This is a genomic window from Novosphingobium sp. TCA1, assembly GCF_009811895.1.
Classification (GTDB): domain Bacteria; phylum Pseudomonadota; class Alphaproteobacteria; order Sphingomonadales; family Sphingomonadaceae; genus Novosphingobium; species Novosphingobium panipatense_A.
The window spans coordinates 105,771-163,441 of sequence record NZ_BLJH01000003.1 but is presented as its reverse complement, the minus strand read 5'-3'; the positions used below and the strand labels follow the sequence as shown (position 1 = coordinate 163,441).

Annotated in this window: 46 protein-coding genes and 1 pseudogene (2 of these 47 cut by a window edge); 16 read left to right on the top strand and 31 right to left on the bottom strand. The window is 65.0% G+C overall.

The features are described 5' to 3' along the window. The 4 genes in view from NTCA1_RS06000 to NTCA1_RS05985 are tightly spaced (at most 2 nt apart) and all read left to right on the top strand, a layout consistent with a single transcriptional unit that may run on beyond the window. Nucleotides 1-1,044, top strand: the 3' portion of a protein-coding gene (locus NTCA1_RS06000) for an FGGY-family carbohydrate kinase (RefSeq protein WP_159829257.1). It extends 384 nt beyond the left edge of the window; 1,044 of the gene's 1,428 nt are visible here — the last part of the coding sequence; its start codon lies off the left edge, out of view; the stop codon is at nt 1,042-1,044. Continuing rightward, nucleotides 1,044-2,192 carry an FMN-dependent L-lactate dehydrogenase LldD gene (lldD, locus tag NTCA1_RS05995; protein WP_159829255.1) on the top strand — a complete coding sequence of 383 codons (1,149 nt, stop codon included), beginning with the start codon at nt 1,044-1,046 and terminating at the stop codon, nt 2,190-2,192. The genes NTCA1_RS06000 and lldD overlap by 1 nt, the downstream gene beginning before the upstream one ends. A gap of 2 nt (nt 2,193-2,194) precedes the next feature. Then, nucleotides 2,195-3,499 (top strand): MFS transporter, encoded by a 1,305-nt coding sequence (locus NTCA1_RS05990; RefSeq protein WP_159829253.1) that lies wholly within the window; start codon nt 2,195-2,197, stop codon nt 3,497-3,499. Next, nucleotides 3,472-4,248: a DeoR/GlpR family DNA-binding transcription regulator gene (locus NTCA1_RS05985; protein ID WP_159829251.1), complete on the top strand. Its 777-nt coding sequence runs from the start codon at nt 3,472-3,474 to the stop codon at nt 4,246-4,248. Before NTCA1_RS05990 ends, NTCA1_RS05985 begins: the two co-directional genes overlap by 28 nt. 139 nt (nt 4,249-4,387) lie before the next feature. Here the strand turns inward: NTCA1_RS05985 and NTCA1_RS05980 are convergent, their stop codons facing one another. The 18 genes from NTCA1_RS05980 to cyoA all read right to left on the bottom strand — a co-directional run bounded on the left by NTCA1_RS05980 (nt 4,388) and on the right by cyoA (nt 23,688). Then, the gene (locus NTCA1_RS05980) at nt 4,388-5,713 is read right to left on the bottom strand and encodes a family 1 glycosylhydrolase (protein ID WP_133083598.1); all 1,326 of its coding nucleotides are present in this window, start codon (nt 5,711-5,713) and stop codon (nt 4,388-4,390) included. 12 nt (nt 5,714-5,725) lie between these two features. Then, nucleotides 5,726-6,592: an alpha/beta hydrolase gene (locus tag NTCA1_RS05975; protein ID WP_159829249.1), complete on the bottom strand. Its 867-nt coding sequence runs from the start codon at nt 6,590-6,592 to the stop codon at nt 5,726-5,728. Beyond that, nucleotides 6,589-7,047: a hypothetical protein gene (locus NTCA1_RS05970; RefSeq protein ID WP_159829247.1), complete on the bottom strand. Its 459-nt coding sequence runs from the start codon at nt 7,045-7,047 to the stop codon at nt 6,589-6,591. The genes NTCA1_RS05975 and NTCA1_RS05970 overlap by 4 nt, the downstream gene beginning before the upstream one ends. Continuing rightward, complete coding sequence (locus NTCA1_RS05965; RefSeq protein WP_236549119.1) at nt 7,044-8,072, bottom strand: MBL fold metallo-hydrolase; 1,029 nt, start codon at nt 8,070-8,072, stop codon at nt 7,044-7,046. The genes NTCA1_RS05970 and NTCA1_RS05965 overlap by 4 nt, the downstream gene beginning before the upstream one ends. Before the next feature lie 69 nt (nt 8,073-8,141). Then, complete coding sequence (locus NTCA1_RS05960; protein ID WP_159829245.1) at nt 8,142-10,457, bottom strand: TonB-dependent receptor; 2,316 nt, start codon at nt 10,455-10,457, stop codon at nt 8,142-8,144. Nucleotides 10,458-10,517: 60 nt separating this feature from the next. Continuing rightward, the gene (locus tag NTCA1_RS05955; protein ID WP_159829243.1) at nt 10,518-11,351 is read right to left on the bottom strand and encodes a fumarylacetoacetate hydrolase family protein; all 834 of its coding nucleotides are present in this window, start codon (nt 11,349-11,351) and stop codon (nt 10,518-10,520) included. 46 nt (nt 11,352-11,397) lie between these two features. Further along, nucleotides 11,398-12,282: a VOC family protein gene (locus NTCA1_RS05950; RefSeq protein WP_159829241.1), complete on the bottom strand. Its 885-nt coding sequence runs from the start codon at nt 12,280-12,282 to the stop codon at nt 11,398-11,400. Then, nucleotides 12,279-12,710, bottom strand: coding sequence for a heme-binding protein (locus NTCA1_RS05945; RefSeq protein WP_159829239.1), 432 nt, complete (start codon nt 12,708-12,710; stop codon nt 12,279-12,281). The genes NTCA1_RS05950 and NTCA1_RS05945 overlap by 4 nt, the downstream gene beginning before the upstream one ends. Next, entirely contained in the window at nt 12,707-14,230 is a 1,524-nt protein-coding gene (locus NTCA1_RS05940) for a bifunctional 3-(3-hydroxy-phenyl)propionate/3-hydroxycinnamic acid hydroxylase (protein ID WP_159829237.1), read from the bottom strand. The genes NTCA1_RS05945 and NTCA1_RS05940 overlap by 4 nt, the downstream gene beginning before the upstream one ends. A 16-nt stretch (nt 14,231-14,246) precedes the next feature. After that, complete coding sequence (locus NTCA1_RS05935; RefSeq protein ID WP_159829235.1) at nt 14,247-15,482, bottom strand: amidohydrolase family protein; 1,236 nt, start codon at nt 15,480-15,482, stop codon at nt 14,247-14,249. A gap of 97 nt (nt 15,483-15,579) precedes the next feature. After that, on the bottom strand, nt 15,580-16,509 hold the full coding sequence (locus NTCA1_RS05930) for a LysR family transcriptional regulator (protein ID WP_236549118.1): 930 nt from the start codon (nt 16,507-16,509) through the stop codon (nt 15,580-15,582). A 193-nt stretch (nt 16,510-16,702) separates the two neighbouring features. Next, nucleotides 16,703-17,254 (bottom strand): response regulator transcription factor, encoded by a 552-nt coding sequence (locus tag NTCA1_RS05925; RefSeq protein ID WP_086494080.1) that lies wholly within the window; start codon nt 17,252-17,254, stop codon nt 16,703-16,705. After that, complete coding sequence (locus NTCA1_RS05920) at nt 17,251-18,615, bottom strand: ATP-binding protein (RefSeq protein WP_159829233.1); 1,365 nt, start codon at nt 18,613-18,615, stop codon at nt 17,251-17,253. Before NTCA1_RS05920 ends, NTCA1_RS05925 begins: the two co-directional genes overlap by 4 nt. Next, nucleotides 18,603-19,343 carry an SURF1 family protein gene (locus tag NTCA1_RS05915; protein WP_159829231.1) on the bottom strand — a complete coding sequence of 247 codons (741 nt, stop codon included), beginning with the start codon at nt 19,341-19,343 and terminating at the stop codon, nt 18,603-18,605. The genes NTCA1_RS05920 and NTCA1_RS05915 overlap by 13 nt, the downstream gene beginning before the upstream one ends. 37 nt (nt 19,344-19,380) lie before the next feature. Then, nucleotides 19,381-19,755, bottom strand: coding sequence for a cytochrome o ubiquinol oxidase subunit IV (gene cyoD, locus NTCA1_RS05910; protein ID WP_086494077.1), 375 nt, complete (start codon nt 19,753-19,755; stop codon nt 19,381-19,383). Further along, nucleotides 19,755-20,393, bottom strand: coding sequence for a cytochrome o ubiquinol oxidase subunit III (cyoC, locus tag NTCA1_RS05905; RefSeq protein WP_133083588.1), 639 nt, complete (start codon nt 20,391-20,393; stop codon nt 19,755-19,757). The genes cyoD and cyoC overlap by 1 nt, the downstream gene beginning before the upstream one ends. A 3-nt stretch (nt 20,394-20,396) precedes the next feature. After that, nucleotides 20,397-22,403 (bottom strand): cytochrome o ubiquinol oxidase subunit I, encoded by a 2,007-nt coding sequence (gene cyoB / locus NTCA1_RS05900; protein WP_133083587.1) that lies wholly within the window; start codon nt 22,401-22,403, stop codon nt 20,397-20,399. Between the two features lie 7 nt (nt 22,404-22,410). After that, nucleotides 22,411-23,688, bottom strand: a complete 1,278-nt coding sequence (gene cyoA / locus NTCA1_RS05895) for a ubiquinol oxidase subunit II (protein WP_159829229.1) — start codon at nt 23,686-23,688, stop codon at nt 22,411-22,413. Between the two features lie 194 nt (nt 23,689-23,882). Here cyoA and NTCA1_RS05890 point away from each other — a divergent pair, with 194 nt between their 5' ends. Further along, nucleotides 23,883-25,217: an MFS transporter gene (locus tag NTCA1_RS05890; protein WP_086494074.1), complete on the top strand. Its 1,335-nt coding sequence runs from the start codon at nt 23,883-23,885 to the stop codon at nt 25,215-25,217. 272 nt (nt 25,218-25,489) lie between these two features. Then, nucleotides 25,490-27,904, top strand: a complete 2,415-nt coding sequence (locus NTCA1_RS05885; RefSeq protein WP_159829227.1) for a TonB-dependent receptor — start codon at nt 25,490-25,492, stop codon at nt 27,902-27,904. A 72-nt stretch (nt 27,905-27,976) separates the two neighbouring features. Here the strand turns inward: NTCA1_RS05885 and NTCA1_RS05880 are convergent, their stop codons facing one another. From NTCA1_RS05880 to NTCA1_RS05850, 7 genes are all read right to left on the bottom strand, one after another. Further along, entirely contained in the window at nt 27,977-29,386 is a 1,410-nt protein-coding gene (locus NTCA1_RS05880) for an efflux transporter outer membrane subunit (protein ID WP_159829225.1), read from the bottom strand. 17 nt (nt 29,387-29,403) lie between these two features. Beyond that, nucleotides 29,404-32,589: an efflux RND transporter permease subunit gene (locus NTCA1_RS05875; RefSeq protein ID WP_159829223.1), complete on the bottom strand. Its 3,186-nt coding sequence runs from the start codon at nt 32,587-32,589 to the stop codon at nt 29,404-29,406. A 65-nt stretch (nt 32,590-32,654) separates the two neighbouring features. Further along, nucleotides 32,655-33,944: an efflux RND transporter periplasmic adaptor subunit gene (locus NTCA1_RS05870; RefSeq protein WP_236549117.1), complete on the bottom strand. Its 1,290-nt coding sequence runs from the start codon at nt 33,942-33,944 to the stop codon at nt 32,655-32,657. Further along, a complete protein-coding gene (locus NTCA1_RS05865; RefSeq protein ID WP_086494071.1) occupies nt 33,941-34,339 on the bottom strand; it encodes a hypothetical protein in 399 nt (132 codons plus the stop codon). The genes NTCA1_RS05870 and NTCA1_RS05865 overlap by 4 nt, the downstream gene beginning before the upstream one ends. Before the next feature lie 601 nt (nt 34,340-34,940). Then, entirely contained in the window at nt 34,941-35,552 is a 612-nt protein-coding gene (locus tag NTCA1_RS05860; RefSeq protein ID WP_133083580.1) for a TetR/AcrR family transcriptional regulator, read from the bottom strand. 94 nt (nt 35,553-35,646) lie between these two features. Next, the gene (locus NTCA1_RS05855; RefSeq protein ID WP_159829221.1) at nt 35,647-36,459 is read right to left on the bottom strand and encodes a ferredoxin--NADP reductase; all 813 of its coding nucleotides are present in this window, start codon (nt 36,457-36,459) and stop codon (nt 35,647-35,649) included. 427 nt (nt 36,460-36,886) lie between these two features. Then, nucleotides 36,887-37,345, bottom strand: a complete 459-nt coding sequence (locus NTCA1_RS05850) for a MarR family winged helix-turn-helix transcriptional regulator (RefSeq protein WP_159829219.1) — start codon at nt 37,343-37,345, stop codon at nt 36,887-36,889. 111 nt (nt 37,346-37,456) lie between these two features. On the opposite strand from NTCA1_RS05850, the gene NTCA1_RS05845 reads away from it, so the two are divergent. From NTCA1_RS05845 to NTCA1_RS05815, 7 genes are all read left to right on the top strand, one after another. Next, complete coding sequence (locus NTCA1_RS05845; RefSeq protein WP_133083577.1) at nt 37,457-37,885, top strand: organic hydroperoxide resistance protein; 429 nt, start codon at nt 37,457-37,459, stop codon at nt 37,883-37,885. A gap of 171 nt (nt 37,886-38,056) precedes the next feature. Then, nucleotides 38,057-38,230 carry a hypothetical protein gene (locus tag NTCA1_RS05840; RefSeq protein ID WP_159829217.1) on the top strand — a complete coding sequence of 58 codons (174 nt, stop codon included), beginning with the start codon at nt 38,057-38,059 and terminating at the stop codon, nt 38,228-38,230. Nucleotides 38,231-38,321: 91 nt separating this feature from the next. After that, nucleotides 38,322-38,864 carry an RNA polymerase sigma factor gene (locus NTCA1_RS05835; RefSeq protein WP_086494066.1) on the top strand — a complete coding sequence of 181 codons (543 nt, stop codon included), beginning with the start codon at nt 38,322-38,324 and terminating at the stop codon, nt 38,862-38,864. A gap of 45 nt (nt 38,865-38,909) precedes the next feature. Continuing rightward, nucleotides 38,910-39,854 carry a FecR family protein gene (locus tag NTCA1_RS05830; RefSeq protein ID WP_133083576.1) on the top strand — a complete coding sequence of 315 codons (945 nt, stop codon included), beginning with the start codon at nt 38,910-38,912 and terminating at the stop codon, nt 39,852-39,854. A gap of 35 nt (nt 39,855-39,889) precedes the next feature. Next, nucleotides 39,890-42,304: a TonB-dependent receptor gene (locus NTCA1_RS05825; RefSeq protein ID WP_159829215.1), complete on the top strand. Its 2,415-nt coding sequence runs from the start codon at nt 39,890-39,892 to the stop codon at nt 42,302-42,304. A 195-nt stretch (nt 42,305-42,499) separates the two neighbouring features. Further along, nucleotides 42,500-45,685 carry an autotransporter domain-containing protein gene (locus NTCA1_RS05820; RefSeq protein WP_159829213.1) on the top strand — a complete coding sequence of 1,062 codons (3,186 nt, stop codon included), beginning with the start codon at nt 42,500-42,502 and terminating at the stop codon, nt 45,683-45,685. Nucleotides 45,686-45,980: 295 nt separating this feature from the next. Next, nucleotides 45,981-47,045 (top strand): AI-2E family transporter, encoded by a 1,065-nt coding sequence (locus tag NTCA1_RS05815; protein ID WP_159829211.1) that lies wholly within the window; start codon nt 45,981-45,983, stop codon nt 47,043-47,045. Nucleotides 47,046-47,104: 59 nt separating this feature from the next. Here NTCA1_RS05815 and NTCA1_RS05810 read toward each other — a convergent pair whose 3' ends face one another. Both NTCA1_RS05810 and NTCA1_RS05805 read right to left on the bottom strand, forming a co-directional pair. Then, a complete protein-coding gene (locus NTCA1_RS05810) occupies nt 47,105-47,737 on the bottom strand; it encodes a DUF4198 domain-containing protein (protein ID WP_086494061.1) in 633 nt (210 codons plus the stop codon). 25 nt (nt 47,738-47,762) lie between these two features. Continuing rightward, a complete protein-coding gene (locus tag NTCA1_RS05805) occupies nt 47,763-49,472 on the bottom strand; it encodes a TonB-dependent siderophore receptor (protein ID WP_236549116.1) in 1,710 nt (569 codons plus the stop codon). 46 nt (nt 49,473-49,518) lie between these two features. Here NTCA1_RS05805 and NTCA1_RS05800 point away from each other — a divergent pair, with 46 nt between their 5' ends. Then, the gene (locus NTCA1_RS05800; protein ID WP_159829209.1) at nt 49,519-49,695 is read left to right on the top strand and encodes a hypothetical protein; all 177 of its coding nucleotides are present in this window, start codon (nt 49,519-49,521) and stop codon (nt 49,693-49,695) included. A 320-nt stretch (nt 49,696-50,015) separates the two neighbouring features. Further along, nucleotides 50,016-50,234 carry an AlpA family transcriptional regulator gene (locus NTCA1_RS05795; RefSeq protein WP_159829207.1) on the top strand — a complete coding sequence of 73 codons (219 nt, stop codon included), beginning with the start codon at nt 50,016-50,018 and terminating at the stop codon, nt 50,232-50,234. A 173-nt stretch (nt 50,235-50,407) separates the two neighbouring features. Here NTCA1_RS05795 and NTCA1_RS05790 read toward each other — a convergent pair whose 3' ends face one another. From NTCA1_RS05790 to NTCA1_RS05775, 4 genes and pseudogenes are all read right to left on the bottom strand, one after another. Further along, a complete protein-coding gene (locus NTCA1_RS05790; RefSeq protein WP_159829205.1) occupies nt 50,408-50,578 on the bottom strand; it encodes a hypothetical protein in 171 nt (56 codons plus the stop codon). Beyond that, nucleotides 50,575-51,462: pseudogene (locus tag NTCA1_RS05785) on the bottom strand (ArdC family protein). The gene NTCA1_RS05790 and the pseudogene NTCA1_RS05785 overlap by 4 nt, the downstream one beginning before the upstream one ends. A 736-nt stretch (nt 51,463-52,198) precedes the next feature. Continuing rightward, complete coding sequence (locus NTCA1_RS05780; RefSeq protein ID WP_159829203.1) at nt 52,199-54,262, bottom strand: AAA family ATPase; 2,064 nt, start codon at nt 54,260-54,262, stop codon at nt 52,199-52,201. A gap of 444 nt (nt 54,263-54,706) precedes the next feature. Continuing rightward, nucleotides 54,707-56,671, bottom strand: coding sequence for a hypothetical protein (locus tag NTCA1_RS05775; RefSeq protein ID WP_236549115.1), 1,965 nt, complete (start codon nt 56,669-56,671; stop codon nt 54,707-54,709). A 273-nt stretch (nt 56,672-56,944) separates the two neighbouring features. On the opposite strand from NTCA1_RS05775, the gene NTCA1_RS05770 reads away from it, so the two are divergent. Continuing rightward, a protein-coding gene (locus NTCA1_RS05770) for a hypothetical protein (RefSeq protein WP_159829201.1) crosses the window boundary here: on the top strand, nt 56,945-57,671 show its 5' portion. 35 nt of this gene lie beyond the right edge of the window; 727 of the gene's 762 nt are visible here — the first part of the coding sequence; it begins with the start codon at nt 56,945-56,947; its stop codon lies off the right edge, out of view.

Sequence of the window (57,671 nt, the reverse complement as noted above, 5' to 3'; positions counted from 1 at the left end):
GGCCTGAACCTGGGCACCCAGGTCTACTGGATGAACCGCCTTCACCCTGCCGAGATGGCCCGCGCCACGCTGGTGCCCTGGGCCCAGTACTGGGCCTGGTTCCTTTCCGGGCATGTCGCCAGCGAAGTGACCAGCCTCGGCTGCCATACCGATCTCTGGTGCCCCGCCGACGCGCGCTTTTCGCCGATGGCCGAACGTTTCGGCTGGGCAGAGCGTTTCGCGCCCGTCGTCAAGGCAAGCGACGCCGTGGGCACGCTGCGTGCCGAGATCGCCGCCGAGACCGGCCTGCCTGCCACGGCGCAAGTGCTGGCAGGCCTTCACGATTCCAACGCCGCGCTGCTCGCCGCGCGGGGCTTCGCGGAGATCGCGCGCAAGGAAGCGACGATCCTGTCCACCGGCACCTGGTTCATCGCCATGCGCCTTGCCGCCGAGACCTTCTCGATCGGCTCGCTGCCGGAAGCGCGCGACACGCTGGTCAATGTCGATGCCTACGGCTGGCCGGTGCCCTCGGCCCGCTTCATGGGCGGTCGCGAGATCGAATCGGTGATCCAGATCGACACCCGCCGCGTCGATATCCGCCCCGACCAGCCGAAACTGATGGAGGCCGTCCCCGGCCTGCTCGCGCGCGGCACGATGATGATGCCCACGCTCGCGCCCGGCTTCGGTCCTTTCCCCGAGGGCAAGGCCGACTGGATCGACAAGCCCGAGGAATGGGCCGGAACCTGGTATGCCCGCCGCGCGGCGATCTGCCTCTATGCGGCAATGGTGGCCGACACCTCGCTCGACCTGATCGGATCGAAGGCGCGCCTGCTGATCGAGGGGCGCTTTGCCGACGCCGAAGTCTTCGTGCGCGCCCTCGCTGCGCTGCGCCCCGAAACCGAAGTCTACGTGGCCAACGCCCATAACGACGTTTCGTTCGGCGCGCTGCGGCTGATCAATCCGCTGCTGCAAGCGCAAGGTGGCCTCCGCCGGGTCGAGCCACTCGAAGGCGACCTCATGGCCTACCGCGAGAAATGGCGCGCACACATGCGGGAGCTTGCCTGATGATCACCGCCTCGATCCCCGACTTCCGGGAAGCCGCCCGCCGCCGCCTGCCGCGCTTCCTATTCGAATATATCGACGGCGGCTCCTATGCCGAGGCGACGCTACGGCGCAATGTCTCCGACCTCGCCGAACTGGCGCTTCGCCAGCGGGTGCTGCGCGACGTATCGCAGCTGGACCTCTCGACCGAGTTGTTCGGCCAGAAGCTGGCCCTACCCGTCGCCCTCGCGCCGATCGGCCTGGCCGGGCTCAATGCCCGGCGCGGCGAGTGCCAGGCGGTGCGCGCGGCGGAACAGGCGGGGATTCCCTTCACGCTCTCCACCGTCGGCGCCTGCACCATCGGCGAAGTGGCCAAGGCGGCGAGCAGGCCCTTCTGGTTCCAGCTCTACATGATCCGCGACCGCGCCTTCATGAAGGACCTGCTGGCGAAAGCGGTCGAGGCGGGCTGCTCCACGCTGGTCTTCACCGTGGACATGCCCGTGCCCGGCAGCCGCTATCGCGACTATCACACCGGCCTTGCCGGAACCGGCGGGTTCAAGGGCGCGGCCTGGCGCTTCGCCCAGGCCGCCGCGCGACCGGCATGGGCCTGGGACGTGGGCATCCACGGCCGCCCGCATACACTGGGGAACGTCGCCCCAGTGCTGCAAGGCCGGACCGGCATCGAGGACTTCTTCGCCTGGATGCGGGGCAACTTCGACCCCTCGATCAACTGGCGCGACCTCGATTTCATCCGTTCGGAATGGAAGGGGCCGCTGGTCATCAAGGGCATTCTCGACCCTGAGGACGCCAAGGAAGCCGCCGCGCTCGGTGCCGATGGACTGGTCGTCTCCAACCACGGCGGTCGACAGCTTGACGGCGTGCTTTCCAGCGCCCGCGCCCTGCCGCCCATCGCCGATGCGGTGGGAGACCGCATGACCGTGCTGGCCGATGGCGGCATCCGCTCCGGTCTTGACGTGGTGCGCATGCTGGCGCTCGGCGCCAAGGGCGTGCTGCTCGGCCGCGCCTGGGCCTGGGCGCTCGGCGCCGGGGGTGAGGCGGGCGTGACGAAAATGCTGAAACTGATCGAGGCCGAGATGCGCGTCGCCATGGCGCTCACCGGCACGACGAAAATCGCAGAGATCGACAGAACGATCCTGGCGGGAGGGACCTGAAAATGACGCAAGTTCAAGGAGGGGAGGACAACTGGCGGAACACGATTCTGGCCGGCCTCGCCAACTATATCGATGCCGGCTCGATCGTCGCCGGTTCCGCCGCGCTCGCGCTGTGGCAGGAGAGCTATCACCTCTCCAACGACTTCGTCGGCCTGATCGCCGCCTTCGGCCCCAACGCCATAGGCGCGGGCGTGGGCGCGCTGATCGGCGGCTGGCTCTGCGACAAACTGGGCCGCAAGAAGATCTACCAGTGGGACATGCTGATCTACGCGGCGGGCATGGCGATGCTGGTCTTCGCGGTAGCGCCCTGGATGATCGTCACCGGCTTCCTGATCGTCGGTCTCGCCGTAGGCGCGGACATTCCCGCAAGCTGGTCACTGATCGCCGAGCAGGCGCCTGACGATCGTCGCGGCAAGCATTCCGGCGTGGCGCAGGCGCTGTGGTATCTTGGTCCCGTGGTCGTGCTGCTGATGAGCCTTGCGCTCACCTCGCTCGGCGTGCTCGGCGCGCGGATCGTCTTCGCGCACCTCGTGGTAATCGCCCTCGGCCTTACCCTGCTGCGCTCCAGGATGAAGGAATCGGAGCGCTGGGTGGAGGCCCAGAAATCGGAGGTGAAGCGCCCGCCGGTTTCCAGCCTGTTCAAGGGCAAGTACCTGGCCTCGATCCTCGGGCTGGTCGGCATGTACGGGTTCTGGAACCTCTGGGCAGGCACCAACGGATTCTTCTTCCCCTACATCCTGCGCACCATGGGCGCCGCCACGCAGGCGCAGAGCGTCGCCATCCAGGCGGTCTCTTTCTTCGTCGCCATGATCTCGGTGACCTTCGTGTTCATGCGCCTGTCCGACAAGGTGAACCAGCGCACGCTGTTTATCGTCTCGGCGGTTATCCAGGTTCTGGGCATGATGCTGCTGGCAGTGTTCCCGCTGACGATCCCGGTCGCCCTGCTCTACGTCTTCCTGCTCCAGTTCGGCGGCGGTTTCGGTGCGCAGAGCTTCTTCCAGCTCTGGAGTTCGGAGATGTTCCCGACGATGCTGCGCTCCACCGCGCAGGGCGTCTGCTTCGCCATCGTGCGCATCTCTCTCGGCGTGTTCAGCTTCTTCGTGCCGATGCTCAATGCCACGGGCTTTACGAACCTTGCCTGGATTCTTACCGGGTTCCTTGTCATCAGCGGAATCATCGGCGCCCTCTGGGCACCGCGCAACGAGGGCAAGTCGCTCGAACAGCTCGAAGCGGAACAGGCCGATCCGGGTCATCGCTCTCAGAAGGAAGCACAAGTCGCATGCACGCCGAGGAACGCGAACGCCTGATACTGGAGGCCGTCGCCGACACGGGCTTCGTGAGCTACCGCGCTCTCGAGGCCCGGCTCGACGCCTCCCCCGCCACGATCCGGCGCGACCTGACGCGGCTGGAGGAATCCGGCCGCATCCAGCGTGTCCATGGCGGGGCGAAGCTGCCGGAGGACGATAAGCCTGACCGGCTTCAGGGCCTGGCGGGCACGCCCTTCGAACAGTCGATCACCCAGAACCTTCCCGCCAAGCAGGCCATCGGACGCGCCGCCGCCAGGCTCTGCGGCCCCAGCGAAGGGATCATGATCGACGGCGGCACGACCACGCTCCAGATGTGCCCCTATCTCGACGGGCTGGACATGCAGGTGCTGACCAATTCGCTGCATATCGTCCATGCCCTGCTGCCGCAGACGGGCACGCGCGTATTGCTGCCCTCGGGCACGGTGTTCCGCGAACAGAATATCGTGCTTGCCCCGGCCGGCGAGGATTCGATGCCGCGCTTCCACGCGCCCAAGCTGTTCATGGGCGCGGCGGCGGTCGGTCCCCAGGGGGTGATGCAACAGGACGTAATCCTCGTCGCCGCCGAGCGCCGGTTCATGGACCGGGCCGAGGAAGTCGTGCTGCTCGTCGACAGCTCGAAGTTCCACTCCTCCTCGGGCGCGATCGTCTGCGGGCTGGACGAGGTGGACATCATCGTCACAGACGCCGGGATTCCGCAGGACATGGCGGATCGGTTGCGGGACCTCGGGGTGAAGGTGGTAATCGCCTGAAGATAGCGTAGTGCGTCCTTGCGGCGCAGTCACCAAGTCTCCCGACGCCGCCATGCGCGCAAAACGGGTTTGGTCCGCGTGACCTAGACGGTCATGGGGGTGCAGGGGGTGTTGACCCCCTGCTTTTCCTCTTCCCCCCTTAAAGCGAATTCCGCCTCGCAATCCCCCCCAGCACCGAAGCACTCGGCTTGGGCATTCTCGCAAAGGTCTTCCGGTCCACGCTGCACAGGCCGAAACGCGGTTTGTAGCCGAAGATCCACTCGAAATTGTCCAGCAGCGACCAGTGCATGTAGCCGAGAACGGGCACCCCGTCGTCCATCGCCTGCTTCAGCCCTTCCAGCGCCGCCGGAATGAACCGTGCGCGCAAAGTGTCGTCCTCGGTGCCGACGCCGTGTTCGGAGACGAGGATCGGCACTTTCGTCACCTCGTGGGCATAGCGCACCGCGCCTGCCAGTGAAGGCGCCCAGACTTCGGTGCCCGACCAGTTGCGGTCGGCCCCCTCGGGCGCGGGCAAGCGCGCCTTGTCGTTCCAGACCGCGCGTTCGTAGTTCTGGACGCCCATGAAATCGTCCGCCTTGGCGATCTCCAGCCAGTCGCCGTAGAGTTCGGCGCGGACCTTGTCCCGCAGCGAGTTCCTGCCCGAGGCCTGCTCGTCGATGATCGAGAGCGTGAAGCCTACCGGAAGATCGCCGCGCACGGCCTTGATCGCTGCGCGGGCGGCCTTGTGCCCGGCCATGAGGCCCGCGTGGATCGCATCGATATCCTCGCGGCCCGCCACGTTGGCGCAGATGAATTTCTCGACGCCGAGGCGTTTGGCCGCCGTTTCCTGGGTCTGGCGCTGGATGTCCCAGACTTGTGGCGGCAGGATGTTCTTGAGGATGAGCAGGATGTTCGGCTCGTTGAGGGTCATGGCCATGGCGATATCGGCGCCGATGGCGCGGGCCACCTTGTCGCAGTAGCGCGCGAAGAGCTGCGGCGCCTCGGCATTCGTCCAGCCGCCCTGCGCGCTGAACCAGCGCGGCGCGGTGAAGTGGCTGAAGGTCACCAGCGGCGTCAACCCGCGCGCGTGGCAGCCCTCGACGATCCGCTTGTAGTGATCGAGCATGGCCTGCGAGAACAGGCCCTTCTCCGGCTCGATCCGCGCCCACTCCACGCCGAAGCGATAGGAGGTAAGGCCCAGCGCCTTCACGATATCCAGATCGGTGGCCCAGAGTTCCAGGCTGTTGCAGGCGTCGCCCGAAGGCTCGGCGAAGATCGTCGGCTTCTGGTTTTCGACGAACCAGAGGTCGGAAGCCGTGTTGTTACCCTCGATCTGGTGCGGTGCGGTGGCGGCGCCCCAGAGAAAGCCCTTGGGGAAAGCCGGGTTCGGGCGTTTCGCCGCAGCGCGTGCCGCAAGGGGTGCGGCGGCTGCAAGCGCTCCTGCGGCAAGCAGGCTTCGGCGGTCGAGATTCGCGATCTTGGTCATCGGACGTGCCCCTCAGGAATGGTCAGCGAAGAAGGAAAGCAGCTCATGCGACAGGCGGTGGTCCGCCGTGCCGAGATGCATGGCCATGGAGTAATGGTTGTGCCCGGAGGCATAGTGCGCGCGCGGCAGGTGGCCATGGCGGCCGAGGCGGGCCTGGAGGAGACTGGCCCATTCCGCCTGGAAGCGCGGCGGATCGAACGCAGCGCAGGCGATCAGGAGCGGCAGGCCCGTCGCCATCACCGCGCCCATCGGCATGCGCAGGTCGTAGCAGTCCTGCGGGCCGTAATAGAGCATGTCGCGCTCATCCAGCGGCGTGAAACCGTAGAGCCCCGATAACAGCGCGGCCCCGCGCACGAGCCTGGCATGATCCTCCCGCGCTTTCAGAAAGGCCGAGACGTGGACCGCGCCTGCCGAGGTGCCGAGCAGGAAGATCCGCTCCGGGTCGCCGCCATGCGCCGCCACGTTCGCCCGCAGCCAGTCGACGGCAAGGCCCACATCCTCCGCGCCCGAGGGCCACATGTGCGCGGGCGCGAGCCGGTAGTTCATCACCGCGCCGATCAGCCCGTTCGCCGCCGCCCAGCGCCCGACATGGGCATTGGCCCAACTATTCTCGCCGCCGCTTTCGCCGCCCTTATCGCCGACGAGGAACCCGCCCCCATGGATAAAAAGCACGACCGGCCGGGATCCCGCGCCCTCGCCATAGAGATCGAGGCGGTTGCGGGGATCGGGTCCGTAAGCGCAGTCGGTCGCGACCGGCGCGATGTTCTCGGCAAGCGCATGCTGCTCGGCATCGAACAGGCTGCGACAGGCCGCCACCACATCGGGGCCGAGCCTGGTTCCCATCGCCGCGATGGCGCGTGCGGTTTCACCAGCGGTCATGCCTTCTCACTCCCTCGGTGGGCGAACAGGCGGGTGAGCGCGAACGTCGTTCCCGCCACGCCCAGCCCGCTGCCATAAATCAGCTTCACGGCCAGCGCCAAGGACCAGCCGATCTCGCGCCAAGGCCCGAACAGGCAGAATGCGGCCAGCGCCGCCGCGCTTGCCAGTCCGGCCGAAACGACAACAAGAACGGTGCGCGCGATGAAGAGGCCGCCGCCGCTTCGCCTGACTGCCTTGCGCAGGCTCGCGGAGACCACCAGCAGCGGTACCAGCGACGACATCAGTGCCATCGCGGCGGCCTGCGGCAGGAAATCCAGCGCGAAGTTGTCGGGCGCGGCGAAGCGCAGCGGGCGATCGCTGACCCCGAAGACGCCGAAGAAAAAGGCCGCGCTCAGGACCAGGTTGATCGCACCGCTGGTGATCTGCTCGCGCCGCAGCCGGGCAGCGATGTTCATGGCCGACATCCCACATCGAAGCTCTGGAGATCGCGCGCGAGATCGACCGGCCCGGCATAGCGCGCGGCGATCCCCGCCCGAATGGCGGGTTCATATTGCGGCAAAGGCCCCGGCGGCACAGCGAAATGCGTAAGCACCACGCGCCCCACTCCAGCCTGCGCCGCGATCTCTCCGATCGCTTCGGGCCTCAGATGATGGGTGGAAAGATGGCGCTCCATGCCCGACAGCATCTCGGGCGAGGCGTCCTTGCGGCGCATGCGGATTTCGCCCAGCAAGGCATCGAGCGCGATGATCTCGGTCACGAACATGTCGCTGCCCCTGGCCAGCGCGGTAACCGCAGCGCTTGGCCCGGTGTCGCCGGTATAGGTCAGGCTGCGGCTGCCGAGCGCGAAACGATAGCTCAGCGAGACATTGCTGGCGTCGGGCCGTGAGTGGGACTTGCCGTCATGGTCGAAATGACTGTTGGCGACGGCCTTCACGCTTGCCCCTTGCCCGAGATCGAGCGACTGCCCATCCGCAAGTTCGACCGCCCGCACCGAATCCGCCGGACGCGGCGGCGGCGTGCCGAGACCGAAGCCGATGCTGCCCGGCGTCGCCAGCGAGGCAACGATGCCGTCCACCACCGCACGCGTGCCAACCGGGCCGTAGACGGTGAGGACCCCCGGAAACTGGTTCATCCAGCGCAGCCCGATCACCGCGGCCAGCCCGCCCGTATGATCGAGATGGTTGTGGCTGATGAACACCGTATCGATCCCGCCGAGATCGAGACCGATCCGGGCAAGCTGGTCCACGGTGCCGTCGCCGGTATCGACGAGTATCCGGCGCTCTCCGATGGTGAGCAGGTTCGCCGGTTCGGAGCGCTCCGCCGTCGGAACGGGGCCGCCCGCCGTGCCCAGCGTCGTCCAGCGCAGCGCCGGGCAGCTTGCGGCCGCGCGCGCGGAACCGGAGGAAATCGCCAGGGCCGAAAGGGCCAGCGCGGCTATTGCGCGTTTCACCTGCGCCTGCATGTTCGTCGTCATCCTCATGCCAGCGGCCTCTTGCGGGCCGTTCGGAAATGGGGCCGGGACCTCGCTCAAGGTCCCGGCCGGTGCTGATCAGAACTTCGTTTCGGCCTGGATGCCGATGGTGCGACGGCCTTCGCGGGTCAGCCAGTTCACATAGGCGCCGGAGTCCGCGAAAGGCAGGTGGATGACCGAGGCATGGAAGCGCTGGTCAAGCAGGTTGCGCACGAAGGCGCCGATGCGCCAGTTGCCGTCCGGGTGGCCGATCCCTGCGGAAAGACCGATCGTGCCGTAACCGTCCTGATAGGCATAGGCATTGGCCACCGCGTACTGCACCCGGCTGCGGTAGTAGATATTGGCCGACGTATCGAACTGGAGGCTGTCGTTGATCGGCAGCTTCACGTCGGCGCCCAGCGTGGCACTGTACTTGGGCGCCCCCGAGAGCGGCTCGCCCTTGGCCTGGACCAGGCTGGTGACGCCGTCCGCCGCGAAATAGCAGGTGTAACCGGCCTTCACGTCCTCGGGGCAGGCGGTGACGTAGTCGGTGAACTTGGTGTCCGAATACGTGAACCCGCCGTTGAACGAGAGTGCGGGGCTGACCCGCCAGGACGCGTCGATCTCGAAGCCCTTGGCAGTGAAGCCACCCGCGTTCTCGGTGACGAACTCGACGCCGTTGAACACCGAGGTCTGGAGGTTCTTGTACTTGTCGTAGAACAGGTTGGCGTTGAAGGTCACGGCCTTGTCGAACAGCTGAGACTTGATGCCCACGGTGATGTCGCGGACGGTCTGGGGCTTGACGTTGGTGCGCGTGCCGGTGAGGCCGGTGAAAGTCACCGTCGGGCCGAGGTAGCCGCGCGCGATGGTGCCGAACAGCATGACGTCGGGCGTGATCTTGAATTCGGCGCCGCCGCGGCCTGACCACGAGCCCTTCTTCGTGTTGCCGGTCTGGAGCGGAGTCGGCGTATAGGGCGTGACGAAGCCCGAACCGTCAGCTGCCGGGCTTGCAGGCGCGAAGTTGGGATCCACGACCGAGAAGTACGAGGCCTTCACCCAGTCATACTGATAGCGCAGGCCGCCGATCAGGCTGAACTGTTCGGTGACATGGAACTTGCCGTCGAAGAAGGCCGCCAGCGAGTCCGAACGCGTCTGGGTATTGCCCTGCCCGCCGGAGATATTGACGATGAAGCTCTGGAACGGATTGGCGGGGCGAAGCTGCGCGCGGTTGAAGTCGTTGTCGTCACCCACCTTGCGCCGCGATGCGTAGACGCCCGAGGTGAATTCCAGCTGGCTGCCACTGGGCGAACTGATGCGCAGCTCCTGCGAAAGGAACGACTGGTCGGTGCCGGTCTGCTGCGCGGTGAAGACCGGGACGCTCGAACCGTCGATGGCAAAGACCTGCGGGCCTTCGTCGAGGCGGCGGTAGGCCGTGATCGAGGTCAGGTTGTAGTCGCCCAGCGCGTAGTTGATCTCCAGCGAGGCGCCGTAGTTCTGCTCGGACGAGTATCCTCCGTAGTCCTCGACCGACTTGGTATTGTCGAAGCCTGCCGTCACGCCCAGCGATGCAAGGTTGCCGAAGCGCGCGGCCATCAGCGGATTGGCGAAGCTGGGCAGACGGTTGAGCGTCCAGAGCTGGCCGGGGCCTTTGCGGCTGATCTTCGAATAGTCGCCGATCAGGTAGATCGAAAGATCGTCGCTGGGCTCGAAGAAGAACTTGGCGCGGCCGCCGTAGCTTTCCTCGCCGCCCCAGGTCTCGTCACGATAGACGTTCTTGAGGAAACCGTCGTTGCGGCGATAGAACCCGAACACCGCGAGCGCCGAGTTCTGCGATACCGGCACGTTGACGCTGGCATTGGCATTCACTTCGTTCAGCTCGGCATAGCTCACGAAGGCCTTGCCGAAGAAGCGCGAGGGATCGGGCTTTTTCGTGGTGATATTGATGACGCCGGACGAGGCGTTCTTGCCGAACTGGGTGCCCTGCGGCCCCTTCAGCACTTCCACGCGCTCCAGGTCGCCAAGGCTGTTGATCGGGTTGCCGAAGGGAATGACCACATTGTCGACCACGGTGCCGACGTTCTGTTCCGAAGAGCTGGAGAAGCCGCCTGCCGAACCCACGCCGCGCAGGCGGAAGCCGGAATCGTTCGGCGAGGAACCGAACTGCACGCCGGAGAACTGGTACTGGATATCGGTCAGCTTCTGGAAGCCGCTCTCGGTAAGCTGGTCGCCAGTGATGGCCGAGACGGCGATCGGCACGTCCTGGAGGCGCTCGGCCCGGCGCGAGGCGGTGACGATGATATCGGTGCCCGAAACCGACTGCGTTTCAGGTGTCGCCACCTCCTGCGCCATTGCGGGCATGCTGAAGGCGCCGAGGGCTATGCCGGAAAGCAGGCTGAACTTGCTGATGGTGTTCATGTTGGTCTCTCCCCAAACGTATTGTTATTGCCGATTTTTATGGCTGGCTATTGCGACCCGTCAGGTCTCGTCGATGACGGGGTTGGAAAGGGTGCCGATCACGCCCACGGAGACTTCCACGGTGTCTCCGGCCTTGAGGTAGAGCGGGGGCTTGCGCTTGTCGCCGACGCCACCGGGCGTGCCGCTGGCGATCACGTCGCCGGGCTTCAGATCGGTGAAAGTGGAGCAGTAGGCGATGACCGTGGGAATATCCCAGATCATGTCCGACACCGGCTGATCCTGCACCAGTTCGCCGTTCACGCGGGTCTGCACGCGCTGCGAGGACAGGTCTTCCACATCGGCCGCGACGACCATCGAAGGGCCGAAGCCGCCGGTGCCGGGCCAGGTCTTGCCGGGGGTGAACTGGATGTTGTGGCGCTGCCAGTCGCGGATCGATCCGTCGTTGAAAGGCGCGAAACCGGCGACGTGGCCCCAGGCGTTCTCGGGTGCGATGCGGCGGCCGCCCTTGCCGATGATGACGGCCAGTTCGCCCTCATAGTCGAAGCGCTCGCTTTCGGGCGGGCGGACCATGGCCTCGCCATCGGCGATCAGGCTGTCGGCCCAGCGGGTGAAGATCGCCGGGTGTTCCTTCTGCTCGCGCCCGGTCTCGGCAACGTGGGTGGCGTAGTTGAGGCCGACGCAGAGGATCTTTTCCGGGTTCGGAACCACAGGCAACAGCGTGACGGCGGCGAAAGCGAACTCGCCTGTGGCGGGCAGCGCGGCAAGGTCACCGGCCAGCACGTCCTTCAGCCAGGTGTCGCTGCCGGGTGCGCCCAGATCGATCACCTTCTCGCCTTCGAGGCGGCCGAAGCTTTTGGTGCCATCGGGACGTTCGAAGCTGATGTAACGGTTCATGCGTAGTCTCCCCTGCCCCGCGTTGGCTGCGGCGGCGGTCAAATGGTCAGAGCGGCGCGGCTTCCCAGTCGCGGCGGAAGCGGAAGCGTTCCTCGGCGCGGCGAAGGCCTTCGAAATCCTTGTCGGACATGCCCCACTGGTCGATGCGGCCCGCGGGCCAGGTCCAATCGTCCGGCGCGCCGACCCTGTAGTCCTCCGGCACCTTCTCCACGGCGGTCGAGAACTCGATCACCGGGCCGAACGGAGCGATGAAATAGGCATAGACATTGGCGCCGGGGCCATGGCGGCCGGGACCCCATGCGGGAACCATTGCGTGATCGCGCAGGCGACCGATCCCCCGCATCACCGCATCGATGTCCTCCATCTCGAAAGCGACATGGTTGAGCGAGGCGAAACCGGCGCGGGCGAAGGCAGTGGAGTGGTGGCTGTCGTTGCAGCGCACGAAGACCATGCCCTTGGTGCGGTCGGACACGAGGAAGCCGAGAATGTCCTCCACCGCATAGCCGCAGGCTTCGGCATCGGCGGCGTTGAACACCACATGGGTCAGCTTCACCGGCAGGTCCCGCCCGATGATCGGCTCGACTTCAGCGGCGTCCACCAGAAAGCGCAGGATCGTGCCTTCGGGCAGTTCGACCAGCACGCCGTGCCCGCCGCCAAGGTCGTGGCTCTGGGTCGGGCTTGCTGTCCAGCCCGAGGCGGCCAAGCGCGCCTTCAGCGCTTCCAGTTCACCGGCCGTGCAGACGAAGGTGGTCGAGCGGACGAATTCGTCTTCCGACTTCTCGAAGGCGACGAGGTAAGGGAACGGGCCGGAGCCGCGCAGGTAATGCGTGTCGCCCTGAACCTCGGCAGCTGCCATGCCCCAGATTTCGATCATGAACCTGGCGGCGGCGGCCGGATCGGGCAGCGCCAATTCGATGCTGCGCAGTTTCATGCCTCTTGCTCCTGAAATAGTCCCGCCGCGCGGATGCCGGCGCGGGCGCACTGGGCATCGCACTCGCCGGTGTCACCGCTGACGCCCACGGCGCCGATCAGGATGCCGGCGGCATCGCGGATCACTACCCCCCCGGGCGAGAACGCGATGCGGCCGCCGACGACAGCGGTGACGCTTTGAAAGAAGGTCGGGCTGCCCTTGGCGCGCTCGGCAAGGACGGCAGTGTCCGCGTCCATGCCCACGGCGCCCTCGGCCTTGGCCTTGGCAATGTCGAAGCGGTAGAGGCTCGCCCCGTCCTCGCGGGCGAAGGCGACCGGGTGCGCGCCCGCGTCGAGCACGATCACCGCCAATTGCTTGGCATTGCGGGCCCGCGCTTCGGCGAGCGTGTTGGTGACGATGGTCTGGGCCTGAGCCAGCGTGAGAGTCATGCGGCAAGCTCCTGATGGCTGAAAAGCTGCGCCGCACGGGCGGCAAGGAGGTCTTCGGCGCTATGGTTGGCCGTGCCGAAGACGTAGTGGTCGGGGCGGATCAGCACGGCATCTGCGCCGTGTTCGTCGAGCCATGCAGTGACCGCGCCATTATCCGGCAGGGTGCCTGCCGAAACGCGGGTGACGCCCTCGGCCCGGCCCGGCACGGCATCGTCGCGCACGAAAAGACGCCAGTCGCCGCCGGTCAGGTCGTCGAGCTTACGGCCATCGGTCAGCACCGGCTGCACGAAGCGAACGCCCGCGCCGGAAGTCCGGGCGACAACCACGCCATCGGCGATAGCGGGGATCAGGTCATGCGCGGTCTCGCCGACCTTCTGGCGCGCTTCCTCGCGAATACGGGCATCGCGAGCGGCGGCGGCTGCGGGATCGAGTTCGCAGATGTAGCGACCGGCCGCGACCGCCGCGCCGATCACCGCGCGGACATGCGGATCACGCTCGCGCTGATAGGTGCCCAGCACCGAAGGCTCGGCGCCGTGGTTGGCCACCGCATCCATCTTCCACGCCAGATTGGCGACATCGCGCAGGCCGTGGCACATGCCCTGCCCGAAGAACGGCGGCGTCTGGTGCGCGGCGTCTCCGGCCAGGAAGACGTTGCCGACCTGCCACTGATGCGCGACGAGGCCGTGGAAGCGATAGGTGGCGGCGCGCACGATCCGGTGCGGCACATCGGCCATCCACGCGCCGACCAGTTCGGCCACCTTTTCCGGCGCCGACATCGCCGCGTCGTCCTCGCCGGGGAGCAGCATGAACTCCCAGCGGCGATGGTCGCGGCGGCCGGGAACCACGGTGGCAGGGCGCGAGGGATCGCACATCATCACCGAGAGCCTCTGGAGATCAGCCCCCTCCGGCACGCCGGAAAGCGGCGGAAACGCCACCGGCCCTTCCACTTCGGCATCGACGACAAGCCAGGGCTCCTCGAAATCGAGATCGTCCAGAGCGACGCCCAATGCCTTGCGCACTGTGCTGCGCGCGCCGTCGCAGGCGATGACCCAGCGGGCCTGCGCGGTGCGGGTTTCAGCCCCGTCGAGATAGTCGACCGTCACGCCCTCTGTGTCTTGCGTCAGCCCGGTGAAGCTGGCGCCCAGCGAGAGTTCGACATTCGGCATCGCCGCAAAGCCCTCGCGCAAGTGCGCTTCGAGTTCTGGCTGGTAGAAGAAGTAATCGTTGGCCCAGCCGAACGGGCGCGGCTTGCCCACGGTGCCCATGTAGCGGATCACACCATGGTCAGCGCCGACATGCAGGTGGCCGTCGGTGGCGATCATGTCGCCCTCCACCCGATCGATCACCCCGGCGGACTGGAACAGGCGCATCATCTCATGATCGAGATGGACCGCGCGCGGCAGCGGGTAGTGTTCCAGTTCCCGTTCGAGAACCAGCACCTTGAGCCCTTTCAGGCCGAGAAGGTTCGCGGCCAGCGCGCCCACAGGGCCGCAGCCTACGACAACCACGTCGTACGACATCGATTTAGCCCCTGATTTAACCCGTCGTTTCGATCTCGGCGGGCGCCTTGTGGAACGCCCCGCCCTTCATGATCATCTTCAGCCGGTCCTTGTCCTGCAGCACCGCGACGTTCGCCGTGGGGTCGCCGTCGACCAGCAGCAGGTCGGCCAGCCAGCCCTCCTTCACCAGCCCGACCTCAAACCCCATCAGCTCGCCGCCGTACTGGGTGGCGGAGCGCAGGGCCTCAGCGGGGGTGAAGCCGAAGTACTGGACGAAATGCTCCAGATCGCGGGCGTTGCGGCCATGCGGATTGAACGGAAAGCCGTAGTCACCGCCGGTCAGGATACGCACGCCGCGCGCCTTCAGTTCGGGCACCAGCTTGCCTTCAAGGCCCATGCGTTCATGCGCGCTGGCCTTCATATGCGTCATGTCGACGTGCGGCGGCGGGTTGGCCTCGATCGCCGCTACCGAAACGCCCGGACCGGGCGCGTAGAAGAACTTGTCCTTGTCCGCCGCCATGCGGTCCACCGTCGCCGCGTCCGCGAAGGAGCAATGGTAGAGAATGCGCGCACCGGCATCGAGCGCGAGGCCGATGGCTTCGGGCGAATAGGCGTGGGTGGCGATCCACATGCCCGCCTCGCGCGTCGCCTCTCCGGCCGCTAGCATTTCTTCGCGGGTGTAGAGCACCTGCATCGCCGAGCCGGGCTTCAGCGCATCTTCGCCGGAGACGACCAGCTTGATCGACTGGACGCCCTCATCCTTGCAGTAGGACACGAACTGGCGCATCGCATCGGGCCCGCGGCCGTTGAACACGTCGCCGGTCTCGACGCCTTCGTCGCCTTCCGGGCTGCGTTCGAGGGTGGAGGGCACCATGCGCGGCCCCGGCGTCTCGCCCGCCGCGATGGCTTGGGCAAGTTCCGGCTCGATCATGTCGCCGAGCGCGCCGGCCGAGTAGATCGAGGTGAAGCCGTGATCGAGCAGCACCCGCGCATTGCGCCAGGCCGCGACCTTCAACTCGTCCGGTGGGAGGATGAACTGGTGGTAGATCTTCTCGACCGAAGATCCCCAGGTGAGGTGGGTGTGCGCGTCGACCAGACCCGGCATCAACGTCTTGCCGCGCCCGTCGATGGTCACATCGGCAGTTTCACCCGCCAGTGCGTCGTCACCGTAGGCCACGCGGGCGATCCGCTCGCCATCCACCAGCACCGAGCCGGTCTGGAGAGCGCTGCCGCTGCCGTCGAAGATGGATACATCGCGGATCAGGGTCCGCATCGCTCTCTCCCGTCTTTTATCATTCGGTCGAGAGGGATTTAACGCCTTAACAGCCCTCAAGTAAAATAATGAGTTTTCTATTTGCCATAGGGATAAACTATGGAACCTCCGGTAGAGCCTGGAGCATCGCCTCTGCCAGCGGGGAGAGCCGCCGGTCCGCAAGCCGCAGCACGCCCACGCTGCGTTCGAAGACGGCCTCCTGAATGGCGATGGCCCGGATCGAGCCGTCCGAAGCGCCGTCAAGCGCGACCGTGCGCGGCAGCACGGTGACGCGATCGGTCTCACGCACGATGGCTCGGGTGGTGAGCAGCGAATCGCTGCGGATCGTCGTGCGCGGCACCGAGACACCGGCGGCGATGAACAGCGCGTCCACCTGGCGGCGGAAGGCCCCGCGCGCCTCGGGAAGGACCCAGGGGTAGTGCTCGACTTCGCGCAGGGAGACGCGATCCCCCAGATCGGCATGGCGCGGACCGACGATCAGCGCGAAAGGATCGCGCGCGCAAGTCACTTCCACCATGTCGGTGGGCACGTTCTGGATGCGGGTGGTGACGAAGGCCAGTTCGATCTCGCCCTTGCGCAGCATGTCGAGCAGTTGTTCGTCGGGTTTTTCGATCGCGCTCAAGGCGAAGTCTCCGACCGCCGCCTCGACCCGCATGATCGCGCCGGGCAACAGCGTCAGCAGCGCGCCAGGGGTCCCGCCGATCCGCAGCGGCCCGGCGATGTGGTGGCGGGCATGTTCCACATCGCTCACCGCGTCCGAAAGCAGGCGTGCCATGGCCTCGGCCGGACGGCGCAGCACTTCGCCCTCGCGGGTAAGTACGATCCCGCCCCGCCGCCGCTCGAACAGCGCGACGCCGAGGCGGCGCTCCAGCAGCGCGATGGTGTTGGAAACCGAGGGCTGCGACAGGTTCAGCATCCGCGCCGCCGCGCTTATCGAGCCGGTTTCGCAGACCACACGGAATGTCATCAGCGCGCGCGGATCGATCGCCGGCATGCGTGCGAGGGTGGGGGAGGATCTGTCCGCCATGTCGATATTGCTCTCCCCCGCCCTCTTTTTTGCAGCCAAACTGATTGTCCAGGCGCCCCGTCATCCTGAACTCGTTTCAGGATCCATTTTGCCGCTCAGGCCGACGGTCGGAACCGAGAGATGGATCCTGAAACAAGTTCAGGATGACGCGTGATAGGACGCAAGCCTTAAAGAAACGCACAAGCCCGCCCGGCTAAATCTGGCGCTTCTCCAGCTTGCGCGCCAGCGTGCGGCGGTGGAGGCCCAGACGGCGGGCCGCTTCGGAAATGTTGAACTCGCACTCGACCAGGGTGCGGTGGATATATTCCCATTCCAGCGTCTTGATCGAGCTCTTGCGCCCGTCCACCGGAACGCTGGCGTCGCCCTCGCCGCTGGTGAAGGCGGCCTCGATGTCGTCGGTGTTGGAGGGCTTGGCAAGGTAGTGCGAGGCGCCCAACTTGATCGCTTCCACCGCCGTCGCGATCGAGGCATAGCCAGTGAGCACGACGATGCGCGTCTCCGGCGAACGGGCGTGGAGCGACTGCACAACGGCAAGACCCGACGAGGCTCCGAGCTTCAGATCGACCACGGCATATTCGAAGGCTTCGCCCTCGCTCAGGGATTCGGCCTCTTCGGGGCTGCCCGCCGAGCTGACCCGGTAGCCGCGCCGTTCGAACGAGCGGCGCAAGGTGCGGGCGAAAGTCGGGTCATCCTCGACGATCAGCAGGCTGGCGCCGTCGGGATCGATCACTGCTGCTTCTGTCATATTGTCCCGCCTGAAGGGCCCCCGCCTGTATCCTCGCCCTTTCGGGGCTCATAGGCCAGTGTAGCAAGGGGAATCGCAAGTTGCACCCTTGCGCCGCCATCGGGCAGGTTGTCGACCGCCACTTTGCCGCCGAGCTTGCGGATCACGTTGACCACCAGGAACAGGCCCAGGCCGCCCCCGTCGCGGCCCTTGGTCGAGGCATAAGGCTGGCCGACGCGCGGCAGCATGTCCGGCGCGAAGCCGGGTCCGCGATCGCTGACGGTCAGGACGAGACGCCCGTGTTCCACCCAGGCCTCGATCACGACGAGGCTGGGGGAGACTTCCACGGCATTGTCGATCACATTGCCGATCACCTGGCGGAGGCCCGGGTCGGAAACGATCGAGCGGTCTTCCGCGATGCGATCGATGAAGCGCAGTTCGCCCGGCATGCGGGCGCGCCATTCCTCCAGGATCTCGCCCAGGAAGCCGCGCAGCGTGGTCACGGCGGGATCGATGCCGCGAATTTCGCCTGCCGACATCAGGATGCCGCTGACGATGTTCTTGCAGCGCGCCAGTTCGCGGCGCACGTCGGCAAGGTCGGCGGCCATGTCGGGATCGTCGGCAATGCCGGGCTGGCGCGCCCAGTCTCCCAGGATCACCGAGATCGAGGACAGCGGCGTGCCCAGTTCATGCGCGGCGCCCGAGGCGAGCAGGCCCATGCGGATGATATGGTCTTCCTCCACCGCCTGCTGGCGCAGCGCCGCGAGCTTGGCGTCGCTTTCGCGCCGGGTGAAGTCGAGCCGGGCGACGAAGACGATCAGCAGGACCGCCGCCAGCACGAAGCAGAACAGACTGCCGTAGATATAGAGTTCGAAAGGATGCTGGGCGTAGCGTGCGGGCAGCTGCAGCGGAACGTAGAAGTAGGTCAGCAGCAACATGCAAAGGCACGCGTTGATCGCCACCAGCGAACTCCAGCGCAGATCGAGGATCACCGCCGCGATCACGATCTGGAGCAGGAACAGGAAAGTGAAGGGATTGGTCGCGCCGCCGCTGTGGTAGAGCTGCCAGCAGAGCGCGATCACGTCCACCATCAGGGCCGAGAACAGCTCGCCCTGGGTGAAGTCGCGCCGCCGCAGCACGACGCTGGCGGAGGCAAGGTTGACCACGATCAGCAGCAGCGGCGCCAGCAGCAGGGGCGCCAGTTCCAGCTTCACGCCAAGCCCCTGCGAGACGATGACGATAGTGGCCAGCTGCCCGAAAACCGCCGTCCAGCGCAGCTGCGTGAGCAGGATCACATTGGCCCGGCTCGCCGAACCGCCCGGCAATGCGCCCGGCGCATGGGTCGCGAAGCCGGGCGCGAAAAGTTCTATCAGGCGGTCCATTGCCCGCGCCGCCACACGAATATCAGCGCCATGGCCGACATCGCCGCCATCGCGAACCAGGTCAGCGCATAGCTCAGGTGACTGTCGGGGAAGTGGATCTGCGTGAGACCGGGAACCGGGCGCAGGCCCTGAACGGCCGCGGCCTTTTCGACTTGCGCGTCGACGAAGGCCGGAGCGACCGGCCCGATGCCGCGCACCGTGGCCAGAGCCTTCACGTCGCGCGAGTACCAGCGGTCGGCGCCAGGCTGGTTGGACTGGAGAATGCTGCCGCCAGGCTCGGTGGGGCGAAGCAGCCCGGTCACCTCCACCTCGCCCGCAGGCGTCGTGGCCGCCGCCTGCTCGCGCGTGGTGCCGGCAGGAACGAAACCGCGGTTGATCCAGACCTGCCGGCCTTCGGCGGTCCTGATCGGCGTCATCGTCCAGTATCCGGTGCCGAGTTCGGTGGCCGCACGGACCAGCGCGGTGGCCCTGCCCTCGTAAGTCCCGGCGATCCCTACCCGCAGGTAATCGAGATCGCGCGCGCCTTCTCCGGTCAGCTTTGCGTCATCCGGCACCGCGACGGGCGCGGCGTGGACGCGCGCCTCCACGCGGGCGATCAGCGCATGTTTCCAGTGCATCCGCTGCACCTGCCAGACGCCCAGCGCCACGAAAGCGCAGAGTGCCACCAGCAGAAACGCGGCGAGCCCCCAGGGCCGCCGCGCTTCCGTTCGATCCGTTTCTGTCCGCATTGCTTCGGTCAGTTTCGTCTCTTTTCCCAAGCCTCGATCAGGGCAGCTGGCCCATCTCGTGGCTCGTCATCGGCATCATGTTGTGGTTCAGGTGGTACATCACCCAAAGCGAGCCGGAAAGCGTGATCACGAGAATGACGATCGTGAAGATCAGCGCCATCACCGTCCAGCCGTTCTCCGACTTCGTGTTCATGTGCAGGAAGTAGATCATGTGAACCACGATCTGCACCGCCGCGAAAGCCATGATCACCAGGGCGGTCGTCGACTTGTCGGCGATCGCGCCGGTCATCACCAGCCAGAACGGAATGGCGGTGAGAACGACCGAGAGGATGAAGCCGATCACATAGTCGCGCAGCGATCCGTGGCTGCCGTGATCGTCACCGTGATGGTTGGGGTGGACGTGCTCGCTCATCACAGCATTCCCATGAGATAGACAAAGGTGAAGACGCCGATCCAGATGACGTCGAGGAAGTGCCAGAACAGCGAAAGGCACATCAGGCGGCGCTTGTTGGCCGGGATCAGGCCCTTCTTGCCGATCTGGACGACCAGCGTGAACAGCCAGATCAGGCCGAACGTGACGTGCAGGCCGTGCGTGCCCACCAGCGAGAAGAACGCGGTGAGGAAGCCCGAGCGCATCGGCGTCGCGCCTTCGTGGATCAGGTGGCTGAACTCGTAGAGTTCGATGAAGAGGAAGGCAGCGCCGAACACGGCAGTGACCAGAAGCCAGAGCTGCGTGGCACCGCGGTTGTCCTTCTCCATCGCCAGCATCGCGAAGCCGTAAGTGATCGACGAGAACAGCAGCATGGCCGTGTTCAGCGCGATCAGCTTGAGGTCGAAGAGGTCCTTCGGCCCCGGCCCGGCGGCAAAGCTGCCGCCGAGAACGCCATAGGCTGCAAAGAGCATCGCAAAGATGAGGCAGTCGCTCATCAGGTACATCCAGAAGCCCAGCATGGTGCTGCCACCTTCGGGATGATCATGCTCGTCCAGGTCGTAGAACGCGGCCTGGAGCTGGGGCTGGGTCAGTTCGGACTTCATTGCAGTTGCAGTCATCGATCAGGCTCCTGCGGCTGCAAGCTGGCGCGTACGCTCGGCCTCGGTCTGTTCGACCGTCTCGACCGGGATGTGGTAGTCGCGCTTGTAGTTGAAGGTGTGGAAGATCGCGAAGCCGATCACGCCGAGGAACGACACGGCCGCAAGCCACCAGATGTACCAGATCATCGCGAAGCCGAGGACCGTGGACAGGCCGGCCAGGATCAGACCCGAACCCGTGCCCTTGGGCATGTGGATCGGACGGAAGCCGGCGGTCGGACGCTCCACGCCGCAGCGCTTCATGTCTTCCCAGGCATCGATGTCGTGGACGATCGGCGTGAAAGCGAAGTTGTACTCCGGCGGCGGCGACGAGGTCGACCATTCCAGGGTACGGCCGTTCCACGGATCGCCGGTTTCGTCCTTCAGTTCCTCGCGCTTCCAGATCGACACGGCGAACTGGACGAGCATAGCGCCGATGCCGCCTGCGATCATCAGCGCGCCGAAGGCGGCGATGATGAAGAAGATCTGCAGCGACGGATCGTCGAAGGTGCGCATGCGGCGGGTCACGCCCATCAGGCCGAGGATGTAGAGCGGCATGAAGGCGAACCAGAAGCCGGGGACCCAGAGCCAGAAGCTGACCTTGCCCCAGAACTCGTTCAGCTTGAAGCCGAAGGCCTTCGGCCACCAGAAGTTGATCGCCGCGAAGATGCCGAACAGCACGCCGCCGATGATGACGTTGTGGAAGTGGGCGATCAGGAACAGCGAGTTATGCAGCACGAAGTCGGCAGGCGGCACCGCAAGGAGCACGCCGGTCATGCCGCCGATGGTGAAGGTCAGCATGAAGGCCACCGTCCACATCATGGGCAGTTCGAACCGGATGCGGCCACGGTACATCGTGAACAGCCAGTTGAAGAGCTTCGCGCCGGTCGGGATCGAGATCACCATCGTGGTGATGCCGAAGAACGAGTTGACGCTCGCGCCCGAACCCATGGTGAAGAAATGGTGCAGCCAGACGAGGTACGAGAGGATGGTGATGACCAGCGTCGCGTAGACCATCGACGAGTAGCCGAACAGGCGCTTGCCGCTGAAGGTCGAGGTGACTTCCGAGAAGACGCCGAAAAGCGGCAGGATGAGGATGTAGACCTCGGGGTGACCCCAGATCCAGATCAGGTTGACGTACATCATCGGCGAGCCGCCGAAGTCGTTCGTGAAGAAGTTGAAGCCGAGGTAGCGGTCGACCGTGAGCATCGTCATCACCGCCGTCAGGACCGGGAAGGCCGCGACGATCAGGATGTTGGTGCAGAGCGAAGTCCAGGTGAAGATCGGCATGCGCATCATGGTCATGCCCGGCGCGCGCATCTTGACGATGGTCGCGATCAGGTTGACGCCCGAAAGCAGTGTACCGACACCCGCGATCTGCAAGGCCCAGATATAGTAGTCGACGCCGACCCACGGGCTGTACGCCAGGTTGGACAGCGGCGGATAGGCCAGCCAGCCGGTCTGCGCGAATTCACCGATGAACAGCGAGGCCATGACCAGCACCGCGCCCGCCGTCGTCATCCAGAAACTGAAATTGTTCAGGAACGGGAAGGAAACGTCGCGGGCGCCGATCTGCAGCGGCACGATGTAGTTCATGAGACCCGTGACGAAAGGCATCGCCACGAAGAAGATCATGATCACGCCGTGGGCGGTGAAGATCTGGTCGTAGTGGTGGGCATTGAGGTAGCCCTCGTTGCCGTTGAAGGCGATCGACTGCTGGATACGCATCATCACCGCGTCGGCAAAGCCGCGCAGGAACATGACGAGACCCAGGATCATGTACATGATCCCGATCTTCTTGTGGTCCACGCTGGTGAACCACTCCTTCCAGAGATAACCCCAGAGCTTGAAATAGGTCAGCCCGGCCACGAGCGCCGCGCCGCCGAGGGCGACGACGACGAACGTGGCAAGCACGATCGGTTCCTGTGGCATGGCGTCCCACCACAGGCGGCCCAGTATCGGGCTCCAGTGCGAATGGTCTACAACTTCCATTGTTCTATCAGTTCCGGGAAATCTGAGAGGAGTGCGCGGCGTCGTTGACGGCGACAGGCGATTCCGCCTTCGGCTGGGCGAGCGCCTGCTCGTCCTTGCCGAAGAGCGGCAGCGACTGCGGCGCCGCCATGCCCGCGCCGGTCAGCGAACGCAGGTTCGCGGGCGCCTTGACCGTGTTGTCGGGCGCGGAGCCCGGCATCTGGCGGCAGAGCGCGCGGACCCAGGCCAGCTCGCGCTGGACGGCGGCGTTCGGAGTGGCATTGGCCTTGGCGACGGCCTCGCGGCCGTGCTTGTCGTAAGCCAGCATCTCGACATTGCGGATACCGGCCTTGCCGAGGCCGCCGCGCGCGTCGAGCGCCATCATCTCGCTCATGCACATCTTGCCGGGCTCGACGCACATGTCGACGATGGCATCGTAGAGGTCGGGCGCGACGGTGGCGTAGCGGATGACCGGAACCTTCTCGCTCGGCTTTTCGAGCTCGAGGTAGGCGGCGCGGTCGAGCGCGGGGCCGGTCTTGTTTGCCTTCACGCCTGCTGCCCACTTGGCGAAGTCCGCCTCTGTGACGGCATGGGTGGCGAAGCGCATGTTGGAGAAGCCCGCGCCCGAATAGTTGGCCGAGAAGCCGACGGTTTCGATCGGCTTGTTGACCACGGCATGCAGGCGGGTTTCCATGCCCGGCATCGCGTAGATCTGGCCGGCCATGGCAGGCACGTAGAACGAGTTCATCACGCTCGACGAGGTGATCTTGAACTGAAGCGGACGGCCGGTGGGCACGACCAGCTCGTTGACGGTGGCCACGCCCTGCTCGGGATAGATGAACAGCCACTTCCAGTCGAGCGCGACGACTTCGACTTCCAGCGGCTTGGCGTTGGCGGCGACCGGGGTATTGGCGTCGATGCGGCCGATGGTGCGGTAGGGATCCAGAAGGTGGGTCGTAACCCAGGTCAGCGCGCCGAGGCAGATGATGATCAGCAGCGGCGCCGTCCAGATCAGGAGTTCGAGCTGGGTCGAGTGATCCCAGTCGGGCTCGTAAGTGGCCTCCTTGTTCGACGCGCGGTAACGCCACGCGAAGATGACCGTGGCGGCCATGACCGGAACGATGATGAGGAGCATCAGCAGCGTGGAGATGACGACGAGGTCACCCTGCTGACGCGCCACATCGCCGGCCGGATTCAGCACGACGGTATTACAGGCAGAAAGCGCGCCCGTCATGGACAAGGCGGCAAGGGCTCTGGCGAGCGCGGTCAAATGCCGCGGCTTCGGACGGGACTCGGGTGGGCGCATGGGTGGAGCGCCTAGGCTCATGCCGCGAGTGCGAACATAGGACATTTTGTCCAATCCCCTTGAAGCCGGACAATGACGATACGCCCCCCTTATGTAGCCGGGCGTTTCGCGCGCCCGCCTTGATTCGTCCGCGCACGGCAGGCCGTTATTGAGCCGTCCGCTCGCGGACCCGAAACGAAGGCCGCAGAATCGAAATGACCAGCATCCCCCAATCCGGCGAAGCCTTGGGCCAGTCCCGCGAAGCCCTGGGACTGCCGACGTTCAAGGAGCATCACCAGCCCTCGCCCGGTGAGATCGCCATCGGCGTGATCATCGGCCGAACCTCGGAGTTCTTCGACTTCTTCGTATATGCCATCGCCTCGGTGCTGGTGTTCCCGAAGCTGTTCTTCCCCTTCGTGGACGCGCTGACCGGCACGATCTACTCTTTCGCGGTCTTCGCGCTGGCCTTCGTCGCCCGCCCGATCGGCAGCCTCGTCTTCATGGTGCTCGACCGCGCCTATGGTCGCGGCACCAAGCTGACGATCGCCCTGTTCATGCTCGGCGGCTCGACCGCGGCGATCGCCTTCCTGCCGTCCTATGCGACTGCGGGCAGCACTGCGATCACCCTGCTCTGCCTGTTCCGCCTCGGCCAGGGCTTCGCCCTCGGCGGCACCTGGGACGGCCTGGCCTCGCTGCTCGCGCTCAACGCGCCCGAGCACAAGCGCGGCTGGTATGCGATGATCCCGCAGCTCGGCGCGCCGTTCGGCCTGATCGTGGCCTCGACCCTGTTCGCGTTCATGATCGCCGCCCTGCCTGCCGAGGACTTCCTTGACTGGGGCTGGCGCTATCCCTTCTTCGTGGCTTTCGCGATCAACGTCGTCGCGCTCTTCGCGCGCCTGCGCATCGTCGTCACCGAAGAGTTCGAGAACCTCTTCGCCAGCCGCGACCTTCAGCCGGTGAGCGTCAGCTCGACCCTGCGCACCGAGTGGAAGACCATCGTCCTGGGCGCCTTCGCCCCGCTCGCCAGCTTCGCGCTGTTCCACATGGTCACCGTGTTCCCGCTGTCGTGGGTGTTCCTCTTCACCCCCGATTCGCCGATCGGCTTCCTGCTGATCGAAGCCCTGGCCGCCGCCTTCGGCGTCGTCGCCGTGATCGCCTCAGGCCGCATCGCCGACAAGTTCGGTCGCCGTAACCTGCTGGGCACCTGCGCCGTCGCCATCGCCGTGTTCTCGGGCTTCGCGCCGCAGCTTCTTGACGCCGGTCCGGTGGGCGAGATCGCGTTCATGATCATCGGCTTCGTGCTGCTCGGCCTTGCTTTCGGCCAGTCCTCGGGCGTCGTCGCCTCGGGCTTCGCCAGCGAGCACCGCTACACCGGCTCCGCCCTCACCAGCGATCTTTCCTGGCTGATCGGCGCCGCGTTCGCCCCACTGGCAGCGCTGCTGCTGGCCACCAATGGCGGCCTGATCGCCTCGGGCGGCTACCTGCTCTCCGGCGCCATCGCCACGCTTCTGGCGCTCTGGCTGAACAAGGGCCTCGCCAGCAAGAACTGACGACTGGCCGCATCTGATCGGCCTCGCCCGATCGGGCAGACCGTTTCGAATTCGGGAAAGGGGGCGCTGGGCGCCCCCTTTTTCGTTTGCGCCCGAAAATATCGGAATGGGAGCCGAATCGGCCTATTACAGAGCCTTGGTCGAAATTTGGGCGAGTGTTCAAATAACGCCATGCCGTAGTTTACCGAAAATGAAGCCATTTCATTTGACAACCAAGGCTCTCCGCAAGCACCCCTCTCAGGACAAGAGCAAAGAAATCGGAGGGAGAGTTCATGCGTGCGTTCAAGCAGCTTATGCTGTGTTCGGCGGGCCTGTCGGGTATCTGCGGCCTGGGGGCGGCCTCCCCTGCCCTGGCTCAGGAACAGCCTGACGCGGTATCGGCAAACGAAGCCAACGTCATCATCGTCCAGGCACGCCGCCGCGATGAAGACGTGCAGGACGTTCCCGCCGTCATCGACACCGTCACCGCCGACGAAATCGGGAAGCTCAACCTTCGCGACTTCAGGGAAGTGTCCACCCTTGCGCCCGGTCTCCAGCTCGACACCAATGCCAACGGCATCGGCGGCAATGCCAAGATGCGCGGCGTCAACTTCGACGTGAACGCCAGCGGCAACAATCCCACCGTCGAATTCTACATGAACGACGCCCCGATCACCGCGGGTATCGTGCTCCAGCAGATGTACGACATCGGCCAGATCGAAGTGCAGCGCGGGCCTCAGGGCACCCTGCGCGGACGCGCCTCGCCTTCGGGCTCCATCACCGTCACCACCAAGAAGCCCGATCTCTATTCGCTGGGCGGCATGGTGGACATGACCGCCAACGACATCGGCACGCAGAACATCAAGGGCGCGCTGAACATCCCGGTGATCGAGGGCATAGCCGCGATCCGCGCGGCCGGTGTCTGGGACGAGAACGAGGTGGACCGCGTCCGCTCGATCTATACCAATCGCGATCCCTGGGCGCGCACCCGCAGCGGCCGCATTTCCGCGCTCGTCACGCCCACGGACTGGCTGCGCTTCGAAGGCATGTACCAGCGCCTGGACCGCGACCAGCGCAGCTATGACCAGATCGCATCGTTCTCGGAAGTGAACCCCGATGCCTTGCCGAGCCCGGTTACCATCTCGTCGAAGGATCGCCTGTCCAACTACGAGAGCCCGCGCCTGATCAAGCAGGTCTTCGATGTCTACAACTGGCGGGCGGAAGCCAGCGGATGGGGCCAGCGCCTGATCTATCAGGGGCAGTACTATACCCAGAAGATCCATTCGACCGAGAACTTCGACAAGGGCAACTTCTTCCCCGGTGACGTGAACCAGATCACCGACACCCGCTCGACCTCGAAATCGCATGAAATCCGGTTGCAGAACGAGGAACGCCTGTTCGACATGGTCGACTATGTCGTCGGCTTCTTCGACAGCCGGAACAAGCCCCATACCGACCTGACCAATCCGACGATGATCGGCGTGCCGCTGAGCGCCACGAGCGGGCTGCTCGCCCGCGTGGTCCAGACCCCGATCACGAGCCAGGGCAAGACCCACGAACAGTCGATCTTCGGCAACCTCACCGTCCACATCGGCGATGCCACCGAAATCTCGGGCGGTGTGCGCCACATCGACTATCAGGACGAAAGCCAGTTGATCGTCGGCCCGGTCACCGTCGCCAACAATGCCCAGAAAGCCAAGGAGTGGATCTACAGCGGATCCATCAAGCACAACTTCACGCCGGACCTGATGATCTACGCCGCGACCGGCAGTTCCTGGCGTCCCGGCATCAACGTTGTGGGCGACTTCAACATCGCGCCGTCGGCTCTCGAAAGATCGTTCCTGCAACTGCCGGCGGAAACCTCGAAGTCCTATGAAATCGGTCTCAAGTCCACCCTGCTGGACGGCCGGATGCGCTTCAACCTCACCGGCTACCACCAGAAATTCAAGAACTACCCCTACCGCGTCCCGGGTTCGGGTGTGTTCTACGTGAACACCGTTGCCATTCGGGACGGGAGCGGCGCCGTCACGGGCATCGCGCAGCAGGTCAACAACTTCAACTTCGCCGGTGCCGTTCCGGTCGAAGTCAACGGCGTGGAGGGCGATGTCTCGTTCGACATCATGCCCGGATGGAACCTCAATGCCTCCGCCAGCTATTCGCTGGGCAAGATCAAGGGCGGCACCGTGCCCTGCAACGACCTCGACGGAGACGGTGTGCCGGACGCGACCACGACCGCTCCCTCGCTTGCCGAACTCCAGGCAGCCGTCGGTGCGGACAACATCGCGGCATGCAATGTCTCGCAGCGCGCCTCGTTCATGGCGCCCTTCTCGGCCACGGTTCAGAGCGAATACGCCTTCCCGGCCTTCGGCGGGACCGACGCCTACCTGCGCGGCCTGATGACATATACCGGCAAGTCGCAGGGCGACCCCGGCAATGCCTGGGACGACGTGAGCGATTATGCGCTGGTCAACCTCTTCGCAGGCCTGCGCGCGGATGACGGCGCCTGGGAAATCGGGCTCTACGCCAAGAATATCTTCGACACCACGAAGACGCTGACGCGCACTACCCCGCTGTTCACCAGCTACCAGCGGCCGATCAGCGCCACTGCCACCACGGCCGCGACCTACACCAGCACTTATACCGGCGTGACCGTAACCGCCCCGCGCGAATTCGGCATCAACGTGCGCTACGCTTTCGGCTCTCGCTGAGCCAGCGCTGCACAAAAAAGGGGTGGCAAGGTTCGACCCTTGCCACCCCTTTTCCTGTTTCGGAGAGGCCCTTCAGGTCTGCTGCCAGGTCCCACCGAGTGCCCGGAACAGGTCCACTTGCGCGAAGGCCACGGCGCGGGTGGCCGCCGCATAGTCGGCTTCGGACTGGGCCAGCGTGCGCTGGGCGTCGAGCACGTCGAGAGCGTCGATCTGCCCCCTGCTCTCACGCGCCAGGCTGACATTGGCCGCCCGTTCCGCCGCATCGCGCGCCGAGCCTAGCCGCTCCTTGCGCAGGAGGGCATTGCGGTAGGCCGAAAGCGCCGTTTCCGTTTCCTCCAGCGCCCGCAGCACGGTGCCGTCGAACGCCGCCAGATCGGCCTTGGCATCCGCGCGGGCGCCCCCGATCCGCGCGCGAATCGCTTCCTGATTGGGGAAAGCCCAGGAGATCAGCGGGCCGATCAGCCAGCGCAGCGGACCGCCGCCGAAAATGTCGGTCGCGCCCACCGCCGTCGAGCCCACCGAGCCGCCGAGCGTGATTTTCGGATAGAGATCGGCCGTCGCCACGCCGACGCGGGCGGTGTCGGCGGCGAGACGGCGCTCCGCCGCCTTCACGTCCGGTCGCCGCGCCAGCAAGGTAGCGCCGTCGCCGACCGGGATCGGCTGTCCCACATCCGGCGTGGTCGTGCGGCTGCGCGCCGCCTCGGGCAGATCCTGCGGCGTGCGCCCGGTCAGGGTTGCCAGGCGGAACAGCGCCGCGTCGCGCGCGGCCTGAAGGCTTGGAATCATGGCCGCCTGCTGCTCGCGAAGCTGGGTCACGCGGATCACGTCGAGCTTCTGGTTCAGCCCCCGCTCGAAACGGGCATTGGTGATGCGGGTCGAGCGGTCGAGCAGGTCGACCGTGCGCTGGGCCACACCGACCTGGTCCGCCGCGCTGGTAGCATCGACATAGGCCCGCACGGTGTCAGCCACGACCGTCACGCGCACGGCATCGGCATCCTGCTGCGCCGCCGCGAGATCGGCGCGCGAGGCCTCGATCCCGCGCGAAACGCGGCCGAACAGATCCAGCTCGTAGTTCACCGCCAGTTCGCCGTCGGTGCGGCGGCCTTCCCGGTCGAAACCGGGAAGCACCTGCGCCTCGGAAACGCGGCCGTAAGTGCCGGTGGCGCTGATCTGGGTCTGCGGCAGACGATCCAAACGCGAACCGCGCAGGCCGGCACGGGCCTTCTCTATCCGGGCGACCGCCACCCGCACGTCGGTATTGGCGGCCAGCGCATCGGCCACGAGGCCGTCCAGCACCGGGTCCTTGTAGAGCCGCCACCAGTTGTCGTCCGGCCAGGCGGAGGTCACTTCGCCGGACTGGACGCCCGCGAAGGGCGCCCCTGCCTGGACCGGCGGCGTCGGCGCTACATAGTCGGGTCCGACGGCGCAGGCCGAGAGGCTGGTCGCGGTGAGAAGTCCCACGGCCAATATTCTGATATTCATGGACATATTCCGTCCTTTCATTCCGCCGGGATTACCGCATGGCTCTCGTGGTGCGGCTCGGCCGGCTTGCGCCGCAGGGCCGCCGCGAGCTTGCGGCAGACGACGTAGAAGGTGGGCGTGAACAGCAGGCCGAAGCCGGTAACGCCGGTCATGCCGAAGAACACCGCCGTACCCAGCGCCTGGCGAAGCTCGGCCCCTGCTCCCGTCGCCACCACCAGCGGCACCGCGCCGAGGATGAAGGCGAACGAGGTCATCAGGATCGGACGCAGGCGGGTGCGGGCCGCATAGACGGCTGCCTCCACCGGCGAATAGCCCCGTTCCTCCTCCGCCTGCTTGGCGAACTCGACCACAAGGATCGCGTTCTTGGCGGCCAGCGCGATCAGCACGACGAGACCGATCTGGGTGAGGATGTTGTTGTCCATCCCCCTGAGGTTCACGCCCAGCATGGCCGCGAAGAGGCACATCGGCACGATCAGGATGATCGACAGAGGCAGGGTCAGGCTTTCGTACTGCGCAGCGAGCACGAGGAAGACGAACAGCACCGCCATGCCGAACACGATTCCGGCGGTATTGCCCGCATGGGCCTGCTGGTAGGCGATGCCGGTCCACTCGGTGTCGTAGCCCGAAGGCAGGGTTTCGCCCGCGATCTTCTCCATCGTCGCCAGCGACTGGCCCGAGGAGTAGCCCTTGCCGTAGCTGCCGTCGATTTCCACCGCCGGGTGCAGGTTGTAGCGCACCACGCGGTAGGGGCCGGTCTGGTCCTTGAAGGTCGCGACCGAGCCGACCGGCACCATCGCGCCCAAATCCGAGCGGGTCTGGAGGTTGGCGATATCCGCCGTCGATCCGCGATGCTCGGCATCGGCCTGCGCGGTGACGCGGTAGGTGCGTCCCAGCAGGTTGAAGTCGTTGATGTAGGACGATCCGAGATAGACCTGCATCGCCTCGAAGACCTTGGCGGGGGAGACGCCCAGCATGTCGGCCTTGCGGCGATCGACATCGGCATAGACGCGCGGCGTATTCATCGTGAACAGGGTGTAGACCTGGCTCAGTTCGGGGGCCTGGTTGGCCTTGGCGATCAGCGCGCCGGCAGCCTTCTGAAGCTCCGCGAGACCGCGCCCTTCCTTGTCCTCCACGACCATGCGGTAGCCGCCCGGAGGGACGATGCCGTTTATGGTCGGCGGCGGGATCAGCAGGACCTGCGCCTTGTCGTAACCCTGCATCGCGGCCTGGGCCTGGGCCATGATCCCCTCATAGGTCACACCGAGAGCTTTCCGCTCCTCGAAGCTCTTGAAGGGGAAGTAGATGGCGGCGGCGTCCGGTGCGGCGGTCTGCGAGGAACCGTGGAAGCCGGCGAACATCACCGCGCCGCGCAGGCCCTTCACCGGCAGGATGCGCTTGGCGACTTCCTGCGTCACTTCGTCCGTGCGGTTCAGCGACGAGCCCGGCGGCAGGAAGATGGCGGCCAGGAAGTAGCCCTGGTCCTGGTTAGGGATGAAGCCCGCAGGCGTCGCCCAGAACATGCCGACAGTGGCGGCGATGAGCGCGGCATAACCGGCCATCATCTTCACCGGGCGCTTTACCAGAGTCAGCGTGAGGCGGGCATAGCCCTCGCTCATGCGTTCGAAACCGTGGTTGAACCTGTCGGCGGCGCCTTGCACCGCGCGCTTCCAGCGCGGGGCGTCGGCGGGAAGCCCATGCTTTTCCTTAAGCAGCATCGCCGCCAAGGCCGGGGACAGCGTGAGCGAGAGCAGCAGCGAGATGGCCGTGGCCGTGGTGATGGTGACGGCGAACTGCTTGTAGAACTGGCCCGACATGCCGGTGATGAACAGCGTCGGCACGAAGACCGCGCAGAGCACGAGGACGATGGCGATCAGCGCGCCGGTGACTTCGTCCATCGAGCGGCGAGCGGCCTCCAGCGGAGACATGCCCTCCTCGATGTAGCGTTCCACGTTCTCGACCACGACGATCGCGTCGTCGACGACGATGCCGATGGCGAGCACCAGCCCGAACAGCGAGAGGTTGTTGAGCGAGTATCCGACCGCCGCAAGCACGATCGCGGTGCCGACCAGCGAGACCGGGATGGCGATGATCGGAATGACCGCCGCGCGCCAGTTCTGGAGGAACACGAGAATGACGAGAACGACGAGGATCACCGCCTCGAACAGGGTGTGGTACACCGCGTCGATCGACTGGCCGATGAACTCGGTGGGGTTGTAGATGACGGAGTATTCCAGGCCCTTGGGGAAGTGCGTGGCCACGTCGTCCATCTCGGCGCGCACGGCCTTGGCGGCGTCGAGCGCGTTCGAACCCGGGCGCTGGAGCACGGCGATCACGACCGTGGGCTTGCCCGAGAGGTAAGTGTTGGTGGTGTAGTCCTGCGCGCCCAGTTCGACACGCGCGACGTCGCGCACGCGGACCTGGCGGCCTTCGGCATCGGTACGCACGACGATATCGCCGAACTGCTCGGGCGTGGTCAGGCGGCCCTGCATCTCGACGCCGACCTGATAGGCATTGCCCCGGTCATATGGCGGCGCGCCGATCGCGCCCGAGGAAACCTGCACGTTCTGCGCCTTGAGCGCATCGACGATCTCGCCCGCCGTCAGGTTCATGGCGGCAGCCTTGGTGGGATCGATCCAGATGCGCATGCCGTAGTCGCGCGAGCCGAACATCTGCACGTCGCCCACGCCGTTCAGGCGCGCGAGGCGGTCCTTCACTTGCGTCAGGGCATAGTTCGACAAGTAGTCGCGATCGAACGTGCCGTCGGGCGACTGCAGGTTCACGACCATCAGGAATTCGGGCGAGGTCTTGCGCGTCACCACGCCCATCGCGCGTACCGCGTCGGGAAGGCGCGGCTCGGCAATGGCGACGCGGTTCTGCACGAGAACCTGCGCGGCATCGAGGTCGGTACCGATCTTGAAGGTGACGGTGATCGTCACCTTGCCGTCGCCCGTCGACTGCGAGGACATGTAGAGCATGTCGTCGACGCCGTTGATTTCCTGCTCGATGGGAGCGGCCACGGTATCGGCGACGGTTTCGGCGGAAGCGCCGGGATATTGGGCGGTCACCGTCACCGTCGGGGGGACGATGTCGGGATACTGGCTGACCGGCAGGCCGAAGAACGCAAGCGCACCCACCACGGTGATGAGCACCGCGATGACGCCTGCGAAGATCGGCCGGTCGATGAAGAACCGGGAAAATCGCATGGGAATAGGCCCCTCTGGGGGGAGCGGTCACTCAGATGGAGCGCCGCCCCCCGGTTGGGTGAATGTCAGTTGGCGAGTGTAGCCTGCGCGGCCACGGGCGCGCGCAGGTCGGCATTGGGGCTGGCGGCGGCATTGACCGCCTTGGGCTCCGCCGCGATCTGGCCGCGGCGGGTATTGACCTTGGCCCCGGCAATCGCGGCCTGGTAATTGGAAATCACGACGCGGTCCGACGAGGCAAGGCCGGAACGGATGACGCGAAGGCCGTCCACCAGCGGGCCGAGTTCGACCGGCTTGGCCGCGACCACGCCGTCCTTGCCCACTGTCAGCACCACCTTGCGAGCCTGGTCGGACTGCACGGCATCGTCGGGCACCAGCATGGCCTTGACCGTGCCGCCCTCTGCCAGACGCATGTTGCCGAACATGCCCGGCGTCAGGAAACCATCGGCATTGTCGAGCACGGCGCGCACGCGGATCGTGCCCGAGCGCGGGTCCAGCCCGTTGTCGGTAAAGTCCAGCTTGCCGTTCCAGCGGTACTGGACCTCGTCCTGGAGACGGACCTGCACGTTGGCCGCATCCTTGTGCTCGGCTTTCTCGCGCTGGGTCTTGAGGAACAGTGCTTCCGAGGCGTCGAAAGTGAAATAGATCGGGCTGACCGCATTAATGGTGGTCAGCAGGGTAGCCCCGGTGCCGTTCTCGCCCGAGACAAGGTTGCCCACGTCCACCCGGCGATCCGAGATGCGGCCCGAGATCGGCGCGCGCACCGTAGCGAACTCGACGTCGAGCGCGCGCTGGCGCACGCGGGCCTCGGCGCCTGCCAGTGCGGCTGTGGCGGCGCGGACCTTGGCGCGAAGCTGGTCGACTTCGCTGGCCGCCATCGCCTCGTCACCGGTGAGTCCGGCAACGCGGTTATAGTCGGATTTCGCAAGGACGAGCGCGCTCTGGGCCGAGGCCACTTCCGCCTGCGCCTCGGCAAGCGCCGCGCGATAGGGACGTGGATCGACGGTGAAGAGCGGCTGGCCTTCGCGAACGAAATCACCGTCCTTGAAGAACAGCTGCGTGATCGCGCCCGATACGCGCGGGCGAACCTCTACCGATTTGCTGGGGGCGAAGCGGCCGACATAGTCGTCCCATTCGGTCACGTCGCGGATCAGCGGCGTGGCGGCCTGGACGACGGCGGGTGCCATGGGGGCCGCATCGGCCTCGGAATGGTGCAAGGTCTTCCAGCCGATGCCGGCCACCGCGATCAGCGCGATCGCGGCGACGGCGGCCTGACGCCCTCTTCTGGACCGGGTGCGGGGGAGCTCAGCCTCCGCCTGCGCCGCGGCGAGCGTCTCTGGGGATACGGGGAAATTCACGCGGCAAGCCTCCGAAACGGGGCGCGGGAGCGCCCGATAAAGTCGATGACGGCGCCGATCTTGGCCTCGCTGTGGCCGGCCACGCGGGCTTCCTTCATGACGGAAGCAGGCAGCGTGTAGCCATGATGCCAGGCCTGCACGGCCAGGCGGCGCAGCGCTTCCAACTGCTCGTTGGCGAGCATCGGCGAAGGCGGCTGCGGACCGAAGATCAGGCGGGCGAACCAGCCGCGCTTGCGCTGCGGCCGAAGCGTGTCGAGGCTGTCGGTCCGCGCCAGTTCGACGATCCTGCGCTCGAAATGCGACAGCGGATCGGCGGCAGCGAGAGGCGCCTCGGGAATGGTGCGGATAGCGGGCAGCGCCTGGAGCGCCGCATCGGTGAAGTCGATGAAGGCCATGTTCTGTGCTCCCTGGAAAGGTACCCGGCGCACGCCCTCGGGACAGGAGGGGGAAGGTAAGGGCGCACGCCGGGGTGTTCCGGCGCAAGGGGCACCGGAAAGTCTTGAGGCGCAGGAGGACATCGCCCGAAATCGCATTTCCGGGAGCGCCGACTGCACTGGTTCATATTCTCAGGAGCCGCCTGCGGGGGGGACAGGCAGCGCCAAGGGAAGCCCGGTTGACCGGACTCTGTGCGAACTTGGCCCCTGTCACTCCCTCAAGCGGCGAGTCGGGCTACCTCGTTCTGTACCAAGCGGTATATATTGCGATGCGGTATCTCGTCAAGCGACTTTCTGTACCGCTTGGTAAGATTTGTTCGGAAGCGCCGTTTTCAAGGGCCTGAACGCCGGTTGAATGGAATTTTTTCGGGCTGGAGAGGGCGATGAGAGACAAAACGTCTCGTAAGGGAGCAGCCCTACTCTCCAACTCAACGTCATCCTGAACTTGGTTCAGGATCCATTTCGCCATTCAGGCCGATGGTCGAGGTCGAGAGATGGATCCTGAAACAAGTTCAGGATGACGTAGCGGGAGGCTGAGGAGTTCTGACCAATCCCGAGGCGCTCAGCGCCCCGGCCACATCGTCAGGTAGGTATCCACGACGCCCTTCAGTTCCTGCGCACAGGAACCGCCCTGCGCCTTCACCGACATGCCCTGAAGCACGGTAGTGAGGCATTGCGCCAGGCAGCGGGCATCGACGGTCTCGGGCAGATCGCCCTCTTCCTTGCCGCGCTCGAAGCGTTCGATCAGCGAGGTTTCGGTGGCGATCCGGCGCTCGGTCACGAAATCGCGGATCGAGGGATCTTCCATCGTGCAGGTCACGGTGGACATCACCCCGAGGCAACCGTGCGGGTCGCTGCCGCCGCAGTGAGTCGAGATCGCGCCTTCCAGCAGCCGCTCGGCCACGCCGCGCGCGGTGGGTGCTTCCAGCGCCTTGCCGACATAGGCCAGCTTGTCGCGCTCGTAGAGGTCCAGCGCCTTCTTGAAAAGCGCTTCCTTATTGCCGAAACAGGCATAGAGGCTGGGCTTGGTAATGCCCATGGCCTCAGTCAGCTCCGCCATGGAGGCGCCTTCGTAGCCGCGTTGCCAGAACACGCGAAGCGCTGCGGTCAGCGCTTCATCGGGATCGAACTCACGTGGGCGACCACGAGTCGTTGTGGGGGCCGAACATTTCATACCGGTCGGTATATAGGTAGCACGCTCCCGTCCGTAAAGTGTCACGCTCGATCATAGACCGAGCGTGAAACACGAGACCGGGGCCGAAGTCCTCTTACCCTACGAAGGCGCGTTCGATCACGAAATCGCCCGGCTTGGCGTTCGAACCCTCGGTAAAGCCCCAGGATTCGAGATCCTGCGAGAAGTCCTTGATCATGTCCATCGAGCCGCAGAGCATCACGCGGTCGGTCTCTGGATTGAAGCGCGCATCGCCCTTCAGGCCTTCGAACATGCGGCCGCTTTCCACCAGCGAGCCAATGCGGCCGGTGGTGTGGAACGGCTCGCGGGTGACGGTGGGCACGTAGTGCAGCTGCACCAGCGCCTGCTCGGCAACCAGCGGATCCTCGGCCAGCTGGCTTTCCAGTTCCTCGCGGTAGGCAAGGTCGCTGACGCGGCGGACGCAGTGGACGACGATCACTTCGTCGTAGAGATCATAGACGTCCGGGTCGCGGATCAGCGACATGAACGGCGCCAGGCCGGTGCCGGTCGAGAGCATGAACAGGCGCTTGCCGGGCAGCAGCGCGTCGGTGACGAGCGTGCCGGTGGGCTTGCGGCCGAGATAGATCTGGTCGCCCGGCTGCACCAGCTGAAGGCGCGAGGTCAGCGGGCCGTCCTGCACTTTGATCGAGAGGAATTCGATTTCCTCGGCCCAGGAAGGGCTGGCGATCGAGTAGGCGCGCAGCAGCGGACGCTTCTCGCCTTGGAGGCCGAGCATGACGAATTCGCCCGAGCGGAAGCGGAACGAGGCCGGACGCGACATCGTGAAGCTGAACAGGTGCTCGTTCCAGTGACGGACGGTGAGAACTTCCTCGACCGTCAGGGCGGCAGTGGGTTCAAGTGGGGCCATCACGGCCTGACCGTCGCTCATCAATTCATTCCTCGGGTGGTAAAGTAGCGAAGCCCGCGCGCGGGCCCGATGAAAAGCCCAAACAGGCGCGAGACCCCAGAGTCAAGGTTTCGTCAAGGGTTTCGGCCAGATTTCCAGCAAAGGCCGAACCGCCCTGTACAGGGTTGCGGCGCATAGCAGAAGCATTCGCAGGCGCAAGCGCCCGGTGCCGGAAGATGCCGAAGTGGGCCATGAAGGTTCCGCCTAGTAGCCTTCCTGCCCCGGCCCGCAACGCAATTGCGTTTTCACGTCGGAAAGCCAGACTTGCCGGAAGCCCAGCGCCGGCCTGCGCGCGCTTCGCGCGGACGACGGGGAAACCAGAAAAGGAAGACGGCGGAACCATGCCCGGCGACCTACATTTATTGCTATCGACTTTCAATAGCATTGAAGCAACCACCGCCGAAACCCTTCAGCCGGGGCGGAGTTGACCGCGCAGTTTCTTAAGGGCCTCGTTCAGTTCACCCAGCCCTTCCGCAGATAGTCCGGTCGACTCCAGCAGTTCGGCCGGAACGCAGCGCGCCTCTTCGGCCGTTTCCCGCCCCTGCGCGGTCAGGCTGACGCGCACGACACGCTCGTCCTGCGTGGAACGGCGCCGCTCGACCAGGCCCGCCGCTTCGAGTCGCTTGAGCAGCGGGGTCAGCGTATTCGATTCGAGAAACAGCTTCTCGCCCAGTTCGCCCACCGTCTGACCGTCCTGCCGCGCCAGCGCCAGGATCGCGAGATATTGCAGGTACGTGAGACCGAGCCGATCGAGCAGCGGCTTGTAGATCCGGTTGAACGCAAGTCCCGTCGAATAGACGGAAAAGCACAGGAAATCCTCGAAGGGATCGAGATCGGCTCCGGGCTGGGATGAAGGGGGCTTGGTCATGGGAACAATATAAATCGCACGCGATTGAATCGCAATGCTTGACATCAAGCATCGAGCGGCACATTTAAATCGTGCACGATCTAATCTTTAACGATCTAATGGAGAACGAACATGTCCATCACCCCGATCTACAAGACCAGCGCCACGGCCACCGGTGGACGCGACGGCAAGGCCCGCACCGATGACGGCGCATTCGAAGTCACCCTGGGTACGCCCAAGGAACTGGGCGGCAACGACCAGGGCAACAACCCGGAACAGCTTTTCGCATCGGGCTATGCGGCCTGCTTCCTCGGCGCGATGAAGTTTGCCGCCGGGCAGGACAAGAACCTGCCCCGCGTGCCCGCCGACACCACCGTGAATGCCACCGTCGGCATCGGCCCACGCAGCGACAAGGGCTTCGGCCTGACCGTCGAACTGCTCGTCACCCTGCCCGGCGTCGAGCGCGCCGCCGCCGAGGCGCTGGTCGCGGAAGCGGACACGATCTGCCCCTACAGCCACGCCGTGCGCGGCAATGTCTCGGTGTCGCTCGCCGTTGCCTGACCGGGGCGCCTGATGACTGGATGTGAATGCCGGGGAAGCCCTTCCCCGGCACCGCATTTCGAAAAACTCGAACAATTCAAATCAACTTATCTGAATTCCCGGAAGGCCCGGAAAAGGCGAAAAGGATCGCAGTCCAGACACAGAGCCAAACCAGCCAGGAAAGTCCCCGCCATGTCCCGCTTTTTCGAACCCATCCAGGATCGCGCCAGCCGCCTCGCAGACGCCGCCCAACCGGTCATCTTCGCGATGGGCACGGCAGGGCTGACCGGCGGCGCCATGGCCGCGCTCGCGCTCTTCACCGATCGCGCCATCCAGTCCCGCGCCGCAGGCGCCGCCCTGCGCTGATCGCCCTTCCCTTTCCCCTCGCGATGGGAACCGCGGCTGAGGCTTTCCCAGAGCACGCGGACAGTCTATCTGTCCCCGCGAAAACGCCACCATGCCTCCTGCCGCGCCGCCTTCCTCCTCCCGATCGGGCCTTGAAGCGACTTTTCTCGAAAACCGGGACAAGCTGCTGCACTTCCTGCGCGCACGCGGCGCGGGCGATTCGGCCGAGGACCTCGTCCAGGAAGTCTGGCTGAAGATTTCGCGCAGCAATCCCGGCCCGGTCGCCGCACCGCTCTCCTACCTGTTTCGCACGGCCGATCTCCTGATGATCGATCGCTTCCGCTCGGCCCGCCAGTCGGTGGTTCGCGAGCGCGACTGGAGCGACGTCCATGCGGGCGACGCCGGTGCCTCCCCCGAACCCTCCGCCGAGCGCCGCCTTGCCGCCGCGCAGGAAGCCGCCCGCGTGCTCTCGCTGCTCGAAAGCCTGGGGCCGCGCGTCTCGCGCGTGTTCCGTCGCCACCGGATCGACGGCGCGGCACAGAAGGATGTCGCCGCCGAACTTGGCGTCAGCCTCAGCACGGTGGAAAGCGATCTGCGCGTGGCCTATCGGGCGCTGGTGGAATGGAAGGAACGCAGCGATGAGGCCCCAAAATGAGGCCTGAAGCAATCGTCTCCGTCTTCGTCGCAGAAGGAGTGCGCGATGAGTGAAGACGACAAGATCAGGGCCGAGGCGCTCGACTGGGCGCTGCGCACCGGCGATCCCGGCTTCGAGGATTGGGAAGGCTTCACGCGCTGGCTGGAAGCGAACGCCGCCCATGCCGGTGCCTACGACGCCGTGGCCGCCGCTGCCGCCGACGCGGCCGACCTGATCGCCGCTTCGGCCCCCGCCAACGACGATGTCCATGAAGATGCCCCCGATTTGCGTCCCGCCCGGTCACGGCGCGCGCCCTGGATCGCAAGTGCCATGGCCGCCTCGCTGGCCGTCGTCGGCGCGCTGTGGATCTGGCAGGCGGGCAGCCGCGACCTCTACCGCGTCGAAACCGCGCCGGGACAAGTGCGTACGGTCTCGCTCGATGCGCAGACCCGCGTCGATCTGGCAGGCGGCACCGCCATGGCGTTCGACCGCAAGGACCCCCGCTTCGCGCGGCTCGAAAGCGGCCAGGCGCTCTTCACCGTCCGCCACGACGAAGCCCGACCTTTCCGCGTGACGGTGGGCGAGGATTCGCTGGTCGATGTCGGCACCGTGTTCGATGTGCGCAGCGACGGCGAGGACCTCAGCGTCGCGGTGTCGGAAGGCGCGGTGCAGTTCAATCCGAAGGCGCAGGATTTGCGGATCGCGCCGGGAGAAGTGCTCCAGCGTCGCGGCCGCTCCGGTGACTATACGCTCGGCAAGATCGCCGCGGCGCAAGTCGGCGAATGGCGGGAGGGCCGGGTGACGTTCGATAACACGCCCCTCGATGCCGCTGCCGCCGACCTCGCCCGCATTACCGGCGTGGCCTATGTCGTCGCGCCCGGCCAGAAAGACCGGACGGTCTCCGGCTCGCTGCTGGCCGCCCCGCTGCGCCGCGACCCGGCTGCGCTTGGGCCGCTGCTGGGCGTCAAGGTGCGCGAGGACGGCAAGCGCTGGGTGATCGACGTGCCCTGACAGTGAGAGGTGCGGCATGGCTTCTGGCGGCCGTCATGGCCATGCCCCTGCCCGTCCTCGCGCGCGAGGACGTCGTGGTCACGCGTGCCGGAACTGCAGGGCAGGCCGTCGTCGAACTGGCCCGCCAGACCGGCACCAGCATCGTCATCGCCGATCCGGCCGTGGCCCGCCGCACGATCCCGGCAATGCGCGGGCGCATGGAAGTGGCCGAGGCGCTGGGCCGCCTCGCACGTGCCGCCGGGGCGCGGGTGGTGGCGGTCGGCCCGTCGGCCTGGCGTCTGGAAGCCGCGCCCGCCCCGGCAATGGCCGCTCGGCCGATCCGCGAAACTGCCAGGGCCACGCCCCCGCGTCCGCCGATCGAGACGCATGGCCAGCCCATCTTCGTCCAGGCCACCAAGCGCGACTTGCGGGTCGAGGACGTGCCCGGCCAGCTTGCGATACTCGACGGCAAGGCACTGGAATCGGGCGGGGTCGGCGGAACCGAGAAGATCACGCGCCAGCTTGCCACCGTCTCCTCGACCCATCTCGGCAGCGGCCGCAACAAGCTGTTCATTCGCGGCATCGCCGATTCCAGCTTCACCGGCCCGACGCAGGCGACGGTGGGCCAATATATCGGCGACATGCGGCTGACTTACAACGCGCCGGACCCGGACCTGCGCCTTTCCGACCTGGCCCGCGTGGAAGTGCTCGAAGGCCCGCAGGGGACGCTCTACGGCGCGGGATCGCTGGGCGGGATCATCCGCCTCGTGCCCAATGCACCGGTCATGGGCGAAACCGGCGGCTCCGTGATCCTGGGCGGATCGATAACGCAGCACGGCACGCCCGGCGCCGATGCCAGCGCAACCGTAAACCTGCCGGTCGCGGGCGAGAACGTCGCGCTTCGTGCCACTTTCGACAGCGCCACGTTCGGCGGCTACATCGACAAGCCCCTGCTCGGCCGCACCAATGTCAACCGATCGGACATGCTCGGCGGCAAGCTGGCCCTGCGCGCGCAGATCGCGCCGGACTGGACGGTGGACCTGCTCGCCCTCGCCCAGAGCACCGAGGCGGACGACAGCCAGTATGCCGACCGGAACGGCAAGCCCCTGGAAAGCTCGGCGCGGGTGCCGGAAGGGTCGAAGGCGGACTATGCCCTCGGCCAGTTCGTCCTGTCCGGCCGGATCGGCGCGGTGAACGTGCGCTCGACCACCGGGCTGGTCGCGCAGGACCTGCACGAGCACTACGATGCCAGCGGGCCTGATGGAGGCACTCCGGCCGAACCGCGCCTGTTCTCGCAGGACAACGACACCCGCATGATCGTGCACGAGACGCGCCTCTGGCAGAGCGAACGCCGCGGGTTCGGCTGGCTGCTCGGCGCCAGCTACACGCACAACCGCACGACCCTGAACCGCGCCTTCTCCAGCCCCCTGCTCGACATGCGCAAGGCGGCGACCGGCGTGCGCAATACCATCGACGAATTCACGCTCTACGGCGAGGCGAGCTTGCACCTGACCGGGCCGCTCACCGGGACCGGCGGCGGCCGTTTCACCCGCTCGCGCCTCGGCGGCGACGGTGAGGATATCGCGCCTGCCACGGCCACGTTCCTGAGCGCCTCGGGCGTGACCGCGCGGCGCTCGATGAACCGGTTCCTGCCCTCCTTCGCGCTCAACGCCCGCTTTTCGCCCGAAGACTCGCTCTACTTGCGCTATCAGGAGGGCTTCCGCCCCGGCGGCTTCGCCATCGAGGGCAATGCCGTACGCCGCTTCCAGAGCGACCGCACCGGCACTTTCGAGATAGGCGCCCGCCATGGCCGCGCCGGGTCCAGCCCCTTCGACCTCGCGCTGAGCCTGTCCTACACGCGCTGGCAGGATATCCAGGCCGACTTCATCGACGGTTCCGGCCTGCCCAGCACCGCCAACATCGGCGATGGCCGGGTCTGGTCGGCCAGCCTCTCGGGCGGCGTGCTGCTGGCGCCGGGGCTGCGCGTCGAACTCGGCGCAACCTGGAACGAGAGCAAGGTGGACGAGCCATCGGCAGCGCTCGTCCAGTACGTGCTGGCGCCGGTCGGCCTTGCCGCCGCCACCCTCTCCCGCGCGGACGTGCTGCGCTATGTCTCCGCGCGGGGCATGCAGGTGCCGAACATCGCCCGGTTCGCGGGCCATTCCGCCATGGCATGGACGCACGAGATCGGCCCCGAGTGGACGGCAAGCGCCAATGCCTGGGCCAACTACATCGGCCGTTCGCGCCTCGGCATCGGCCCCGAACTCGGCGCGCCGCAGGGCAACTATTTCGACAGCGGCTTCGACGTACGCCTGGGGACCGCCGGATACGGCGTGACCCTGAGCGTCACCAACCTTGCGGACGTGCGCGGCAACCGCTTCTCGCTGGGCACCCCGTTCAGCACCGGCCGCGAGCAGGTGACCCCGCTGCGCCCGCGCACCCTGAGGCTGGGCCTCGACGCGCGGTTCTGACTTCCATCCTTCGACAAGCTCAGGATGAACGGGCTTCGACAGGCTCAGGATGAGCGGGTTCGGGAGCAGCAGCAGGAAAACCACACCCGCTCAGGCTGAGCCTGTCGAAGCCCCCACCCCACCCCGAAACTTTTTTCCAAGGCTGCCCGCGAAGGTCTCCGTCTCAGTTCCCGATATCGACCTGAAGGGACGAAGATGCCTCGCTACCTGCTTGCCTCCACCGCGCTTCTCGCCATGGCGACCGCGGCGCACGCCGAAGACGTGACTACCAAGAAGACTTCGCCGCTGCTGACATCCACGATCAAGAGCGGCGCCGCCGACGCGATCAACGTGACTAAGGACGGCTCGGTCGTCCTGACCGGCGGCACCGGCGTGACGATGGACAGCAACCACAACGTCGCCAACGCCGGTGCGATCACCGTCTCCAATGCCAACGGTGCGCGCGGCATCGTCGCCAATGCGGGCACCACGGGCGATATCGTCAACACCGGCACGATCACGCTGGACGAGCCCTATACCCCCACCGACGACGACAAGGACGGCGATCTCGACGGCCCCTTCGCGCTGGGCGCCAACAAGATCGGCATCCGCACCGAGGGCGACCATACCGGCAAGATCACACAGAGCGGCACGATCACCGTGGAAGGCAACGATTCCGCCGGTATCTCGCTGGGCGGCAAGCTGACCGGCGCCTTCACGCATGACGGCAAGACCAATGTGCTGGGCGACAATGCGATCGGCGTGAAGACCGGCCAGATCGACGGCAATGTGCGCCTTGCAGGTTCCGTGCAGGCGCAGGGCAAGAACGCGATCGGCGCGCAGTTCGGCGGGGACGTCAACGGCGCCATGGTCGTGCAGGGCGCGATCGTCTCGACCGGCTATCGCTATCCCACCCCGCCTGCGGATCCCTCCAAGCTCGATGCCGACGACCTGCTCCAGGGCGGTTCCGCTATCGTGGTCGAGGGCAATGTGACCGGCGGCATCGTCCTGGCCGTGGCGCCCAAGGACAATGACGCCAACAATGCCGACGAAGACGGCGACGGCATTCCCGATGCCACCGAAGGCGCGGCCAAGGTCGCGACTTACGGCAAGGCCCCGGCCATCGTGATCGGTTCGGCCACCAAAGACATCGCGATCGGCCCCGTCGCCAGCACGGCCAGCAAGTACGGCCTCCAGATCGACGGCACCGTGGAAGGCCACGGCCTCTATGCAGGCATCGACGGTAACGGCGTGGCCATCGGCGGCCTCGGCGGCAATGTGACGATCGCCAACGGCATCGGCATCAACGGCGGCATCGCGGCGACCTCCAAGGATGCGGCGGCCACGGCCCTGCGCCTCGGCGCGGGCGCCAGCACGCCGCTGATCCAGAACGCGGGCACCATCAGCGCCTCCGGCGCGCAGGCCGTGGCGCTTCGCATCGATGCGGGCGCCAGCCTGCCGACCCTGCGCAACTCCGGCACGATCAAGGCAGCTGCCGTCAACGAGAACGGCTCGGCCACCGCCATCAGCGATGCCAGCGGCACCCTGAACCTCATCGAGAACAGCGGCGCGATCTCCGCCACCGGCGCCAAGGCCGGTTCGGGCAAGAACATCGCCATCGACCTCTCGAACGCGGGCGGCAGCGTCACCGTGAAGCAGACCCAGGTCGGCGCGGGCTTCACCGCCCCCTCGATCGTCGGCGACATCCTGCTCGGCGGCGGCAACGACCTCGTGGACATCGCCGACGGCACGGTGACCGGCAATGTGACCTTCGGCGGCGGCAACAATACCCTCGCCCTTTCCGGCGACGCCGTGCAGACCGGCAATGTCGCATTCGGCGCCGGTTCGGATGCCATGACGCTCGCGGGCACTGCGCGCTTCGTCGGAACCGCCGACTTCGGCGGCGGCACCGATACGCTGACGCTGAGCGGCACCTCGGTCTTCTCCGGCGCGCTGGCGGGCGCGGGCAATCTCGCGGTCAAGGTCACGGGCGGCACGCTAGACGTGAACCGGCCTGCCGCGATCGGCTCGCTCGACGTCGGCAAGGACGGCGTCCTCGCCGTGACGCTGAACAAGGCCCCGGGCATGGGTTCGGCGTACAATGTCGCGGGCACCGCATCCTTCGCGGACGGCGCCAAGCTCTCGATCCGGCTGGCCGACGTCTCGACCGCCGAGGGCAGCTATCAGGTCCTCACCGCCGGGACGATCCTGGGCCGTGACCAGCTCGATGCCGCCACCGACCTCGTGCCCTTCATGTTCAAGGCCACCCTCGACGAGACGGCCGCCGCCAATACCATCGTGGTCGACGTCGCCCGCCGCACGGTGGCCGAACTCGGCCTCAACCGCTCGCAGGCCACCGCCTACAACGCGATCTTCACGGCGCTCAGCCAGGACGAGAAGATCGAGGACGTGTTCCTGGGCATCACCAACGGCGACCAGTTCCGCCAGGCCGTTGGTCAGATGCTGCCCGACCACGCAGGCGGATCGTTCGAGGGCATCAGCCTCGGCACCCGCACCGTCGCGCGCCAGCTCATGGATCCGGCCAACCCGGTCTGGGGCGAAGGCCGTTTCAGCACGACGATGAACCTCTCGTTCTGGGGCAGCGACAAGAAGGCCGGTGCCAGCGCCGCCTACAACCTCAGCGGCTACGCCATGTCGCTCGGCGCCGAGTACCTCACCGGGATCGGCCGCTTCGGCGGCACCTTCTCGTACATCTGGAATCGCCACACCAGCGGCGGCACCAGCGAGATCAAGTCCAACTCCTTCGAACTCGCCGGCCACTGGCGCGGTCAGTTCGGCGCGGTCCAGGGCTTTGGACGCGCCTCGATCGGCCGCTCCAACCATGACAGCGAGCGCCAGTTCGTCGGCGCGATCGGCACGGAGAACGTCAATCGCACGATCAAGGGCAAGTGGGACGGCACTTTCGTGACCGCATCGGGCGGCGCGGCGTGGGAAGGCGGCGGCAGCCACTTCTTCTATCGCCCGGCCGTGACCGTGGACTACGTGCGCCTGAAGGAAGACGGCTATACCGAGACCGGCGGCGGCAAGGCGCTCGATCTCACGGTGGCCTCGCGCACCAGCGATGAACTCGGCGTCAACGGCAGCATGACGCTGGGCATCGACTTCATGGGCATGCAGCGCCGTGACGAAAACTGGTTCCGCGTGGAAACCGAAGGCGGCTGGCGCGAGATCGTCAGCGGCGGCATCGGTTCGACCACGGCCCACTTCGCGGGCGGCCAGAACTTCACGCTCGACGGCGATGAGGCGACCAGCGGCTGGTTCGCACGCCTGCGCGCCGTCGGCGGCACGCTGGGCCTGACGATGGGCGGCGAACTCGCCGCCGAGGATCGCCACGGCCGCGTCGATCTGGCCCTGCGCGGCTCGGTCACCATCGGCTGGTGATCGCCCGCTCCTGAGAAAGGCTGGAAAGGCAATCGATCCGGCGCCCCAGCCGGTCGGTTGCCGAGGGAGGAACCCCGCCCCACCCCAACCCGGCGCCCCCCTTAGGCGCAGGGCGTTCCTCTCGCCCAGTCTCCGGCCCCGGTCGTCCCAATGCGACCGGGGCCGGACCCTTTTCCGCCCGGACAAACGCCGTCCCGGCAAGCCTCGGGAATTGACACACGGCAAAGCGCCGGAGCAAACCCCCGCGCGGCGCGTTTCGACGCGTGACCAGACGACCAAGGGGGCAATTCCAGACATGACCATGAACCGGGCGCGCGTGGAGAACGGGGGACTGATCCTCTTCCTCGCCGCGATCACCATCGCTCTCACCCTGGTCGTTTCCAGTTTCATCGGCGCGCTGCTCTGGGCCGCGCTGGCGGCGTTGCTGTTCCAGCCGCTGTTCCAGCGCCTGCTGGCCCGCTGGCCGGAGCGCCGCAATCTTGCCGCCGCCGTGACGCTGCTGGTGATATCTGTGGCAGTGGTGATCCCCGCCCTCATCATCACCAGCCTCGTCGTAGAGCAAGCCGCCGGGGTCTATGCGCAGATGCGCGACGGCCAGATCAACTTCGCCGAATACTTCCAGAAGATCCACGACGCGCTGCCGCTGCGCGTCCAGCAGCAACTCGACAGTTTCGGCTTCAACTCGTTCGAGCGGGCGCAGGCACGGATCAGCCAGGCGGTGAGCAACAGCGTCAGCGTGATCGCCAGCCGCGCCCTTGCGATCGGCGCCAATGCCGCCTCGTTCGTGCTGGCCTTCGGCGTCGGCCTCTACGTGACCTTCTTCCTGCTGCGCGACGGCGAATTGATCGGACCGGCGGTCGTGCGCGCCCTGCCGCTCGAAACCAGCGTCGGCCGCCGCCTTTCCGAACGCTTTGTCACCGTCGTGCGGGCGACGATCAAGGGTTCGGGTCTCGTCGCGCTGGCGCAAGGCGCGCTCGGCGCGATCACTTTCTCCATCGTGGGGGTTCCGGCAGCTCTGCTCTGGGGCCTGCTCATGGCCATCGCCGCCCTGCTCCCCGCGATCGGCCCGGCCATCGTCTGGGCCCCGGTCGCGGTCTACCTGCTGGCGACCGGCGCCATCTGGCAGGGCATCGTGGTCGTCGGCTCCGGCGTGCTGGTGATCGGCCTGGCCGACAACGTGCTGCGCCCCATGCTGGTCGGACGGGATACCGGCATCCCCGACTGGCTGGTGCTGGTGACGACGCTGGGCGGCATCGAACTCGTCGGCCTCAGCGGCATCGTGCTCGGCCCGCTGGCAGGCGCGCTCTTCATGACCGGCTGGACGATCTTCACCGAACAGCGGATCGCCCCAGAGGATTGAGAATTAAGGATTGAGTATTGGGGGCCGGGGAACGACGCATCGTTCCCCGGCCGATCCCATCACTCGGCCACGAAGCTGGTGGTGGCAATCCGGTGAAGCACGGCGACCTTGCCCACCGAAGTCTCGAAGGCGCCTTCGTCCTTCTGCGAGGCGGTCAGCAGATAGCGCCCCTTCTCCCGCACCGGCACCGCGACCACGCCCTGGGCATCGGTCTTGAGCGCCTTCGTCCACTTCTCGGGCGAGATCACCGTGACGGCCAGATCGGCCACCGGCTTGCCGTCGCGCACGACCACGAAGCGGTCCCCGCCCGCGGCCACCGGCGCGATCTCGAACGGCATGACCGCGCGCGCATCGGCCCGGCCCGCGCGGGCGTAATAGGCCACGGCTTCCTTCTTGCCTGCCTCGCCCCAGGGCTCGAACACGCTGTCGTCCTGCGCGCGCACGTCGCCCGGCGGCACGGCCACTTCCAGATAGCCTGCCTTGCGCGCCATCGCCGCCGTGCTTGCCGGAACCAGCTTGGGTGCCTTGAGATGGTCGAACTCCGGGTCGCCGCCCGCCGGCAGCGCCTCTGCGGGCTCGCCGAGATAGATCCGCGCCGGACCGGCGCCGTCGCGCTCGATCCACACTTCATGGGCCTGCGCGGCAGGTGCCAGAACGGCAAGCAGCAGCGGGGCAAGATACCTGGTTTTCATATCGAACTCCTTTGACGTTCGGGACTTACGGATAGGCGAAACGGAGCGTGGCGAATACCGTGCGCGGACTTCCGAAGTAGTTGCCGCGTCCGGTGGACGAGATGCGCGCGTAGTAGTTCTTGTCGAGCACATTGTTGACATTGACCGAGAGCGAGATCTTCTCGTCGAACTCATAGCCCGCGCGCAAGTCCACCACGGCATATCCGCCTTGGCGAACGATCGAGGACCGCGTGACCACACCGCCTGCGGCGTTGTAGACAGCCGGATTGCCGCCGTAGGTGGAGCTGAACCAGGTCAGGCCGCCGCCCAGGCTGAGCCCGGCCAGGGGACCGGCAGGCGCCTTGTAGTTGGTGAAGAGCTTGACCGAGTGCTTGGGAATGATCGGCACCAGCGGCAGCCCTTCGAACGTGGCGTTGGCGTCCTCCAGATACTTGGTGCGAGTATAGCTGTAGCCGCCGTTGATCCGCCAGCCCGGCAGGATCTCGCCCGCCGCCTCCGCCTCGAAGCCGCGCGCGCGAACCTTGCCGATCTGGAGCACCACGGTCGCATCGTCGGGATCGTTGAACAGACGGTTGGTCTGCTCGATCTGATAGGCCGCCGCCGACAGCAGCAGGCGATCGTCCATCAGCGAGAGCTTGGTGCCGAGTTCATACTGCGCGCCGAGCAGCGGCTCGATCTGCTTCCCGTCGGGGCGGCTGCGTCCCGCCGGTGCCGCCTGCGGGGTGAAGCTGTCGGCATAGGAGCCGTAGACATTCCAGTCCTTGGTGACATCCCAGACCAGCCCCGCATAAGGCGTGAACCGCGCCTCGATAATGTATCCCGACTTGCGGCCCAGGGTGGGCAGCAGGGTCTGCGTATCGGTATCCCACCAGGTCAGACGACCGCCGCCGATCGCGGTCAGGCCCTCGACCGGGCTGAAACGAAGCTGGCCATAGGCGCCGTACTGGGTGATGCGCGTGTCGCTGCCGCCCCAGTTCTGGATGACGCAGTTGGCTGGTGCGGGCGTGATGACGGTAGTGCTGTCAGGACACGTCGCATTGCTGCCCTGCACCGGATAGTAAGGCAGCGGGCCGTAGGGATTCAGCGGCGGCTCCAGCGGCGATACCGGATCGTAGACGTCGATGCGGGCATAGTTGGAGAGCCGCGTGTAGTAGGACTGATAAGAACTGTCCTGATAATCGAAGCCCAGGATCAAGGTGTGGTCGCGCCCGAACGCCGGGAAGCTGCCCACCGCGTTGAAGTCGAACGAATGCGACTTCATGAAGCTGTCGCCGCGATAGGCGATATGATTGGTAAGCCCGTTGGTCGCCGTGATCGGCTGATTGCCGATGTAGCTGTAGACATCGACGCGCTCTACATCGGTGTAGAGCCCGCTCGCGCGGATGGTCCAGCGGTCGCTGATCTCGTGCGTCACATCCGCGAAGACCGACCAGATCTCCGACTTGAACCGATTCCAGTCGGCGCCGAGGTACGTCGAGCGCGGCACGTCGAGCAATTGTCCGTCGCTGCCGTCGAGACCGCCGATGATCCCCGGCAGGCCGGACTGGATCGCCGGCTTGAAGCGATCGTAAGTGGCGCCGAAGGTAACGGTCGTGCGCTCGCCGATGTCGACCTTGCCGACGCCGAACAGGTTCAGGCGGTTACGATGGGCGACATCGAAGAACTGGTCCTGGTCCTGCACCATGGCGCCCGCGCGAACGGCAACGCCCTTGGCGAGCGGCGCCGAAATATCCACTTCGCCGCGGAAGTTCTGATATGATTGTCCGGAGACGGCGCGGCTGATGCAGATCTTGGCGCCCTACTGGAAATGGAACCGCCGCAATCTGACCGATGGCCAGCATCCCGACGATGGCGGCTTCACGCCCGATGAGGTTCGGACATTGGTTGCCGCGCTGCTCGGTCATGTGTGCCTGGTCACCGGCCATGCGCGGTCGCGGCAGCGGGCAGTTCGATCCTGATCGCACCACTGCGGCTCTGACATTCCAGACTGAAACGCGGCGTAATCGTCGTCGAATTCTGGCGTGATTCGGGCTCGTGAGATGGTTGAGGCTCGCGTGCGAGACGCGGGCTGAGACGGCTTGGGACACAGTCAAAGGATGTGCGAATCCTGCGACAAAATTATTTTGTCGTCCCCAGTCGACCTCAGTCGTCCCAGGACGTCCGATTGAAGGAATTCCACCGTTTTACGGGCGTTTGGGGTACTTGCGCCCTGCTCGAATTGACCCAATCTTGCTCATGGCCGGCCAGTCCACCTCACGAATAGGAAAGGACAACGCCAATGAACATGACGCACCATGATCGCTTCTTGCGCCTCAATGTCGTTCTCGAACGCACGGGCCTTTCCCGCGCGACCCTCTACCGCAAGATCCAGTCGGGCACCTTCCCGAGGCAGGTTCGCATTGCCGAGCGCTGCTGCGGCTGGCGCGAGAGCGCCGTTACCGAATGGATGAATAGTCCGATCTCGTACCTGGTCGACGACTTCTCGCCGCGGGCCTGAAAATCCTCGCGCCTGAAACAAGGCCGGGGCGCGTCCGCCGCAGCGGACGCGCCCCGGTTGCTTACCAGCCCTTGCGCTCTTGCCGATCCCGCGAGCGCACAATCATGCCCATCGCGCAGCCCAATTCTTTCTCCACCCGGCGAACACTGATGCCCATACGCTCGGCGATCTGCTCATAGAAGGCCTTCAAACCGCCAGAGGCAGAAGGCCCGATTGGGCAGGTATGGAAGCGAGTAGATTGCACGAGCCAGCCGCCGCAACTCCGGCTGCTCGTACTCGGGAAAGGCATTACGCAGGAAAGCCTCGTGGATGCGCTGCTCCAGCAGATAAATATACCACCTCATGCCGCGTCCTCCCCGAAGGCGAGGAGGTAATCGGCTGCCTTGCTGGCAGCGCTGGCCGCCCGGAAGATCGCCTTCTCGTCGGAGCGCAGCACTTCAAGCCATGAGCCGAGGTAATCGCTATGTCGCACCGTGGGCTGGATACCCAATGACGCTCAGGCAAAAGCCGAAGTCATCTCAGCGATGAGCTCTTCCTTTGCATACGAGGCCGAGCCGAATTTGCCCGTCTGATCCCGGTCCAATCGCGCCTTGCCGCCGACCCAGTGCCCCATCTCATGAAGTGCCGTCCGAAACCAGTTCACCGGTTCATGGAAAGCCGCCTGCGGGGGCACCTGCACATAGTCCTGCTTGGGGGCATAGAACGCCTCGTCGCCGCCGATCCGGAAGTCCGCGCCGGTTGCCGCAATCAACCGGTCCACCTCGGAAATCGCCATGACCGGATCGGGAACCGCCGGTCCCTCTGCGTACCGCTCCGGCAGCTCCTCGATCTGATCGAGATTGAAAACGACAAAACGCTTCAGGAACGCAATCGTCCGGGCCTCGCGATCCTCGCACCGCGCCTGCTCGCTCTCGGCTTTGGGAGTAAAGCGATCCGCATAGCAGATGACCGTGCCCTTCTCGCCGCGCCGGACATGACCGCCTGCCGCCAAGGCCTGCTTGTAAGTGAGCCAGCGCTGCGAGCCGAACCGGCATTCCACCGCCTCGCACCACAGGATGAGAATATTGATCCCGGAATAAACCCTTCCGGAAACAGCATTGTGCGGCATCAGGCAGGGACACCGTGCCCTGTCCCAAGGCTGCACCCAAGGCAGCCTGCCCTCTTCAAGCTCGGCAATGATGCGAGACGTGACCTCTCCATAGAGGCTCTGGCGATTGGTCCTTTCCATTTCTCCTGTTCCTTTCCTCAAACCGCCATTGACCGGCGCCGGGGTGGCGGGGGCGGCAGGAGCGGACCAAAAGCCTCGCCTGAAATGGCGGGGTGCACCGAAAGGCCGGAACAGGGTGGAGGACCTGGGCCTGCCCAGGTTGCAGCTCGCCATGGCGGGGCTATGGGGCCGTGACGCCCCCGTCACCTTGGAGCCGAGGCACACGCCGACGCGCCAAAGGCGCGGAGACCGCTGACGGGACGCGGATAGCGTCCCGCCCCGCCAGCGATCGAAACGGCTATGCCGACGAGACGCCGAAGGTGGCTCGGTTGAGCGTCAGCGAAATAGAGCGCGGCCGTGCTCAAGCATGGGGCGGCTCATTTACTGCCCTCACCTGTAAGAAACTTAATCTTTCGGCCAGGACCCAGCCAGGCGCGACCTGGTGTGGAATTCTTCTAATGCTCCCACCTCATCAGTGAAGTCGGGCACAGCTTTGAGATTTGGCAACGTTTCACCGGGACGACTGCAAGGCGAATTTTCGCCGTGCCTGCCGTCTGTGAAAAATCAGCTCAACTCAGAACCGGTCAACTGACAGTGCGCCTTGCAGTCAGGAACGCGCTCGCAGCTACCTCCACGATTTACACGACACCCTGAAAGCCTACATCTCAAATTCATCGAAAATATTCAGGTTGGGCAATGGTCCTCTTCCGAATGTCGATGGCCTAACTAAGCGTGAGCAGGACCATGCGCGGTTGATTCAGAGTAGGCGATCCGTCTCCACCATCGTCGCAAGGAATAGGCCGTCGAGTACCTTCTGCTGCATCAAGAAATGATGATCCTGAATGGAAGTGAGATCACGCCCCATGAAGTCTCGGGTCTTCATATCTGCCAACTGAGCCGTAACGCGCGGGGTTAGGTCGATGTGCATCGCCTCATTGCGATAAACCTTGATCCGCAGAAGGGACTCCCACAACATCGGATAGCTGGCCTTTACCTCGACCCAGAAATAATCCTTAATAGACAATGCCTTGCCCATAGATTCAACTGGCTCAACAAGGCACCTGTTGAATGTGTTGAGGAAATTCTCAAGGGTCGACTGGTCTGTCACGCAAGCAACTGCGAATAGCCTCTCCGCTTCCGGAAAACCGTTGGCGCCATAAAGGGGCCTCTTACCCTTACTCTGACCAAGCTTGTCGAGGCGACGGATATCGGTCCCAATCCGGTCGAGCCGATTACGCAACCAAAGCAAGCGATTATCAGCCGGCACGACATAGATGTCCTCTGCCTTGTCCGACCTGCGCTGCTCATCCATGATGTAACGAGCAAGAACTGGTATCTCAATCTCCGTTCTACCGTTAGCGGATGGTTTGATCAGGCCATAGTCCCGGAGATGGCGGATCTGGTTTCCGTTCGCGGCGAAGTCGTGAAAGTCTGCCTCGTTGCCCGTCGCAAGCCATTTCAACATTTCATACTCGTCGGGATAAAATTTACTCAATTCCGAAACGATATGGTGGCAATAATACATGATCTCCGCTTCACGCTCGCCCTCGCCTTCTTGGAGGTCTTTTGTCGGGATACGAGCAGGTCGAGCGGCATTCTTGGCGCTAATCGCGGCGTTTACGTAGGATCCGGCCATTCTTGTCAACAACGGATGGCCACCGTAGCGCTTATACATGTAGACAACGGCGTCGCTGTCAAACTTCAGTCCCATTCGTTTTCCGAATTTGTGAAGCATGCTGCGAACATCGCTTTCGTCCCATCCAGTCAGATAAACCGGTGCGATGATACCGAATAGCGGGTTCTGCACGCCGTCGACCTCGGCCCGTTCAGTCACCTCTGGATTTACCCCGGCAACGATGAAGCTGAGCTGGCGGTGCTCGCTCTGAGTCGTCCACATCGTTTGCCAAAAGGGAACGAAATCCTTGTGCCAATGGGTGTCGATAATCGCAACTGGCGATACCCACTCGATCTCGTCGAAGATGATGCACAGGTTACTATCTTGGCAAAGGTCTCCGACTATCTCTTTAAAATAGCGGGACACATGACCTTCCCTCTGCTTGGGCCTGCGGCCATAAACCTTATGAATATCACTGATAATCTGCTCAAGAAAATCGGTCCAACCGAGGGTGCGGATCGCCGGATCTTTGCAGTCATAGTACAGGACTTTCGCACCGTCTTGCTGGGCCATGCGGCGAACCTTAAACAGCAGCGAAGTCTTGCCCGTCTTGCGTAGCCCGAACAGCCCCCTGTTGTTGGACGTCTTGACCGCAGTGACGAACTCCGCAGCAATTTTGTCGCGGCCAAAGAAAAAAGTGTCGCTCTTCAACGGAAGCTGATCGTTGAATAGATCACGGGCATATAGCTGTTCCGACATGGCAGCCCGCAGGAAATAGGGATTTCCACGGCCGGCCTTGATCTCATCATGGGACAGCGCGATGGTGACGCGAAACTGGGGGTTGAGCGCCGCATAAGAGGCGACCCATTCGCGAAGTTTCGGATCGGGGCTCACCAAGAAGACTGTAGTCGGATCAATCCGGCCACGTGCTGGGAGCGATTTCATAAATTCGTCGATCGCCTGCATTGTGCGGTTCTGCAATTCGGAAAAATCCGACATGATCAGTAGGATCTCGGCATCAATTCCAAATTGATCCTTGACCGTTTGTTCTGGTGCCAAGAAATAAGCCGAAAAGTCGATCTTCTGCCGCTGGTATCGTGTGCCCCAGGTCACATCGAAGCAGGTCAGGAACGGCGTCAGCAGATCTCGCTCCCTGTCGTGCTTGTTGAGATGACGCGCGACGACATCGTTCTTGATCGTTCCCATATGATTCCCAGCGAAATGAATAGCGCGGCCCTATCGGAGTTGCAGACTTTGTCTACCGAGTTTGGATCCGGATCGTGCGATTGGGTTTTGTAGCGAAGCCTTTGGTAAATCTGATTATTTAATAACACGTTATGTTCGAATGCAAGATCGTTAGGCCCCAAGGCTAGCGCCGTATAGAGACCCGAAGGGCCGGAACAGAGTGGAAGACCTGGGCTCCGCCCAGGTTGCAGCGCGCCATGGCCGGGCTAAGGGGCCGTCACGCCCCCGTCGCCCTGGAGCCGAGGAACAAGCAGACCCGCCACAGGCGCGGAGACCACTGACGGGATGCGAATAGCGCCCGCCCCGCCAGCGATCGTCACGGCTATGCCGACGAGACGCCGCAGGCGGCTCGGTTGAGCGTCAGCGAAATAGAGCGCGGTCGCGCCTCGGCACGGGGTGGCCGGGTCACGCCGCCATCCAAACCTGGTTGAGTATCTGCGCAGCCAGGGCCGACTTGTCCTGCGGCAGGAACCGTCCGTAATGCTTCGCCACCATTTCAGGCGTGTCCTGGATCGCATAGCTTGCCCGCTCGAACGAGCCGGTCTGCTTCAGGATATGCGTGGCAAGAACATCGCGGATGTTATGAGGCCCATGAGGGAGCAAACCCACGACCGCCCCTCGGCCGGTGTAAGGGTTGAAGATGCCGTACCGCTGGATGACCAGCCGCCAGGCTTCGTAGAACGTGTTGCTGTCATAGGCGGCATCCCTGCTCGTGACCTTCGCCGATTTGACGAAGAACGTGCCGGGATCTTCCGCGCCGCCAAGCAGCACAGACCGGTGCCGCCTGACGTATTGGTCGATATGGCGATAGAGATCGCCAAGATCGGGCAGGATCAGCCGGAACGGACGCCCGCCGAAGAAGGACGAACCCGCATTCTTAAACGCAACCGCCGGGATAAGCACTTCCCAGCCGCTATCGCGGTCGCTCCACCGGATTTCACCGCGCTTCAAAATCTCAAGCTGACGCTCGGTTCGCGGCGTCTGGTCGCGCGGACAGACAAGAAGCTGCCGCAAGTTCTTCTGGCGCAGCCCAAGGTGCAATCCCAGACGAATGAGCAGGAAGGAGCGCGCCGCTTCCGCCGCCGCGCGCGGATGCCGGTTGGCATCAGGAGCAAGCCGCAGAATCTCATCGGCTATCTTGCGGTACTCTCCCACCGGGCTGTCCGCTTCGAGCACCGGCAGGATCGGCTCGAACGGATCACGGTGGACCCGCGCAACGCGCTCGATCTCCTTCGCTCGCGCAGAAGCATGAGAATGAAGCCGATCGCAGGCGGACGACCAATCGGCGCGCAGCACGTCGATCTCGTCCACAGTGACAATGCCCTCGATCGGCACCAGCCGCTCTGCGAGCGGCGCCATCTGGCGCAGCCAGCCGGTCTCCTGACGAGTAAACGCCATACCGTTGCGCAGCATGTCGACTTCCCACCGGGTGAAGAATCCGCGCCGCTTTTCACGCCATTGGATATACCAGTCCCACAGGCGGGGAATGACAAGCAGCGCCAGGGTCAAGTGGCGCATCGGAATGCCGAGTCCGCCGATCGAGCCCTTCGGCGAAGCAACCATCGCACCGAACATCAGGCCAAGGTGCTCCAACCGCATGGCTGTCGTTTCCTCGTTCCACACGCCGCTTCGCTGGAAGCCGATGTCGGTCAGCGTCGCCGACTTGAAGCGTACCAGCTGCGTGATCTCGGTCGTCAAACCCGGCGGCGCAATCTTGTTCGACAACAGGGCGTCGTCATCATGATAAACCGCCCTCTCATCCTCGGAGAGCTTCGCGGAAATCGCCTGCGGCTTGCGCCCGGTGAGAGTTGGGAAACAGAGGCCATAGCGGTTCTTCGCCGCCTCGGCCTGGTAACGGCGATATTCCGTAGCACCGGATATCACGACCGTGCGAACCCAGTTCAGGATTTCGCCGCGTTCCGCGAGCGGGCGGTCATTGAAATCATCGGGCAGATGCCAGGCTAACCGGCGCTGCTCCGCGCGCGGAATGCCGCCGAGGTTCAAGCCTGCCGGTGCGCGTGCCTGATGCGGCAGCTTTGCTTTGAAGTAGCCCTTGGGCAGCGCATAACGCGCTTCAATGCGCGCAAGAACGTCGAGGCTGGCTGTGTTTCGCGGCGTCCTCTTGCCGGAACACCATCCCTTGATGGTAGCGGGATCGAATGTCTCATCGGGCCGGATCACCGCCCGGTGGAGCAGAAGGTAGGATTCCTGATATCGGGCCAGGTGAAGGCGAAGGGCATCTGCAAAGCCGGGGGGATCGATCCATTCGTTCGTGACGGGCGTGGGACATTCGCTCGGGATCTTGCGCACGACGCCGCGCTTCCTGGTGCCGGCGACGACGCTCGCCGCACGGCTTGAATTCGATGACATGGGGTGATTTTTCCGAAGTGTTTGATTTGGCTCCCCGAGGATTTCCGATCGGGGGGCGCGCTTTCGGCAAAATTGCGGCCACGAGACAAGGCCTCAGAGGGACCGCACCAGGAATTTTAACGCCAAGGCAGGTATTTAACATCGCTACTGTTAGAAGAGCACCGCACTGTTAGGTGAGCTGCCAGATACGCGCCTTGGCAATCGTGTCCCCACAGGTGGTGTAGCTTTTCTGGACCACCTAGCGTGACAGTAATTCGTGGAAATTTTGGGAAATTGAACGTACCTGAGGTGCCTATGTGGTCAGCATTTAGAGCCATCGCAGCACGGATCGGCCTATCAGCGGAAAATGTCGCTGAAGTGGAGCGCGAGGAAGGCGTCTCACGTATTCAGGATCCATTGCGTTCCGAAGTCAGCTACATGGTCCGGCCTGATCCCGATTGGACAGCGCGGATCGGCGAGGCATGGAAGGAAACGCTCGAAAATAGTCGAAGAGAAGCGGCCGGGAATGTACAGATTCCGGACGGACTACTGTCGGTCGCGAACGCAGACACACCTGAAAGCGGCGTTACAGTAACGGTTGCGCCTGGTCGCTACGACGTCATGTTCACGGTAGCTCATCTGGGCTCCGTGGAGACCCATGACTACGAAGAGCACATTTCGCACGTGTTCCTATTGCTTGACAGCGACAGAGAGGTCGCGCTGATCGAGCCGCTGACAGACGACGAAGGCATCGAGCTCAGTATCGATGCATATTGCTTTGCCTTCTCTCCCGCCGGAGTGCTGCGGGAGATCGCCGGAGATCATCTAGGCCGCTGGACATTGAGGATTGGCGACTTGATGCACCCAAAGTCGCCCGAGCGAGCCGACTCCAGTCTCAAATCAATAAGGATCGAGAGTGACGATAAGGCTGGAGCAGTGATCATTCTTTACGGCGGTCACGGAAGACGAAAATATCCCCTGTTCAGAATGACCGATGCGAATGGGAATAACATCGGCGTCA

Excerpts from the sequence above, each read along its gene's own strand:
- lldD (WP_159829255.1), top strand. The coding sequence starts at position 1,044 with ATGATCACCGCCTCGATCCCCGACTTCCGGGAAGCCGCCCGCCGCCGC.
- NTCA1_RS05990 (WP_159829253.1), top strand. The coding sequence starts at position 2,195 with ATGACGCAAGTTCAAGGAGGGGAGGACAACTGGCGGAACACGATTCTG.
- NTCA1_RS05985 (WP_159829251.1), top strand. The coding sequence starts at position 3,472 with ATGCACGCCGAGGAACGCGAACGCCTGATACTGGAGGCCGTCGCCGAC.
- NTCA1_RS05980 (WP_133083598.1), bottom strand. The coding sequence starts at position 5,713 with ATGACCAAGATCGCGAATCTCGACCGCCGAAGCCTGCTTGCCGCAGGA.
- NTCA1_RS05975 (WP_159829249.1), bottom strand. The coding sequence starts at position 6,592 with ATGACCGCTGGTGAAACCGCACGCGCCATCGCGGCGATGGGAACCAGG.
- NTCA1_RS05970 (WP_159829247.1), bottom strand. The coding sequence starts at position 7,047 with ATGAACATCGCTGCCCGGCTGCGGCGCGAGCAGATCACCAGCGGTGCG.
- NTCA1_RS05965 (WP_236549119.1), bottom strand. The coding sequence starts at position 8,072 with ATGAGGATGACGACGAACATGCAGGCGCAGGTGAAACGCGCAATAGCC.
- NTCA1_RS05960 (WP_159829245.1), bottom strand. The coding sequence starts at position 10,457 with ATGAACACCATCAGCAAGTTCAGCCTGCTTTCCGGCATAGCCCTCGGC.
- NTCA1_RS05955 (WP_159829243.1), bottom strand. The coding sequence starts at position 11,351 with ATGAACCGTTACATCAGCTTCGAACGTCCCGATGGCACCAAAAGCTTC.
- NTCA1_RS05950 (WP_159829241.1), bottom strand. The coding sequence starts at position 12,282 with ATGAAACTGCGCAGCATCGAATTGGCGCTGCCCGATCCGGCCGCCGCC.
- NTCA1_RS05945 (WP_159829239.1), bottom strand. The coding sequence starts at position 12,710 with ATGACTCTCACGCTGGCTCAGGCCCAGACCATCGTCACCAACACGCTC.
- NTCA1_RS05940 (WP_159829237.1), bottom strand. The coding sequence starts at position 14,230 with ATGTCGTACGACGTGGTTGTCGTAGGCTGCGGCCCTGTGGGCGCGCTG.
- NTCA1_RS05935 (WP_159829235.1), bottom strand. The coding sequence starts at position 15,482 with ATGCGGACCCTGATCCGCGATGTATCCATCTTCGACGGCAGCGGCAGC.
- NTCA1_RS05930 (WP_236549118.1), bottom strand. The coding sequence starts at position 16,509 with ATGGCGGACAGATCCTCCCCCACCCTCGCACGCATGCCGGCGATCGAT.
- NTCA1_RS05925 (WP_086494080.1), bottom strand. The coding sequence starts at position 17,254 with ATGACAGAAGCAGCAGTGATCGATCCCGACGGCGCCAGCCTGCTGATC.
- NTCA1_RS05920 (WP_159829233.1), bottom strand. The coding sequence starts at position 18,615 with ATGGACCGCCTGATAGAACTTTTCGCGCCCGGCTTCGCGACCCATGCG.
- NTCA1_RS05915 (WP_159829231.1), bottom strand. The coding sequence starts at position 19,343 with ATGCGGACAGAAACGGATCGAACGGAAGCGCGGCGGCCCTGGGGGCTC.
- cyoD (WP_086494077.1), bottom strand. The coding sequence starts at position 19,755 with ATGAGCGAGCACGTCCACCCCAACCATCACGGTGACGATCACGGCAGC.
- cyoC (WP_133083588.1), bottom strand. The coding sequence starts at position 20,393 with ATGACTGCAACTGCAATGAAGTCCGAACTGACCCAGCCCCAGCTCCAG.
- cyoB (WP_133083587.1), bottom strand. The coding sequence starts at position 22,403 with ATGGAAGTTGTAGACCATTCGCACTGGAGCCCGATACTGGGCCGCCTG.
- cyoA (WP_159829229.1), bottom strand. The coding sequence starts at position 23,688 with ATGCGCCCACCCGAGTCCCGTCCGAAGCCGCGGCATTTGACCGCGCTC.
- NTCA1_RS05890 (WP_086494074.1), top strand. The coding sequence starts at position 23,883 with ATGACCAGCATCCCCCAATCCGGCGAAGCCTTGGGCCAGTCCCGCGAA.
- NTCA1_RS05885 (WP_159829227.1), top strand. The coding sequence starts at position 25,490 with ATGCGTGCGTTCAAGCAGCTTATGCTGTGTTCGGCGGGCCTGTCGGGT.
- NTCA1_RS05880 (WP_159829225.1), bottom strand. The coding sequence starts at position 29,386 with ATGAATATCAGAATATTGGCCGTGGGACTTCTCACCGCGACCAGCCTC.
- NTCA1_RS05875 (WP_159829223.1), bottom strand. The coding sequence starts at position 32,589 with ATGCGATTTTCCCGGTTCTTCATCGACCGGCCGATCTTCGCAGGCGTC.
- NTCA1_RS05865 (WP_086494071.1), bottom strand. The coding sequence starts at position 34,339 with ATGGCCTTCATCGACTTCACCGATGCGGCGCTCCAGGCGCTGCCCGCT.
- NTCA1_RS05860 (WP_133083580.1), bottom strand. The coding sequence starts at position 35,552 with ATGAAATGTTCGGCCCCCACAACGACTCGTGGTCGCCCACGTGAGTTC.
- NTCA1_RS05855 (WP_159829221.1), bottom strand. The coding sequence starts at position 36,459 with ATGAGCGACGGTCAGGCCGTGATGGCCCCACTTGAACCCACTGCCGCC.
- NTCA1_RS05850 (WP_159829219.1), bottom strand. The coding sequence starts at position 37,345 with ATGACCAAGCCCCCTTCATCCCAGCCCGGAGCCGATCTCGATCCCTTC.
- NTCA1_RS05845 (WP_133083577.1), top strand. The coding sequence starts at position 37,457 with ATGTCCATCACCCCGATCTACAAGACCAGCGCCACGGCCACCGGTGGA.
- NTCA1_RS05840 (WP_159829217.1), top strand. The coding sequence starts at position 38,057 with ATGTCCCGCTTTTTCGAACCCATCCAGGATCGCGCCAGCCGCCTCGCA.
- NTCA1_RS05835 (WP_086494066.1), top strand. The coding sequence starts at position 38,322 with ATGCCTCCTGCCGCGCCGCCTTCCTCCTCCCGATCGGGCCTTGAAGCG.
- NTCA1_RS05830 (WP_133083576.1), top strand. The coding sequence starts at position 38,910 with ATGAGTGAAGACGACAAGATCAGGGCCGAGGCGCTCGACTGGGCGCTG.
- NTCA1_RS05825 (WP_159829215.1), top strand. The coding sequence starts at position 39,890 with ATGGCCATGCCCCTGCCCGTCCTCGCGCGCGAGGACGTCGTGGTCACG.
- NTCA1_RS05820 (WP_159829213.1), top strand. The coding sequence starts at position 42,500 with ATGCCTCGCTACCTGCTTGCCTCCACCGCGCTTCTCGCCATGGCGACC.
- NTCA1_RS05815 (WP_159829211.1), top strand. The coding sequence starts at position 45,981 with ATGACCATGAACCGGGCGCGCGTGGAGAACGGGGGACTGATCCTCTTC.
- NTCA1_RS05810 (WP_086494061.1), bottom strand. The coding sequence starts at position 47,737 with ATGAAAACCAGGTATCTTGCCCCGCTGCTGCTTGCCGTTCTGGCACCT.
- NTCA1_RS05800 (WP_159829209.1), top strand. The coding sequence starts at position 49,519 with ATGCAGATCTTGGCGCCCTACTGGAAATGGAACCGCCGCAATCTGACC.
- NTCA1_RS05795 (WP_159829207.1), top strand. The coding sequence starts at position 50,016 with ATGAACATGACGCACCATGATCGCTTCTTGCGCCTCAATGTCGTTCTC.
- NTCA1_RS05790 (WP_159829205.1), bottom strand. The coding sequence starts at position 50,578 with ATGAGGTGGTATATTTATCTGCTGGAGCAGCGCATCCACGAGGCTTTC.
- NTCA1_RS05780 (WP_159829203.1), bottom strand. The coding sequence starts at position 54,262 with ATGGGAACGATCAAGAACGATGTCGTCGCGCGTCATCTCAACAAGCAC.
- NTCA1_RS05775 (WP_236549115.1), bottom strand. The coding sequence starts at position 56,671 with ATGTCATCGAATTCAAGCCGTGCGGCGAGCGTCGTCGCCGGCACCAGG.